We start from the raw sequence: 57,671 nt of genomic DNA, 5'->3' as shown, positions 1-57,671 counted from the left end.
TAAAAAACTGGGACTTTTGGGGTTAGCGGGCAGCTTACAGGCTGCGGAAAAAAGAAAGAAGTTCCTGATTGACTTCTGCAGGCTGTTCTTCGTGCGGAATATGGGCTGCATGCTTAATTAAAGCGGAGCGAGCGGCCGGAATATCAGCAAGCATTTGCTTAAAGTGAATAATAGGAGTAATTTGATCTGCCTCCCCCCACACCACTAAAATTGATTGCTGCAGCTTCTTCAGGGACGTGTGTAAAGACATCATCGTTTGAAAATCAAAACGCTTAAGCATTTGAATGAAAGCCCTTTTTCCTCCCTTCGTATGATGAGGAAGTAGATAAGCTTGAATCTGCTCTTCAGAGAGTTTCGTTTTATCGTAAACGTTTTGACTAAGGAGCTTGCAAAATAGGCTTTCGTTAATAAAGGGATATAAACAAGGTCCCGCTAATCGTGCCAAAGAAACCAAATAAGAGGTTTTACCTGGATAAATTGCAGCATTTAACAGGCTTAAAGATCGCACTAGAGAAGGATTGGCCAGTGCTAAAGCAACAGCCAGGCTTCCTCCCATCGAGTTTCCAACCACATGCACAGAAGATATTTGTTTAGCTTGCATGAACGCTTGAATTTGCTCCAAAAACAATTTAAAGCTATAATCAATAGACGGCTTCGCACTCAAACCAAATCCCAGACAATCTAAGGCCCATACATGATATCCAGCATTAGCAAGAAAAGGAATTTGGTTACGCCAGGTATAAGAATAGCCTCCAAACCCATGCAAAAGCAGTACATGCTGCTCTCCTCTTCCTTCTTCTACATAGTGAATGGGGTAAGCTCCATGCGGAGTTTTCCACAACCAGAATAGTCGCTTTTCGCAAATCAATTGTTCTTCATACCAATTGAGCATGTTTTTTCCCCCTTCATTCCAGTGCTTTCATCATGTCGTCTTGCCAAAAATGATTAAAAACTTTTTGATAGGTTTCTTTGAGCTTCTACCTTTATTATTTGCCGCTCAGGATCTTCAACCCATGTTTAACACAGAGTCTTATACCTTAATCGCTGCTTTGTTTCCAAGGCTACTCGGTTTGATATATTTTTTTGCATTTGTTCCTTTTCTATTCCAAATTAAGGGGCTGATCGGCAACAAAGGAATCCTTCCCCTCTCCGATTACTTCGGCGCCTTAAAAGAGCGCTACCCGTATAAGTGTTATCTCTACGCCCCAAGCCTGTTTTGGTTGGCTCAAAGTAATGGCATGTTAATGACCATTACAGCCCTCGGAGCTTTATTTTCGCTTGGGCTCATGCTTGGAATATATCCTTCTCTCCTTCTTTTTTTAGTCTATATTTTTTATCTCTCGATCGTGTCGGCGGGCCAAGATTTTTTAAGTTTTGGCTGGGAAGGTTTTTTGCTCGAAATCACAGCCTATGCTTTTCTTTTAAGCCTCACTCCCGTTCCCAATTTATGGGTCTGGATCTGCATCAATCTATTACTCTTCCGTTTTCACTTTCAAGCCGGTGCCGTCAAATTGCAAAGCCATGATTCCACATGGGCCGATTTTACGGCTCTCGCCTATCACTACCAAACCCAGCCCATCCCCAATACGCAAGCCTGGTATGTACATAAATTCCCCTTGTGGTTTCACAAACTGTCGGCAGGTTTAATGTTTGCAATCGAACTCATCGTTCCTTTTGCTCTTTTTGGAACGGATGGCATGCGAGCAGTCGTTTTTGTGCTTTTTTTCGGACTTCAATTTTTTATTTGGATAACCGGCAATTTTTCCTACCTCAATCATCTGACAGCAATTTTCTCCACCATCCTGCTTAGCAATTATTTTCTTGATTCTTGGATTTCTCCACCCTCTACCCTTTCATCGCCGCTCTGGCTGGAAGTAGTGCTTTCCTTCATAGGAATCTTTTTTGTGGGCATGCAATTGATTCGCCTGTCCCATCATTTTTTTCCAAATCATCTATTTAAAAAGTGCCTCTATTGGTTTTCTTATTTTCACTTGGTCAATCCGTATGGAATATTTGCTGTCATGACTACTAAAAGACATGAAATCATTGTTGAAGGCAGCTACGATGGGGTAGATTGGAAAGAATATAGCTTCCCCTATAAACCATCCTCTGTAACAAGGCGGCCAAAACGCATTTCGCCATACCAACCACGTTTAGATTGGCAGGTCTGGTTTCTCCCTTTTACCAATTTTTATGCCGAACGTTGGTTCCAGCACTTTCTTTTCCACCTGTTGAAAGGGACGCCGGATGTACTCAAACTTTTAGATGAAAATCCATTTTCAGGCGCACCTCCAGCGTTCATCCGTGTAGTTTTATATGACTATGTATTTAGTAGTTTTAAAGAGAAGAAAGAAGAAGGAAGATGGTGGACTCGCAGCTACATGGGAATTTACAGTCCAACCATCTCTTTAAAAACACCCGAATCCTAATGTGCTTGCTCGGTCAAGGTTAAAATGTGGGCTTCTAAATCCTCCCGGCTTTCAATGTCGTCTGTCTGATTGATCACAAAACCTCGGTAAATAAAGACAAAGGTAGGCACATAGGCAGGCTGATACAAAGAAACTAAGTCATATTGAGCATCGTAATTGATTATCGCAAAGCGAACATCGCCATATTCTTGCGCGATGGATTGAAAGATTGGTTTAAAACGACTGCAGCAGCAGCACCAGTCCCCATAGATCATTAAAACGACAGGTTGTGCAGAACGGATGATTTCTTGATCAAAATTACTGGCGGTTATCTCAACCACCTTCAGCTCTACCTGCGAGCTTCCCTCATTAAGCACGGATGCATGACTGTTTGCAAAGAAACTGATTGCAACAATGGTTAGCCAAAGCCATTTATATTGATACACGCTCTCCTCCTTATAAAAAAAACTCTCTCTCTTCCTTTTTCTAATTCAATTTTTATTGTATTGCACGAAAAATTCAGAAAAGTTACTTCGAATGACAACTTAAAGGCGATCATGCTGGGATCGCCACAAATAGGAAATAAATATTGATATGGGCGACCTCTATCGAGCTTTTTGCATTCTATGCCTGCTTATTTGTTCTTACCCTCTATTTTCCTTTTCCTCTGAAGAAGATGATTTTCCCCAAGCACCTCTCATAAAAAAAAGCATTCAGGCTTTTATGCAGGAAAAAGATATTCCAGGAGTCTCCCTAGCCGTTGTTTATAAAGGACAGAGCTACCTATTTCAATTTGGATGGGCTGACAGGGAGCTGAAAAACCCGGTGGCCTCTTCCACTATTTTTGCAATAGGCTCGATTACAAAAGTTTTTACATCGACAGCCTTAGCCATTGAGGTCTTGGCGCACAAAACAACCCTCAACGCGCCTCTCATTAATTATTTACCGATAAACAAACAAAAGGTGCAAATAGGCCGCATCACCCTATTGGAATTGGCCACCCATACCTCTAGCTTGCCTCGCAGCCTTCCCCCTTTTAAAAACAAGAAAGAACAGCCAGCTTCTGTAAGGCAATTTCTCTCTCGCTGGACACCCTCTTATCCAATTGGAACCCGCTATGCCTACTCTAATTTAGGCTTCGGCCTATTGGGTGAAGCCGTTGCAAACGTCGCAGGAATGGGCTATGAGCAAACGATCGCACAATTTATCACGACTCCCTTGCAAATGGACTCCACATTTGCAGCCATCCCGCCCTCCTTAGCTTCTCGCTATGCACAAGGATACCTGCCAACCGGCGCCCGGATTCAGCATCCACCTCCTATTCAAACCCATCCTTATAAGCCTTCGTTTTTACCAGGAGGCGGGGCTTTGCGTTCGACGAGTCGTGACATGCTAAAATTTTTAGAGGCCAATTTAGGGCTGTCTGGTCCCGCCTATCTTCTACAAGCCATGCAATTAGCTCAGCAAGGATTCTTCAAAGTCAATCAACACCTTACTTTAGGGCTCGGTTGGCAACGATTCCAAAGCGCCCACGGTCTAATCTTGGATAAAAATGGAGGAGTCCCGGGCTTTTCCAGCTACATCGGTTTTAAACCCGAACAAAAAATTGGAGTTGTCATCCTTGCCAATAAGAGTAAAACACAAATCACATCAATTGGCCGTTTATTATTAAAACAACTCTCTTCAAGATAAATTTATTTGCTCTAAATATTTCTTCATTTTAAAATACAAACGCTCTTTTAATACTAAATAGGTTTACTCATGAATAAGCTTTGTCTTGCCATTACTCAATTAGCCTTATGCGTCTACACTTTTACTTTACCTGCACTTCACTACACCATTCAAGACTTGGGAACGTTAGAAAGCCAAGTAAGCCTAGTTAAAAAAATTAACAACAAGAACACCGTGATTGGAATTAAAGAAGATGAAGAGACATTATCATATTTTAGCTGGCATCCCTTGAATGGCTTGATCTCTTTTCCAGAAAGGTGCGTGAGAGTTGCTCCCTTCATCAACAACCATGATCAAGTTGCAGGAATGTTTTGGCATCGAACAGACTACTGGTTTGTAGAGAACCTCACTTCAAAAAACCTGTTTATTCGCGAATCAAATCAATCTTTTGCCAACATTGGCTACCCTGAAAAGTGGAAAAATGAGCAACTGAAAATGGAAGATTGGAAGACTCCGAATGCGTGGGACAACAACAAACTTTCCATTGTAGCCTTTAACGATCAAGGACAACTCTTCCTCATAAATTCCACTGATACACATAAAGCTACAAAGGGAGCCGTTTGGCAGAACGGAGAGTTCCATTATATTGATCCATCTAAATTGTGCCACCTATACGCAGCCAACAATCAGGGCATGATTTTGGGTAGGCGCTGGATTGAAAACGAACAAGGGAAATGCCCTATGCTCGGCTTATATGATTTTAATCATGACACCTTTTGCCCCATCATGAAAGATGTCGATATCATTAACTATGCTATCAATGATCGAGGCCAAGTCATTCTAGTAAAAGAACACTCTAAAGCTCTTGAAGGTTTACTGTGGGATGCAGAAACCGGATTCACAGCATTAGACAATTTTTATCCCATAGCTCTCAATAACAAAGATCAAATGATTGGTATGAGCATGCAGGATGAGGCTTTTCGTTTTGTTTTGTGGAATAATGGTGAGACCATCGATCTTGGGGAAATGCTCGACTTAGAAAACTCCCATACTGCTTGGGCACGCATAAAGAACCTCGAAGATATCAACGACAATGGCTATATCATTGGAGAAGGATTATATGACGGCAAGATGCATGGATTTGTCCTGATTCCCTCTAGAGATGTAAAATAATAACCTTAGATTCGACTCGCGCAAAAAGGCTCTTGAAAGCAATTTTAAGAGCCTTTTTGCTATTACGAGAGTTAATTATAAATCATTTTGATGGTCATTCCACCATCGACTATGAAATTTTGGCCCGTGATAAATGAAGCTTGTTCTGAGATCAGAAAGCTCACCAGATTGGCAACGTCTTCAGGCTTGCCGACCCTCCCAGCCGGATGCTGGGCATGATCGCTTGTTTTAAGTTTTTCATGCTGCGTATCGATCCATCCGGGGCTTATGCAATTCACTCTTATGTCAGGTCCAAGCGTCACTGCCAGTTCATGCGTCAAAGAAACAAGCCCGCCTTTTGAAGCTGCGTAGGGTTCGCTATTGCCTTCCGACTGCAAGGCTCTCGTAGAAGCAATGTTGATGATATTACCCTTATTTTTTTTTAGATGGGGAACTGCGTATTTGGTACTGAGAAAGGCTCCCGTCAAATTAGTGGCAAGATAATCATTCCACATGTCGAGAGTGATTTCCTCGAAGGCAACGGCTGCATTTGGAACGATAGCTGCATTGTTAATCAAGCAATCGATTCTCCCAAAGTGATCGATTCCTCTCTGGATCATATGCTTAATCGATGCCTCGCTCTTGACATCGGTTTTGATAAAAAGAAGCCTTTCGGGATCCTTCAAATCAAAACATTTATCGGAAGGATTGATTTCCGCAATAATGACCCGCATCTCTTGAGAAAGTAAGTGAAGAGCAATCTCTGCTCCAATTCCCTTTCCTCCACCCGTTACTATGGCTACTTTAGAGTGTGTCACACTTGGCTCTCCTTGTTGTTGGTCTCAATGATACAACTCCTTCATTCCTATTTCCTTAATATTTAGTTATATCTTAAACGTTTGGATTTTTAAATCTCTTAAATGGAATATCCCCTCTTCCCACCATTTTGCCCTTTATGTTAGATAGAATAAAAGACCACAACCAAAGGAGTGTTATATGGCGCATAAGAAAAAAAAAGATTTTGACGATCCTCAACCGCTCAATTTTGATCACGATGAAGCAAGGGGTCCGAGCGATCACCTGAAAAAACCGTTTATGACGCCTGAAGAAGAAAGAGGTGATAATGAAGACGATCAGTATTACGATGAAGAAGAGGCCTTAAGCCCCGAAGAGACAGAGCTTCGTAAAAAAGAGGACGACCTTTCCAAGACTTAAACACTTCTCTCTTCCAGCTTTTTTAGAAATAGAGCGGCGCGAGACAGTGTCTCACCTTTTAACATGACGGCATAATAGAATAGGGAATGGAGCCCCATTTACTTCGGCTTTTCTTCAGATTACTGCAGCGATTGTCATGTATGAGTAATCCGGGGAAAAGCCGTATCCCACAATTCACGACTGGCAAACTCCGTCATAACCTCTCCAACTATCCAATTCCTTTTTTAATTTTCAGCTCTTTCTTATAGACACGAAAGTAAATTAAGTAGTCTTTTTAAAGCGAGGTGGACGTTTTTTAAATATCCTCTACTATCTTTATTTGCATAATTAGCATATAATGAATAAAAAGGGGTTTAGTATGGATCCATTATCAAACCAAATTCCTTATTCGCAATACGATATTGAGGTTTTTGCCTATCAAATCCCTCATAAGCATATCATTCATCAGCAAGTGGAAGTCCAGCCACTTCCAAATCCCCTCCAAATGATGAGTACGGAAGAGGCTAAGCAAGCAGAGCTCAATAAGAAAAAAGCCAAAGAGCAGAAAGAAAAAGAAAAAAAGAAAAAACAGGGTAAATGAGCAAGGTAAAAGCCACCTTACCTCTCTAGATCCTTTCTTATTATCACCCAAAATTATTGTTTTTCCACTGCTCTAAGGTGGCCATCATCCGCTTTGCGTGACTTCCTTCCCAATACATTTTTTCACAATGAGAGCAATAGCGGATGGTAAGACCTCGTTGCAAAATATCGTCTGGAACAAAGAGCAAAGAAGACTTGGCTAAAACAAGAGGCTGATTGCACAATAAACAGCGCGAGAGAGAGGAGCTTTTAACCAATCAATAGGATGCTTCACCGTTAGTTCACGCACACAAGCCTGAATATCGTTAGCCTCCAGCCAAATAATATCCCCTTGCATCGCAAGAAAGTGGCGATCTCGCGAAATGAGCCATCTCTTTTCCTTTTGCGCAAGAAGCAAAAGAGAGCGATCTGTGATAGGCTCTTCGACCATATGGGTATCGTACCCTGCGACCCTCAGCCATCTCCCAAGCCTTGTCAACATTTGATCGCAAAGAAAAAGACGCTCATCTAAGCGTTTATTTCCCTCCTTTAATTCCATCGCTACCTAGCTATTTTTGGGTAGTAAAAAAAATTGAGCCTGTTTATCTATTAACCAGACATTACCCCCGTCTTATTGACTCAAAAAAAATAGGTAAGTCAGATGCTAACTTTCATCAATAGGAAATAAGACATGAATCAAGTTTCGGCCCTGCGATGGCTTCTCATCTTTCTCGTCTGCTTCGGCGTTTATTTCATTATCTCTTACAAGCAAATTGCCGAGAGAGAGGCACGCTTTCAATCGATTGAGCAATCGATCAATAAAATCGAGCAGGAAATCCAACAGCTGAGAGAAGAGATCAAGCAACGCTAGAAGCTCTTGCAACAGTCTAAGAGATTGCAAGAGCTGTAGGCTAAGTATACAAACTTTTTGTGTTGCTTCCTATTTCTTTTTAGCCATTAAAATTTGACGCAACACATAGGGTAGGATTCCTCCGTGACGATAATATTCCACTTCAATTCCCGTTTCAAGCCTTGCACGGACGGGTACCTGATCAATTTTATTGCCGCGATTGATTTCTAGAATTAATTCCTGATAAGGTTTAAGCCCTTGCTCCAACCCTTTTAAAGAAAAGAGCTCTTCTCCGGTGATTCCCAGCGTCTCCCAGCTGGCGTCATTTAAAAACTCCAGGGGTAATACACCCATGCCGATTAAATTACTGCGATGAATGCGCTCAAAACTGCGTGCAACAACGGCTCTAACACCTAAGAGGGCGGTTCCTTTGGCTGCCCAATCGCGAGAGCTTCCCATGCCATAGTCTTTTCCAGCAAAAATGATCAAAGGGACTTTCCTCTCAGCATATATTTGACAAGCATCGAAAATGGCCATTTCCTTGTCATCTGGCATTAAGGTTGTAAATCCCCCTTCCTTATCTTCAATCATTTTATTGCGTAAGCGAACATTGGCAAAAGTGCCTCGCATCATGACTTCGTGGTTGCCTCTACGGCTTCCATAACTATTAAACTCTTTTTCCGACACTCCTAAAGAGAGAAGATATTGCCCGGCTGGCGAATCGGGTTTAAAACTGCCTGCTGGAGAGATGTGATCCGTTGTCACAGAATCGCCAAAAAGAGCCAATGGGCGCATGCTGTTCAGCTCTTTTTGCTCCGGTAAGTGCAAAGAGAATTGATCGAAATAAGGAGGCTGCTGAATATACGTACTAGTCGGTTCCCACTGATATTGGGCCCCATCTTTAATGACAATTTCATCCCAAACTGGATTGTCTTGGAGAATGTTCGCATATCTTTTTTTAAACATCTCTGGCTGAATTGCTTTCTGGACCTCTTGCCTAATTTCCTCGTCCGAAGGCCAAATATCGCGCAAAAAGACAGGTTGATTATTTTGATCCACACCCAAAGGCTCTTTATCGAGATCAACATCAATCCTTCCAGCAAGTGCATAGGCTACGACAAGGGGCGGGGACATGAGAAAGTTGGCTTTAACAGACCCATGAATGCGTGCTTCAAAATTACGGTTACCACTCAACACACTTGCAGTGATGAGATCAAAGTGCTTAACCGCCTTTTCAATTTTTTCATCAAGAGGGCCGCTATTGCCAATGCACGTTGTACAGCCATAGGCCACAAGCTGAAAACCCAGATCATCCAAGTACCTTTGCAGTCCCGTCCGCGTTAAATAATCGGTTACGACACGAGAGCCTGGGGCAAGGCTCGTTTTAATCATTGGATTAACTTTCAACCCTTTCTCTACAGCCTTTTTAGCAACAAGCCCTGCTGCCAACATTACGCTCGGATTGCTCGTATTGGTGCAACTCGTAATAGCAGCTATCACAATAGAGCCATGAGTCAAAACGATGTCGCCATCAACAACATCGGCATAGCCTGGATTCCCGACGGGAGGAGTCAAGGGGCGATTGGTCACCATTTCTGCCTCACTCCAAGGCTGCTCGCGAGTCATGCGTCCAAAAACAGACGTACCACCCCATTCATGGCGGTGCTTTAAAGAAAAGTCACCGCCTGAATGTACACAGATATGCGGCCATGGCTCTTCTGTCTTTCCATATCCTCCAGATGCCACTGGAGCTCTTAAAAGTTCTTCAAAGCGGGATTTGACGTTTGTCAAGTCAATGCGATCTTGCGGTCTTTTAGGGCCCGATACACACGGCTGAACTTGGCTCAAATCAAGCTCGACAATCTTGGTAAAGTCTACTTCATCTTTTCTCGGAATTCCAAATAAGTGCTGCGCTTCTAAATACTCTTTGACCAGCTGAATGTGGCTCTCATCCCTTCCTGTCGTGCGAAGATAATCCAATGTTTTGTCGTCTACCGGGAAGAATCCCATGGTTGCTCCATATTCAGGAGCCATATTACCAATCGTAGCCCGATCAGCCACAGTCAGACTAGCAGCCCCTTCGCCATAGAACTCAACAAATTTGCCAACGACCTTTTCTTTGCGCAAGAGCTCGGTAATGCGCAGCGTCAAGTCAGTCGCCGTTACCCCTTCTTTCAACTGGCCGCTCATATGCACACCAATGACCTCAGGCATCTGAATAAAGACAGGCTGCCCCAACATCGCAGCTTCAGCCTCAATGCCGCCAACTCCCCAGCCAACGACGCCGAGTCCATTAATCATGGTTGTGTGGGAATCGGTTCCAACCAATGTGTCAGGATAAAGCAAGTTGGAGCCATCTTTACGCTTATTAATCACAACTTCGGCTAAATATTCCAGATTGACTTGATGGACGATTCCAATTCCAGAAGGAATGACTTTAAAAGTATGATAGGCTTCTTGCCCCCACTTTAAGAAGGAGTAGCGTTCGCGATTGCGCTCAAATTCGATCTTCAAATTAAATAAAAAAAGCATCGTCTGTGCCAGCCCGATCGACTTGGACAGAGTGGTCAACTACCAGATCTACTGGAACATCAGGTTCGATCATCCCTGCATCTAAACCAAGAGTTGCCACAGCATCGCGCATGGCAGCTAAATCGACCAATAAAGGCACTCCTGTAAAGTCTTGCAAAATGACCCGTGAAACAACGAATGGGACATCCCCCTCTCCGGGCTTTTTAGCATTCCAGTGCGCGAGCCTTAAAATATCCTCTTCTTTGACTCTTTGCCCGTCGCAAAAGCGGAGCAGTGACTCTAACATGATGCGGATCGATATGGGAAGACGCCCGATAGAGGCAATCCCTTGCTCATCGAGCTTAGGCAATGAATAATAGTAGTGGTTTGGCTTCAAAAGCTGAAGAGTATTAAAAGGATTAATCTCGCTAGACATACGCCGCCCTTTTTAAAAATTCACTAAATTTTCTTTTAAATTTCCATTCTATGCTTTTTCTTTTTTTTGACGAACTGCCATTTCTCATTTAATAAATGTTTTCATCTAGCTTAGCATTAGCGCTCGCCAACAAACTATAAATCAAACGGTTAAATCCCCCAAAGCCTCTGCTTATTGGCAACTTATTGTGAATCGTTACTAAAGGATGCCAAAGATATTCAAAACCCATGTAAAGTGAACCTTTCAACAAACCCTACAAACCACCCCCAACATAAGGAACAGTATGGAAAAGCGTCAACTCGGCCGCTCCACTGTTTACATCAGTCCTATTATTTTAGGAACCTGGGCCATTGGTGGCTGGATGTGGGGTAGGAGTAAAGATGAAGATTCTATCGAAGCCATCCAGTCAAGTTTAACCCACGGTGTCAATACAATAGATACTGCGGCCATTTATGGAATGGGTTATAGCGAAGAGATAGTGGCCCGTGCTATTAAAAATAAAAGGCAAGACTACATCATCGCAACTAAAGGAGGAATGCGTTGGAGTGGCTCAGAAGGAGCAGAGCCTTGGGTACAACAAGACCGTGATGGAAAAATGGTCACCATAAGAAAAAACTCTAAGCCTGCGAGCTTGCAAAAAGAATGTGAGGATAGTTTAATGCGGCTCGGAACAGATGTATTGGACCTTTATCAGATTCACTGGCCCGACTCAACGACTCCCATTGAGGAGTCTTGGCAAGCTATGGTACAATTAAAAAAGCAAGGAAAAGTAAGGGCTATTGGAGTCAGCAACTATAATTTAGAGCAGCTCAAAATAGCTCACTCGATCTATCCAGTCGACAGCATTCAGCTCCCCTATAGTCTGATTAGAAGAGGGATTGAAAAGAATATCCTCCCCTATTGTCAAAAGAATCAAATCGCAGTCATTGTTTATTCCCCTCTAGAACGAGGCTTACTAACAGGCAAAGTCACCCCGAAGCGCCAATTTGATCATGATGACCACCGTACCACATCCCCTTTATTCTCTCTTGAAAATCGAGAGCGCGTCTTAGAACTTTTAGACCGCATCCGCCCCATCGCAGCTCGCCATCACGCAACCATTTCTCAGCTTATTATCAATTGCACGATGTACATGCCAGGCATTACGGCAATTATTGCCGGCGCGCGGAATGCCTCTCAAGCAATTGAAAATGCAGAAGCCGGATATTTACCCCTCACCCAGCAAGAAAGAAACGAAATTATTGAGGTCTTTGCTCAATCCAGCTTTCAGCAAATGATCCCTATTTAAACACAAGCTTCCGCCGTAGCTGCCAACAATCATCCCAATTCGAAGCTCGTTACCCCAAAAACTGATGCTTGCAGATGGATCGGCGGCTCTTTCGAGTACATTCTGGCCGTTTCAAAAACTTTTGCCATGCCCCGCTTTTTAGCCATCTCAACAGCAGCTAAATTGATTTCCGGCACATCCCAAAATAAAGGAGCTTTCCCAGCCGTTGCTGAAAGCCCCAAAAAAAGCTCTTCAGCAATTTCTGCGTTATTGGCAAACAAGGGACCGACTTTACATCCTTTCAGGCACTTTCTTATAACACCATACCCGAGCAGCTCTTGCCCATCAACCACAGCCAAGGTTAAGGCATTATTCATATGCAGCCATTTTTTTAAAAATAGCTCTCTATTTACTCCAAAAACCTTTGAGTCATATTCTGCAATGGCATCGAAAGAAACAGCTTCCAGAGGGACAACCATAGAAGGCATTGAACCGCCGCATACACCTTCAAAACGAATGTTTCGATAATAGAATTTAAATCCCGACTTTTTATAATTCTCTTGCTGAGCGACAACTCCATCTAATCCCACGCAGCGTTTTTCCAAATACTTCAACGCATGCTGCCAAAGTCTTAGGCCAAAGCCCTGATGGCGGTAAGGGGCTTTAATAATATAAAAACCTAAAAAACCATAATTAGCGCCATATGCCACTGCCGAAATACACCCAACCTTTTCTCCCCCTTTTTCGGCGATAAAAAAACCCATCGGATCGGCCGCATAAAAAGCTATACCATCTTCAAAACCTGGATTCCACCCCTCCTCTGCCGCCAAAGAGATGAGAAAAGGCATCTCCTCTACTCTTGCATGTCGAATAAGCAACTCATCCATAAGCTCAACATTTCCATCCTAAAAAATCTGAGTATAGCCAGCAAGCGCTAAAATTAAAGAGTTTTTTACAATACCTTAAACAAAAATTCTCACTTGTTATGCATTATAGGGACGCAAAAGGTCACTAAATTTTATTTTAGACACACAACAATCGAACTAAACACTTATTTTCAATTAAATTTAATTCAGCAATTTAATAGAATAATCAACCACAAACAAAAAAAAGAGAATTACAATGAATCGATTCTTTATATTAATCTTCATACTATTAGTTAATTTAAATACAAATGGATTTGCAACCGAGCAAGCGAAGACTGGAGTAGAGATTGGTGAGGCTATTTGCTCATCGAATGATTGTTATCAAATTATTGAAGAGCTTGGCGAAGGAGCTTTTGGAAAGGTATATGCCGTTGAAAATTCGACGGGCGAGCGCTTTGCACTCAAGTCTTATAAGAGGCCGACAGAGCTGCCAAAAGAGACGGTCTCCGAGGTAGACAGTGAGGAGTCCAATCATCAATTGAATTTCATGGATACCTTGGCTGATGTGCAAAGGGAATTTTTGCGAGGGCAGCAATTGGATCATTCCCATATCATCAAGTCCTTTGATTTCTTCACCTCTTCTACAGCAGATGGAGAACCTATAAGCTTTTTAGTCCTGCAGCTTGTAGAGGGAAAATCTGTTTACTACACGAAGAAAAAGGCTTTTTCTCAAGAAGAGGTGACTCGCGCAGCCATGCAATTCAGCGATGCTCTCCACTATGCATTGTCGCAAGGTTTTTTTCATTTAGATCTGCACGAAAACAATGTGATGCTCAGCGATCAGGCGACCGCAATGGTCATCGATCTGGCTAGCTTTTTCACGTTTGAAGAAATTTTTGGCTACGTAAAAAACCAGACTACGCAAGCAAAGCAAGAAAAGAGTCCAGAAACAGCCCAAGCAGCTGTTCAACAAGCTTTGAGTATGGATCCCACAAGAGCTAGAAAACTAAGACAGTTTTTTAGCCATAACCCAGGGCTTTTAGAGCGCCTGCAACAGACGCAAACAAAGCAGAAAGAGCCTTTACAACAAGCAGCTATTGCAGCCACAGTTTCGCAACAAGTAAATGAATTTGAAGCAGCTAGAGCCCGCTTCCACGCCTATTATTTTGATAACCTCACAGGGATGTGCCTGGCGATTATTTCAAAATCCAACGGCAGCCGCGAAGAAAAAATCCAGACCTATGCTGAAATCAAAAAACTTGCCTGGAACTATTTGGAAGACTGTGAAGATGGAAACTTGCCACCTTTCGCAGACTATGTGACTAAGCTTTTAGAAATCTTAGAAAGTTCGCAGCAGTAGCAATTTTTGGCGAAGAATCACCGTTGATCGGGATTCTTCGCTTTTTTCGTTCCCTGCCAACTGTCTTAACTCTGCTATAAGATCTCTAACTCTCTGCATCATTCCCCGTTTTGAGGGCAGGATTAGTTTTGAACTCTTGATTGTAGAACAATAAAACTCGCCTTCGTGGCTTATTTGATTAGTCCAGTCCGTTTCAATTGTATGTCTTACGACGCAATACATATCTTTTGCTTCTTAAAACTTGTCTGTTTGTATAAAAGCAGGTATCTGTGTTGCATTGAACCATATTGACTCCGTTGTTTAATTAATTAAATAAAATTCTAAAAGATTATATTATAAAAACATTACTCGGATCTCTAAAAATAAATTTAATCACTAGATCTTTTTAGACGTTATGTATAAAAAGAATTGAAATCTCAAACGGTAAGGCCAATGTCAAAAAATATTGGAACAAAAGATCGACTGATCCGCCTCAGTATCGCTATTTTTCTTTTTATCTTTGCTTGGTGGCAAAGTAGCTGGATCGCTTTACTCTTTGCCCTATTTACGCTTTATGAGGCAATGGCAAGCTGGTGCGTCTTTTATCAATTAATCGGTAAAAATAGTTGTCCGATTAATCACAAGGATTCTGATCCTTAAGGTTTGAAACGCTTCGTTATTAAGCGCTAAGTTTCTTCAAATTATTCAATTATTTTATTGACAACAATCTCATTTTAAAAGATTTTGGCAGCACTTTTACTAAGGATTGTTTATGAAGAAGCATTTATCTAAAATCATTTACTCCCTTTTTTTTATTGGCAGCTTCTCTCTCTTTTCATCTCTTCAAGCCGAAGAGGTTTTTGAGTCCGATTTAGAAGCCCTTGCGTTAAAAAATATTGAACAACTGACCCGCCCTTCTATGGGTTTTGAAAAGGCTGGCGAAGGCTATTTTTCTCCCGATGGCAAGACCATTATTTTTCAAGCAGTCCCCCAAGGCCAGATTCACTATCAAATTTATACAATGGATTTGGAAGAGCGGATACCTCGCCTCGTTAGTACGGGCAAAGGAGCGTGCACATGTGCCTATTTCAGGCCCGATGGGAAAAAAATCATTTTTGCCTCAAGCCACGAAGATCCTTTCTTAGATGATCCAACAATAAGCTCTTCAATACCCGGCTACAATCGCAGCAGCAACTATCAATGGGACTTCACCCCCTACATGAATATCTATGAGGCCAATCCAGATGGAACAGATCTAAAGGCCTTAACGAGCGGCCCGGCTTACCATGCCGAATGCGCTTATTCACCCGATGGAAAACGCATCGTCTTTGCAAGCAACTTAGATGGGAGCATGAACCTCTATACGATGAAAGCCGATGGATCAGATATTTACCAGGTCACTAAAACAACTTCCTGCTACAATGGAGGATCTTTTTTTTCTCCGAGCGGAGAGCAAATTATTTTCAGAGCCGATCGCGATCAACGCCACTATCTGCAAATCTACACGATTGATGTCGACGGAAGCAACGAAATGCAGCTGACTGCAAATGGAGCTGTCAACTGGGCCCCTTACTGGCATCCAAACGGATACGTCATAGCTTTTACAACATCCTTGCATGGGCATGCCCATTATGAAATCTATTTGCTGAATCTTTTAACCAATCGACAATGGCGTCTGACTCATAACCCCACATTCGACGGATTACCAGTATTCAGCCCAGATGGGCACAAAATGATGTGGACGTCTAAGCGAGGTCCGGATCAGACATCGCAATTGTTTGTGGCAGATTTTATTCTCCCTGAAGATCTTAAATAATGATGAGGATTTTATGTTGAAACATCTGAAACTTTTTTTAGGGCTATCCTTAACGACTCTGTCGCTTAGTTTAGCGAGCCCAAGCTTTGCAGACAATCAAACGCCGAGCGTGAGCCCCATCCTATCTGAAGAAGACCTTCCTTTTCGCGTTCAAGTCGAATTAGCCGATTTTGGACTTCCGAACGGCATTCACTCTTATGCGTTTGGACGCTATCGCAATAAATGGCTATTCATTGCAGGCCGCACAAACGGCATGCATGGATTTAATCCAGACACAGGCAACTTTCCCCTCCAACAGCAAAACCGCGTCATTTACGTTGTCGATCCCGAAAAGAAAAAAGTCTATTCTCGCGCTTTAACCGATCCCCAATCAGGCTTGACTCTTGAACAAGTGGATCTCTTATCGGTAACAAGCCCTCAATCGTATCAAAGAGGGCATACTCTCTATATCACTGGCGGTTATGGAGTGGATTCGGCCACAGGCCAATTTTCAACCAAGCCTTTTTTAACCGCAATCAATCTTCCGGGATTGATACATTGGGTAACCCATCATTCGCACCATGAAACAGCCGCCCAGCATATTCGTCAAATCAGCGATCCTATTTTCCAAGTCACTGGCGGCTACATGGCGCAAGTTGATAAAGGACCCACTCTCCTTGTTTTTGGACAAAATTTCCGTGGATTTTATGTGGCTGAATCGAATGGAGAATACACCCAGCAAGTTCGCCGCTTCCGCATTCTTGACAACGGCAAAAAGTTATCATTCATTCCTCTCTCTTCTAAGCCTGAAGAGCCTAATCCCGATTTAAGACGCAGAGACTTGAATATTGTCCCTATGATCTTTACCAAAGCAGGCAAGCAAAAAGAGGGCTTGGTCGCCTTTTCAGGCGTTTTCACGCCAACGACCGGTATTTGGACAGTTCCTGTTGAAATCAGCCGCACAGGAAAATCTTTTATGGCCAATCCTGCAAAGGCATCTACCTTTAAGCAAGGAATGAACAACTATACCTGCCCGTTTCTTGGTATCTTTTCTTGCAAAGATAATGCTGTTTATACGATCTTTTTTGGAGGAATTAGCTTTGGATACTTTGTTGATGGACAATTTCAAACCGATTCCGAGTTCCCTTTTATCAACCAATTTACAACGATCAAACGAAGCCACAAAGGGCTCTATACTCAGCACTTGATGAGCTCCCAATATCCAGTCATTCTTTCGACTGAGTCAAATCCAGGCAATCAACTCCTCTTTGGCGCTGGCGCCGACTTCATCCCATCTAAGCACCTGCCTCGCTTTAACAACGATATTGCAAAGCTTGAAGAAATTGATAGGCCGATATTAGCTGGATATATTGTTGGAGGAATTCAAAGCACATTGCCTAATACCAATACGCTATCCGACTCTGCCGCTTCACCCTATATCTTTAAGGTGACCTTGATTCCTGTAAAAGACTAGCAAAATAAGAGCCTTTAGCATGCATAGAATGTTAAAGGCTCTTAGCCTCGCTACAGTATCAAACCTAAAGAGCGAAGCTCTTGTCCTTTTTTAATCAATTCTGACTTGCTCGAACAGTCGAGCTTGCTTTTAATGTTGTTAAGATAGAATTCAATTGTTCTAACAGACAGGTCGAGCTTATTAGCCACCTCTTTCATTTGCATTTCATCTAAATAAAGACTCAAGCACTCCTTTTCCCTTCGCGAAAGGGAAATGCCTGGATCGGCTTGAATCAGCTGTAAAAAAGAGGTATGCGCCGATTGTGTCTGAGTAAACAACGAAACCTTTGAAGTAAAACTGTCGCCTTTTAGCTCCAATAGACTCATAGGATCGCTCTCCATTGACTCTAGAACAGAAGACATTTCACTTTTAAAGAAAGCGCAAAATTTTTTCAGCAGGGGCAGCTCTTGCATATAAGTGGAATAGATTTTTTCATGCCGGACAGGAGCTGCAAAACCAAAAAACTCGCAACGCTCTGGTGAGCGCTCGATTAAAAAAAATGCGTGCGCCATATCAAATTGATGATTGAGCACGTCCATCGTCTCTTTGCATACATCCTCTTGAAGATGGTGGGCCCAAAAAAGCGTCCCTGATTGATAATTCTGAGGGTGATGCATGCAGGGATCTATCCGATAAAGCTGATTCTCCACGTAATAGTCGGCCCATTCAGGACGGCTAACCAATGCCCGGCAAGCCCCGCTATTCTCTATAGAATGATAAGTAAAATAATTAATATTAAAACAAGTTGTCAATGGCTCGCAAACACGATTAATCGTTTTATGATGCTGCTTGATATATCGATCGACATAATATTCTGGTGTAGTGACCATGGTTTTTCTCTTATTTAAGTTGTGCTCGCACTAAATGAGATTCTTCTAAATCAAGCTGATGTTCTAATGCCGTCAGCCATTTGTCATCTATTTTTCGCTCTCTCCACTTTTGCAAAAGATAATTGCGCTGCGCATTTATGATGTGAAGCCTGGCCCTTTCAATATGTCTCTTGCTACCTCCATGATCATCTGAAAGATCCAGCAGGTGATGCCTGGTTTGAAAATAAATTAAAAGAGAGCCCGCATCTTCTTTATTCAACTTATTTTGTTCCATTAAAGAGCCAATTTCTTTTTTAGCAACATTCACCATCTGCTGATAGATTTTAGCAAAAACATTATGTTCTTTCTCTGGCGGAATTTTCAGCCAGGCAATAAGGCATGGCAGCGAAAGGCCGGGAATGATTAAGGTGATAAGAATAACAACAAAGGTTAAAAAAATAACGAGATCTCTTCCCGGCAGTGGCTCTCCGCTCGGCAGCTGATAAGGCAGGGCTAAAGCAGCTGTTAAAGAGACAATGCCGCGCATGCCTGACCAGGATAAAATCGCATTATCCCTCCAAAGGTGTTCATCATCCTGCGTCCAGACTCCTTTGAAACATCTTATCATGTACACGCAAGTATGAATGGCATAAATCCAGACAGCCCGGGTTGCGATCATCGCTGCAGTTATGATCAATGCATACCCTGAATAGATTCCTATTTGATCCATACTCATCCCAGAAGCAATGCGTCCCATTTGCAAGCCTATTAAAACAAAGACCAGGCAATTTAATAGGATGACCACAACATCCCAGCTCGCCCAGCCGATTACGCGCGTGAGTGAAGAAAAGCGGGTAACTAAAAAACGCGATCCAATCAAGCCGCACACAACAACGGATAAAACACCCGACACCCCTAAGGAATCGGCTAAGATAAATGCTAAGTAGGGGATAATAAAAGAAAAGAGAACGGCAACGATTGGATCAAAGAAGCGGCTCGAAAAAAGATTGCAAACCCATCCAACAAAAGCACCAACTATAACCCCGCCAATAACTACGCCTATAAAATCGATAGCTGCGGCTTCAAATGAAAATAATCCAGACAAAAGTGCTGCAACAGCTAGTTTGTATAGAACAAGGCCTGAAGCATCATTCACAAGGCTTTCCCCTTCCAGCACAGCCAATAGGTGCGAATGGATGGCAAAGCGCTTTAGAATAGCAGTCGCTGCCACAGCATCTGGCGGAGAAACAATAGCCCCAAAAGCGAATGCGAGCGGCCATGCCAAATCTGGAAAAAGCCATTTGAATAACAATCCCACAACAAGCGTAGTTGCAAAAACAAGACCGAGCGCAAGCGAAAAAATGTCCCGGCTATTTCGCGTAAATTCCCCAAAAGAGATCGTATGGGCGGCATAATAAAGTATGGGAGGAAGCACGATGACCAATAGGAGAGTAGGATCAAAATTAACTTCACTCGTTCCAGGAAGAAAGCTTAATGCTCCGCCTCCAATGACTAGAGCTATCGGATAAGGGATATGCAAACGCTGAGCAATGCCAACCAATAAGACAGCCGCAAACATCAAACTAAGGAAAAGTGTAGGTGCTGCCATATCTTTACAAGCTAAAAATTAATTCAAACCTTTCTCTCAATTACTTGCTCCCCTTACAGCCTACTCTACTTAAGATAAGGTGCGATCAAGCAGATCTTGTATGACCTCAATGAGTTTACGGCCAGCTTGCTGCATATCGCGACGATTATCTGCCTCAATAGCCTTATGCAATTTGGTATGGAAAGTTTCAAGGGCCTCTTTCAAACCTGGTTCATCGTTTAGCTTTGAAGTGTCTTTCTTGATCGCAACCAATTCATGCGTTTTTTTTGTAACTAATAACTCCAAATCTTTTCTAACGGCCAACTCTTTAACCTGTCCTTCGTCAATTTGCGGGAAACTGGAATCCGACGTATCAATCTTTAAGCTGGATGCGGATAAAGAGGTATGAAAACAGTGCTGCTTCGCAAAATTTTTGATGATTGGATCCAAAGAACAAGAGGTTTTCCTCACCCATAAACTGCATGGGCTCAAAAGATATCTACTAACATTCATGCCAACACTGGACATACTCAACATGTTCTCTCCTTACACTATAGGCATTTAAACCCAACTTGCTACCTTCATAGATATCAAGTTGGATTTTAGCCAGGAAAGAAAAAGACTCAACCTGGCTGTTCTTTAAAAAATCAATGATTAGTTACCTAGCTGTAAATAGAGCCCAACGTTTGGACCCGTATCGTAATAGGGGCTATAATAGCCGTCATAAGGATAGGCGTAGTAGGGATAACTGTAATAATAAGAGGGGTAAGCATACCCACCATAATAAGGAGAAGGAGCGGCATAGTAGTAGTTATTGTTGTAGTAAGTGCGCCGATGACCATGCCCATAGTAGCGGTAATCGCGATCTCCTCCTCGATAGTACTTGCGTTCATCGCCTTTATGATCATCACCTTTGCTTGGAACCTTATCATAACTGTAGCGTTGCCTACTCGCAGCACTCCATGATGGATTCCCTCCAGCATGGCCACCTCCATGGTGTTCGGCTGAAACTAACATAGGGACTAGTGAAAGGGCTGTGAACACTATCTCTTTTAAATGTCGCTTCAAAAAATCAAACATACAGTCTCCTTAAAGTTAAACTCATGTCCATGTCTCAAGTGAGAGATCATCATCACTCTAGCAAATTAAAATTTAATTTATAATAAATACTTACCGCTTCAAACGATCCGAATTTGATCAAGAAATCTAAAAATCGATGCAAGCAACGCTCCCCCCATTTACAATGGCATTTAGCATGAGCTTGCCAGAATCTCGTAGGGTTGCAAGCTCTCACGACGCAAAAGCGCTGAGAAGGCAGGGTTTTAAGTTGATGACTTTGGATTTAAGAAGGGGAAAGATTCGTCTACACGAAGTCACTTGCTTTCGCGGATCAATTGCTTTTTCTTGGATTGTGGAATGGCAACTTTGCCAGGCAAAACTTGCGAAGGGGAAGAATCGCCATTCCACTCGTAGTCAAACATAAAAAAAGCTGGAAGAGATAATTTAGATCTTAAGCTGTGCAACCAAATGCCAGAAAAAACAATGGGCTCGGCTAAAATAGGCATAAGATCGTCTCTACTAAAGACAACATCTTGGATCCCAAATAGCATTTTAAAAAAACGTCCCCACGTATTGCTTGGATAAGCATTTTCCTTCCATCCGTAAATCATCATGGCGATTGCAAGCTGCTTGCAGTTTCCGAACTTGGGCTGAATCAATGCTTGCGCCGAATTTAAAAAGGCCTGATCCAAGCGATCTTCTGAACGGAATAAATGGGCGCCACTAGTCGCTCGTGGATTGCATTCGATTGCTAGAAGCCGTTGATCCGACTCAAAAAAATCAAAAGCTATTTGGCCCGTATAATGCGTCTCTTTTACAAAATTTTGAATCCATTTCAAAATAGGTTCATGATTAACCGCTTCAAATACGATGCACCCTTTTCCATCGACGGCATATCCTACCGGATAAACCGCATGAGCCAAAACGGTCCCTTCATGGCATACACTATAGGTGCAAAAACGATCCCCTTCTAACCACTCTTGAGCAATCCAAGGATTGTGCACTTCGATGTGAATGTCTAGCGTTTCATGCGGCGGAGACAATTTTTTTATTTTTAACCCGGCTCTCGAATAAGAGGCTTTGATGGCATATGATTTAGCAGGATCCAGCTTTTGGACATCGTCAAGCGAATACAATAAGTGCGTCTTTGGGGCATCCAGTCCAAGCTGCTGAATTTTTTGATTAAACAGCCATTTATTGTGGAGTTCGTGCAGCAGCTCAAACGAAGACGTAAACACCTTACAGTGAGCTGGAAAACGGTGTAAAGACTGCGACAAATAAATGGCTTCTTCATAAACAGGAATAATAAGATCGATTTTTTCTTGGCTAACAATTTGCAAAAGATCTTCAATAAACCCTTCTGTATGCAATCTTGGACTTCTGATCAAGAAGCTCTTATCAACGGCATTAGAAAAGCGGCAGATATGCAAAGCCAGTGTATCTGCAACATAAATTTTATGACCGGCATGATGCAACTGACGAGCCAGCTCTAGAGTAACTGGCGAGCGCCCCGAGGTAATAAGAATGTTTCTGCTGTCTCTCATCGCCGTATCTCTTAAAATCGTTGCTTTAATTTATCCTCAAAATATCTTCAGGAATAAAAAGAATCAATCAAATATTTTTTAAAGATTGCAAGAATTCGAAAATAGCTCACCACAGTCATTGAATCAAATGCCAATATTGCCCAAGCTTCCCAAATTGATGATGGCTCGTTTACGGCTCGTGATGAGGAGCCCCTGCTGGTTCAACCCATGATATGATGCGATAATCCAACCCATTATAGATGGAGTTACAAGAAGCATCTGTATTGATAAGATTCCAGTAATCAAAGATGGAGCGTGTAATTAAAATATAATCGCCAGCTTTCCACTCCTCAATAGACCATATTCCTTTAGCAGATGGACCTGCAAACCAGACTGAACCATCTGTCAAAAAAAAGCGATAACCGTAGACAGCTTTTGTAAACCATCCTCCTTCTACCATGGTCAACTTCTCCACTCTTGCCAGCCGTGGGAGGCCTTGCTTGGTTTCTTTAGTCAACCCAACCTGATAGCCAACTTTCAGCCCATTTTTGTTCTGAACAGCTAAAACATACTTTTCAGAGCGGTCTTTCGCCATGGCAAAGACTTCATTGCCTGGATAAAAGTCCTGTTCAATGTTGAGTAAACGAGCCTCATTAAATGCATCAACTATGTAATTCCAAGTCGATTGGTCACTTAACTGTATGCGCGCTAAAGTTTTATTCCCTCTCACTTCATAGCTAATGAACTCAACAAATCGCCGATAAGCATTTTCATCTTGTTTATTCGAATGGTTCACATCAGCAAAAGAATAAAAACAAAGAGAAAACATAAAAAAAGTAAAGCCAAGCAGTTGTTTCATCTTTCCTCTAGATAGGGATTGTCAATGCTTTTTAAAAGGTCAAAGCACCTCATTTAAATGCGCTTAAGGATATAACAAACAATATCTTAAAATTTAATTAATTGGCAATACGGGGTATCACACACCTAGAGTCTATAAAACCGTCTATGCTCTAGAAACAAAAACGGTTTTGGCGAATAATCGGCTTATCACACCGATCCTTTTTGAAGAGGAAAGCAACTTAATAAAAACGAGGAAAGGCTATTCACTTCCATAAGCCAAGAATAGACAAAGCCCAACTATTTTTCAGCCTATGCCCTCAAGGTACGCGATTAGTAAGATAGCCCTTTACAGTATCGTATACAAAATAACCTACAACCCCTGACACAACTAAAACAATCGGACTACTAGCTAATGTGCGTTTTAGCCCCGCATACACCACCCCTCCAGCTACTGCCCCAAAAATGGCCGAATCAGCTATCGCAGCCGTTCGTCTGATTAATGCATTTCTCTCTGGAATCTGAGCCTGCGTAGGCTGCTCTTGAGTTTGTGCATAAGGACGAGCCTCATTGTAATTCACATTCATAAAATGATATCCTTTTTTAAAGTGTTTCTATACTTAGATTTTTAAAAAAAGGCAGGCTATTAAAAAAAGGAATGAAAGTCAAGTCATAAACTTAAGGCAACTAATAGCAGTACAAAAAAACTAGAAATGCAGAATAAAACAAAAGCGTGCAAGCTTTATTATCCGAAGGCTTTTAGAAGAAGGGCCAGTCTGAAGCACCCATTGCTATGGCTGGCCTTCGAGAAATGGTCAATTACCCAGCGTTTACATAAGTACCAGTAAGGCTGTCGTGGATTCTATGATAGACAACTCCTCCTGTAAAATGGGCTAAAACAACAATTGTCCCTCCAAGAAGAAAATTATAGGGTGGGGGGAGAATTTTTCCCGCTATGCTTAAGGCCGAAAGAGCAATCGAAGTTGTTTGGCCTGCTAGACCGGCAATTAACACGATGCCTGTCTGACGCAACGGCGATGGTTCCGCTCCTTGCTCTTGTTCAGTCAAAACAGGTTGAACAACATTGTGAACTGTTTCAACAACAGGAACCAAACGCGATTGTTGCTGCTGCTGCTCAACTCTATGGTTGTCAAAGTAATATTCTGCACCGAAACCTTGAATAGTCATTAATAAAACCTTCTTTTAAGTTATCAATTTTTTGAAAGCAATCTTCAAAATTTTACAAAAAAAAACGAGAGGTTAATAAAAAAAAATATACAAGTCAAGATCTATAAATATTAATAAAAGCGCACTACAAACCTTCCCAAATAATAAATCGAGCCTGCTTGAACGGCCTATTTAAAGCGGGCGACCCGCACATGACAGTAAGGCAATTTCCCCGTTTTATTGTAGTAATCTTGATGATAGAGCTCAGCTGGGTAAAAAGGGGCTGCCGGTGTGAGCTCTGTCGCCACTTTGACGCCCTGTTTTTCCAAGATTTGAATCAATTTCATGGCGATGTCGCGCTGTTGCTGTGTTAAATAGAAAATGACTGAGCGGTATTGACTGCCAACATCCGGTCCCTGACGATTGAGTTGAGAGGGATCATGTATTTCAAAGAAAAATTTTGCCAACTCTTCATATGAAATAACTTTAGGGTCGAAAATGACTTCTAAAGCCTCCGCGTGCTGAGTCATCCCTGTGCAAACATCTTGATAGTTGGGATCCACGCTGACACCTCCCGTATAACCAACAGAGGTCCTTACCACACCTGGGAGCTTTTTAAACAGATATTCAACGCCCCAAAAGCATCCGCCCGCAAAAATAGCACGTTGATATCCTTCCTTGGTCACAGCCGGTACAAATGACATGGAAATGGAATTGACGCAATGCCTCAGATTTTTGGGAGTAAATCCTTCTCCTGAAAAGACATGCCCCAAATGCCCACCACAGCGGTGGCAAAGAATTTCAACGCGTCTTCCATCCGCATCCACCTTTTTATCCACGCTCCCCTTAATTTCATCATCGAAGCTTGGCCACCCACAATGAGACGAAAATTTATCGGAAGAGAGATAAAGGGGCGCATCGCACCGTTTGCATACATAGATTCCAGGTTCTTTCAAGTCGTTGTACTCTCCACTATTGGGTGGCTCCGTCCCTTTTTGATCAATGACTCGCTCTTCTTGTTTGGATAAATCATGATGTCTTTTCATCGCTTTCTCCTTTTTAAATCACCATACCAATTGCAAAATTTTAAATTTAGTGAATCTTTATATAAAAAAAACACCCATCTAATAGAATGTTTTTTTTAATTAAAACTAACCAAGCTTTTTAAAGATGACAGTCGATTTAAAACAAACAGAATCAGATATTCGCTTATTCATTCAAGCTCATCAGCTGACTCCCCTGCAATTGATCGATGAGGGTGCAGAAAGTGTCGCTTCTGCCGAAGCCGAAGAAATGCCGGCGTTAACAAATTTAAAAAATGAGCTTGGCGACTCTTTCGATGCAACTTTAAAAATGCATTGCGAAACGGCTATTGCTAGCTACCTGAATCAGCTTGAGCAAGAAGATTTTCTTGAAAAGGATGAGGCACTTGAGCGACTGGCCTGCATTCAAGAACGAGTTATTTCTACTTTGGAGACTCATGTCCGCTATCTAGACCACGATGTCAGAGTTCTTGATGAATGTCGCACCTCTTGCACCTGTTGCTATGTTGTCCCCACCTACATTGTCGAGAAAATGCAGCAGATTGACGCGATCAGAGAGCAGACCCTTGATATAAATGCTCTTGAAGAGGAGGAGGTGCCGGCTGAGATCAAGCAAGCAGCTGCCTATTTTGCTGTTGGACAAGAGCCTCTCATTTCCATTTATACGGCGCACAATAGTACGGAGCTGCCCGGACAGTTCGTGACTTCAAATTACTCTCCAAATCCATCTATAGATTCTACGGCCCAAAAGGCATTGGATGGGGCAAGAGACGTTCACCTATTTTGGCTGAATGCATATGGCCTTTCTTCATACGATGGTAAAGGAAGTGAAATCAAATCGACCGTTCACTATGGTGTAGGCTATGCCAACGCTCTATGGAATGGAAAGCAAATGATCTATGGAGACGGCAACGACGTTGTTCAAAATCTAACCGAACTTTCCATCATTGGCCATGAATTTGGCCATGCAATCACGGGCAATAAGCTGAATTACGAGGGTGAATCGGGAGCCTTAAACGAACACCTTTCCGACGTATGGGGATCTCTCGTTTTACAATTTAAAAACGGGCAAACGGCCGATCAGGCGAGTTGGTTAATTGGAGAAGGAGTCATCAAGCTCGGCAATCAATCCTATCCTCTTCGTTCGATGAAAGCTCCTGGACATGCTTATAACTCCCCCATCATCGGAAAAGACCCGCAACCAGACCACTACTCTAACTGCTACACTGGAAGCGAGGATAGCGGTGGCGTTCATATCAATTCAGGAATTCCCAACAGGGCGTTTTATCTCTTTGCTGCGGCTCAAGGAGGCTATGCATGGCAAAAGGCGGGCCTTCTGTGGTTTTTGACATTAAAAACAGGCAATCTTCTCAAGCCTAATTGTACAATGGCCGAATTTGCACACGCCACGATTAGCACAGCTCTCAAACACTTTCCAACCGATTACAAAATGCATCAAGATCTGATCCAAGCCTGGAAAGCGGTCGGCCTTGCATAAAGGAAAATAAATCATGTACGATTATCCCGGTCCCGAAACGGCTTATTACAGCGAAGCTCCGTCCAATCCATGCGCAAAATCCCTTTCCCAAAAAGGCTTAAATGAACAAGGATGGATTGTATACGGTGAATCCCAAGATACATTTCTGCAAGAATCGGAGACTTTAATGTGTAAATCGCCAAAACCAGAAGAGAGCTCTTCTCAACCTTCCGAGCCAAAGGAAAAAGTTGAACCGCATAAACTTCAGGCCATTATCCCAGACTATCTGCTAAAAAAAATTCAAGAGCATCATGAAAAAGAAGCATCGTCGCCTAGTGTGATTGAACAAGATCGGCGCAATCGCGAAGAATCGGAAAAACTTCGTCAGCAAAGAATCGATCAATCTTCACCTTCCGAAGAAAGCTGAGAAAATCTTCCTTCTATCTAGTGGAAAAAGAGCCAATGCTTTTATTACCAAAGCCAATCTGGTTAAAAAGTCACTCGCTCTTCTCTTAAGCCCCCATCATTTAGGCATCAAAATTGGATTGACCAGGTAGCTTATCGACTGTAACGGAAAGCCCATTAACAAAAAGAAGGATGAAGGCAATCGGAAAGAAAACCAGTACCCAAAAGCACAACCAGAAACGGGAACCATTATAGTAAAAGCTATAAGTCGAACGGTTGATTTCAAAAGTGCTCGCCGTAAAAAGCAGGACAAAGGCGATGGGGAAAAAAACGATCACCCAAAAAATCAGCCAAATTAACGATCCCCTATACTGTAAATTAAAACGTCTCATATTCATCTTTAATCCCATTAATTAATACATTACAACTAACACACCCTAAACAATTGTATTTTAACACAAAGCAATTAATTTTTATTCATAAAAACATCATTTTATACTGCAAAATCAGTATTTTTCATGAAAATTTAGTAAAGAAATGGGTAGTTGATTGACCAGTAACAGTTGGCCTGCAGGCAGCAGCGCACAAGTTTAAAGCAGAGACAAGGAAGCGGAAAGGAGCAAACGGAAAGGAAATGATCAGGCATTGAATCCCAAGCTCAGACTGCCAGGGAAATCAATCTAATCTGAATAACAAATGGCTAGCAAGACATATCATCAATCTTAAACTTGTGAAGCTCCTGCAAACACTAGATTTTTGCAACAGTGGTAATTAAATAAAAAAGGACTAATCGAGCATCTATTCTCGATTAGTCCCTTGGACTCTGATTGCTTGAAATGGAAGCAAAAAAGCTAGCTCACCTTGATTTTGTCCCATGCCTTATTATATAGAATGCCCTTTTCACCAAGATAATCGATGAGCTCAGCCTGTTCAAAAACATCGGCCGGAAGAAAAAGCACTTTATTGTTTCTTAAATCGTCGGGCAACTTCTCATAAGCAGCCTTGTTTGGACTAAAGAAAAGCGAATGTTCCATATTTTCTGCTGCCACATCGGCTTGTAATAAATAATTCATGAAAGCATGAGCCAGTTCGCGATTAGGCGCATCTTTAGGGATGACCATGAAATCTACCGAAAAAGTAATTCCCTCTTGCGGATAGATAAAGTCAACATTTGAATTTTCTTTCATGACTTGCAGAGCATCGCCATTATAGCCATTGACGATTAGGTATTCAGCACTGGCAATTCCTGCCTTATATTGCTCGCTTTCGAATTTGGCAAAGTTTGGTTTCCAATTGATTAGAAGCTGAGCGGCTTCGTCAATTTCGGTGGGATTTGTGGTATTAGCACTATAGCCTAAGAATTTCAATGCGGCGCCGATTGTCTCACGCACATCGTTCAGCATCGTCATCCTTCCCTTGTAATTAGACTTACCAAACACGCCCCACGATGACTCTAAATCGGCAACTTTATCTGTCCGATAAATGATGCCTGCGCTCGAAACCATATAAGGAATGCCATAGTTAAGCAATGCGGGATTGATCTGTTTAAGATACTGCGGATCCAGATTCTGCGCATTTGGAATCAGCGTAGCATCGAGAGGCTGCAACATCCCTTGTTGATTCATGATATTCACAAAATAGTTGCTCGGAAAAATGACATCATAGCCCGTACGGCCCAGCTTCAGTTTGGCATACATCGATTCATTTGAATCAAACGTGTCCACCACAACTTTGCATTGATGCTCATCTTGAAAGCGTTCAATGAGCTCTGGCTTGATGTAGTCGCTCCAAATCATGATGTGAAGTTCTGGCCCCGTAGAATTTTGGCAACCGGTGAAAGCTGCAAGGCAGAACACCATTGTCAATAAAGAGAGGAAATATTTTTTCATGTTCAATCATCCTTGGATAGACTTTGTGTAAAAAATATAAAAACAAATGTGATGACGAGAATCAGCACTGAAAGTGCATTGACAATTGGTGTCGATCCAAATTTAATCATGTTATAAACATAGATTGGCAACGTAGAGACTCCTTGCCCTGCCACAAAAAAAGTGATGACAAAGTCGTCAATCGACAACATAAATGCCAAAAGAGCCCCAGCCATTAATCCAGGCGCGAGTAATGGCAACAATACCCTGCGAGTAAGTGTCCATGTATTGGCACCTAAATCTTGAGCCGCCTCGATTAAAGTAAAATCGAAGTTTTGTAGCTTAGACAACATCACCATTGTGACATAGCTCATACAAAAGGTCGTATGGGCTATGAAGACAGTAAAAAGCCCTAGCTGAATATTTACAGTCACAAAAAAGAGCAGCAGGCTGATTCCTGTCAAAATATCAGGAATAAGCAAAGGCGTATAAATCAAGCCATAATGGACCTTCTGCAACCTTGTCTTATAGCGATGTAAAGCAAAAGCTGCACAGGTACCCAAAATGGTCGAAGCTACTGTTGCCGAAACGCCAACAATTAGCGAATTGCGCAAGGCATACCACATCTTATGCTCATTCCATAGTCTCTCATACCACTTAAAGGTAAAGCCCATCCACTCCCCACCAAAACGAGAATCGTTAAAAGACGTGATGATGAGCACAATAATGGGAACATACAAAAAGATCAGGACTAAAACCGTGATCCAAAAACTCAAAGGACTGCGTCTCATTCTCGGTTCCTCACTTCGGCTTCAATCTTTTTCTGGCGAGATGAAACAAAAACAATGGCTAGTAACGGCAAAAAAATCACCAATGACAACAATGCAGATAAAGCGCTTGCTTGGGGCAAATTGCGATCAACAAAAACCCTTTGAGCGATCTTATTACCAATCATTTCGCTGCTAAAGCCTCCCACGAGATCGGGTATGACATATGCACCCACAGCCGAGATAAAGACCATGACCGTAGCCGTCATAATCCCTTTTCCGATCCCAGGAATAAAAACTTGGAAAAAAGCCTTGCTACGTGTCGCTCCAAGATCCATTGCAGCTTCCAGCAATTGAAAATTAAACTTAGATGCCGCGGCATAGATTGGAAAAACGGCAAATGGTAAATAGGTATATACCATGACTAGCACGACTGAAGCTAAGTTGTAAAGCAATGAGGTGTCTGAATCGACGACGTGCAAAAAAACAAGGATTTTTTTTATATAGCCTTCAGGATGAAGCAGCATCTTCCAAGCAAAAATGCGAATAAGAAAGCTGCTCCAAAAAGGAAGAACTAGCAACAGCATCAAAAGATGCCTCGCTTTTGTAGAAAGAAGAGTCATCTGATAACCCACTGGAAGAGCCAAAAGCAGACAAATAAGGGTTGTGGCAATTCCCAAAAAAAGCGTCCGCCCGATCAAGATGTAGTAGTTAGGATCCATTAAATCTTTGATGGCATCAAATGAAAATCCCTCACCTACACTTCCATAAATCGTATGGGGCTTTAAGGCATAAGCATAGATGATGCACGTTGGCACAAGGAAGAAAATCAATAGCCAAATGAATGAAGGAAGCGTTAAAAACCATTCGCTGCGTGATTTATTATTCATTGGCATTTTCGAGCTTTTGGCACCGCTCCAACATAAATCCATCATCTGCATGCCACCAAATCCAGACCGTGTCCTTCCACTTAATAGGAGCCTCGTCTAATAAAAAGCGACTGTGCTGTTGATTCACAGAAATTTTACGGTTGCCAATTTGCACGCCAAAATTTGTATGATCACCTTTATAAATCGCATCGTCAACAACCCCTTGAAAGACATTGTGGAGAGGATGCGGAGGGGGCGCTTCTCTTGAAATATGAATTTTTTCCGGTCGTACGCTTAAATGGACTGCATCGCCTTTAGAAAGCTGCTTGTCGTTGAAGCAGAAAATTTGCGGAAATCCTTCAACCTCCACCAAACTGTAGTCTTTTTGAGCCATTTCCATCACTACCCCATCAAAAAAGTTGGTGTCGCCAATAAAGTCAGCTACAAAGCTGCTTCTCGGCATCTCGTAAATTTCTACGGGCGTTCCAATTTGCTCCAGACTGCCTTTATGCAAAACAGCAATGCGATCGCTGACGGCCATCGCCTCGCTTTGATCATGTGTGACAAAGATAAAGGTGATTCCTACTTCATCATGAATGCGATCAAGATCCAAAAGCATTTTTTGACGCAATTTAAGATCGAGCGCCGCCAAAGGTTCATCTAACAATAAAATTTGCGGATGATTGACAAGAGCTCGAGCAATAGCTACGCGCTGCTTTTGTCCACCGCTGATCTGATCGGGCTTCTTATGGCCATGCTCACTCATTTGAATCAAAGCAAGCATCCGTTCAACCTCTTGCTTGATTTCACTTTCTGGCCTTTGAGCTATGCGAAGACCGAAGGCGATATTTTCCCAGATTGTCAAATGAGGGAAAAGGGCATAGTTTTGAAAGACGGTGTTGATAGGCCGCTTGTTCGGAGGAAGTTTCGTTATATCTTGGCCATCTAGTAAGATTCTGCCGCTGTCTGGACGCTCAAACCCTGCCAAAATTCTTAGCAGTGTTGTTTTTCCACACCCACTTGGACCCAAAAGCGAAAAAAATTCGCCTTTTTTAATCGCAAATGAAACATCGTCAAGTGCCTTGCTATCCCCAAATTTTTTTGAGACCCGCTCAAAAACAATGCTCTCTACCATCCAAACTCCTCTACACGTCAATTTCTAAAATTTCAGAGTGTCTTAAAATTCCATTTCTTCATGCAAAAACAGCTAAGCATACCTCTAAAAGTGTAAATAGGCAATAGTTTCTCAATCCTTGAGAATATTCTGTTCCCATCTGACAATCTTTAGATTTAAGATAGTACAAGTAGCGAGTTTTTTCCAAGGCTCAGCTCTTGTACTCAAAAAGGATGAAATCTCAAGCCCTATTTACAATAGACTCAATGAAAGCGTTTACACCTCAGTCTATTGACAAGCTAATATAAAACCTACTAATTAAATGGATTTAAATTTATTTCCCAAGACAGCCCCTTCTTAAAAACAGCTATAGCAGCAATAACAATTTGAAATTAATTTAAAGGTCCTTTCTAATGGCGCAAGGCTTCATAAAATTCTCTACAGCTAAAAGAGGAGGATCCTTTATAGTTTGCCTGCTTAAAAAACGTTTTTTCTTTTTCTTACTTTTTATGAGTGTGCCATGTCTTTAAAAAAACACCTGATCTTTACTCTCTTCTTCTTCTCCTTATGTTCATCCTACGTGCTTCATTCCGAACTGCTTGGATTCGATTTAAAACTCACGAATGGTTACCGGAACGATTCTTTATCAACCTCAGTCGAATCAAATGACTCTTACTCTTTACTTGCAAAGGACGATTTAAAACTCGACTCCATTTCCCTTTATCAATTGGGCTTTAAGGGTAGACTTTCTCTGCTCGATTTCCTCGTCCGCGTAGATGCTAACTATGGATGGGCCGTTCATGGAAAATGCATCGAATCGCAACTCTTTGATTCGAGCAGCCCATCTCACCTAAGAGCCAACATTCGAAAAGGGTGGATTAAAGAGGCAACTTTTGGAATCGGCTATCAATTCAATCTCATTCCCTTTTGCCAATTTTTTACCATTACACCCATGGGAGGATGGTCTTATCATGAGCAATTTTTTAAATCATCTCATCTGCACGGATATGTCGATGCAAACAATCTGACCTATACGAACCGCTGGGAAGGGCCTTGGTGCGGAATCGATTTAGAATGCCGTCTACATGAATTCGTTTTTAACGCTGGTTATGAATACCACCTAGTCGATTGGCATGGAAAAAGAAAACTTTCGGATCTTCAAAGCATTCGCAAACATTTTTTCTCTGACCGACATCACTCCGATCACGCGCATGGCCAAGTTTTTTACATCGACTCTAAGTGGAACTTCAATCTTTGCTGGTATGTAGGGCTCGGATTAAAGCTGCAGGAATGGAAAGCAATTAAAGGACATTGGAAGCCAATTAGCGGTTTTAGCGCCTATTCTAATGAGGAGCGAATCAAACAGACTAAGTGGCGCTCTTTTGCCATCACAATAGACTTGGGAGTCAACATTTGACGCAAACTCCCAAGCATGGCCTTGACTAACAACTTGACTTTGGATAGAGGCAGGCTAATAGGCAGACTTAATAGCTGCTCGGGCAGCGCTTAGGTCGGCCGCTTAAACACACTCGAAAGATAAAGAAAACCTAAGAGGGCATGGGATTCGGATCAATCTAGGGATCTTTTTCAAAAAAAACCGATGACTCTGTTAGTTCATTCAAGTACATCTATTCTTTGAATTAATTGAACAGAACAGGTAATATTAATCTTCTATATCTTTCAGAACTCTTATTTTATGACTCACCGATTCGTTCATTTAATGAAGTCAATCGTGATTTACTCTTTTGCTACATAAGAGTGCATAAGAGATAGAAGCACATAGTCTTACATGCATGATTGAGAAAGATTCATATAATACAACCTTCAACAGGAGCCCTCCATGAACGATAAAATCTATAAAGCTTTGAATGAGCAGATTAAACACGAGTTTTACTCTTCTTACCTTTATCTTTCTATTGCCTCGTATTTTGAAAACATTCCATTAGATGGTTTTGGAAAATGGTTCCGCAAGCAGGCTGAAGAAGAGCAAGAACATGCCATGAAGATTTACAACTACATCATCGACCGCAATCTTCACGTGGATCTTCAAGCTATTGACAAGCCCACAACAAAATTTAATTCAATTGAAGAAGCTTTTCAAATGGCGCTTGAACATGAAAGAAAAGTGACACATTGGATTCATCAAATTTACGAACTAGCCGTTCAAGAAAAGGATCATGCGACTCACGTCTTCTTACAGTGGTTTATTACTGAGCAAGTAGAAGAAGAAAAGAACGCACAAGACAACCTAGACCTCATCCAATTTAATGGAGACAACAAAGCAGGCCTTTTGATCTTGGATCAAAATTTTGACAAAAAAGCAAGCTAAGTTACTCTAATTCAGTCCGCGGTTTATGGATTTCCCATCAATCGCGGCACAATCCAACTACCCAACTTCATGATTTCAATTAATTTTTCAAACCTAGCGCAACAATCGCTCGACTCATTTTCTCGAGTATTAACAAGACAAGACAAGACGATTGCCTTGATCACCTCTCTCGTTCTGGTCGTTTTAGCCATCGGCATCTATTATTGCCGTCCATTAAGCCAGTACCGCTTTTACTCGAGACCTTCTGAATCCAATCACTTACAATCCAGGATCCATGAAGTTTATCATGGCCCGCTACCCTTTATTCCAACAAGCGAAGCTTCGCAAACAACTTCTCTTTCTCCTTCCTCGCCCATAACCTTTCAAGAGCTCGTTCTCAATACCCAATCCTTCGAAACCTATCACCCCTTACCAACGGCCGATAATCGCATTGAGACGCTCATCGCACAAGGACTAGCCCTCGAACAAGAGATTGTAGCACAAGCCAATCAGACAAGACCCATTCTACACGAAAATGTCGTACAGCTAATGGATGACTTTTTAAATTACAAAAAACAGTTTGGGAGCTCGGTCGAACAAGCACTTTATGCAACGATGAATGTTCAGGCCCTCATCGACCGCCTATTAATCAAACGGCCTTTAGCCTTTTTGCTGCCTTCAGACAGCTACTTACTAAGAGACGGGCAAACAAGAGGAAATGGGCAATTTGAAACGATCGGGACAGAGACCGAAAAAGCTCCCCTTACTTTAAATGAGTACCTTTCATACGACGAGATGCAGCTGTCAGCTTTTTTAGGCGTTTCTACCCCCACCCACTTTATTAACAACGGGGCCCGCAATAATCGAGGCATTGCTTCATCTTCCCAATCGCATGAAAACAGTGGCATTTACGTAGGCTTAGTCGGAGCTCGTTTTGAAAGGCCAGAAAGAATGGAGTGGCAGCACATGTTGATTACGGCTGCTCAAAATACAACAGAGAAAGGTTATGGTACTCACAATTCAGCCCATCCTTACCTAAAATTATGGTCTGCCTTTTATGGACATCCTTTCCCAACCTTTGAAGAAGCACAAAACGATGGCACTGGCAAGTTCTTGAGAATCGATCAGAACACCTATTTAAATGTGGCTGTTTACAAAGAAAGAATGCGTCTAGTAATAGAACCATTTCTAATAGAGGCCAATCAACGCGCCTCAGACAGCAATAAAATGGCCTATGTGCATGCTGTAGGACTCGGTTTAGGAGTCTGGCAAGTATCCCCAAAACAGGCAGAACTCATGCTAGATGTCTATGCTGATATTTTATCCAAGCACCATTTACCCTTCATCGCCGACTTAGATTTTAGCTGGTTTCCCCAAGGATTGACTTGCGGAGGAGTGGGCCATTTAAACACATTCGAAGCTGGATTAAATAAGATCAACCTTCATTTTTCTAAACGCAATCCCGCCGACAAATTGCTTGGAGAAGATAGCGGAAAACTCATTGTGGCCTCTTACGCCTGGGATAGCAACTCCTACCCTGGCAACGAATATTGGAACGGCCAACTCTCTGCATCCGGGGATCCGGCAGCTGCCTGCTGCTCCACCATCCCGCAGCTGCAGAACCCTTTAATCAATAAGAGCCTGACATCAAAAAAACTGTTTATTTGTAAAAATCAAACCTAGTAGCCCCTACTAGGGTTTGAGCATCATTAATTTAATTTCTTGTATCGGATTTAAAGATCAAATCAATCCTGATACAAAAAGCATATTAGAGAAGATTCAGAATTATGGATGCTATCGTCAATATTGAAGCCCTATCACCATGGCTGGAGCAATATGGCAGCTTGGCCATTTTTGCCTTACTAGCTTTGGGTATTATTGCATTTCCTGTACCAGAAGAGACGCTCTTAGTGATTAGCGGCATTTTAATGCAAACTGGAAGTTTGCCAATCACCGAGACCTTTATCGCTGCGCTTGGCGGAAGCATTTGTGGAATAACCGCAAGCTATTTAATCGGACGCACAGCCGGGGATTACTTCATTCACCATGCCGGCAAATGGTTTGGAGTGACGCAAAAGCATATCGATAAGGCGCACGACTGGTTTGAACGCTTCGGAAAATGGACCTTATTTATCGGTTATTTTATTCCGGGCGTTAGGCACTTTACGGGTGTTTCAGCTGGTATGTCGCGCTTGGAATTTAAAGAATTCGCCCTTTTTGCCTATAGCGGAGCCCTTTTTTGGGTCACTACATTTCTTTCTATCGGCTACTTCTTTGGCGATTACGGATTATCGCTCTTCCACAGGCTGGAGTTCGGTGATCAAACCAGCATCTTCTTGATCGTACTAGCCATTGCAGCCTACTTAAGCTATCTGTACATCAAAAGAAAAAAAAACAACTCATCTAATAATTAAGTGATTGCATATCAAGGGAATGAAGATATTAAACAATCTTCATTCCCTCAGCATTCAACCTTGCTTGCCAACTTCATACTCCAGCTGCACAAGACCGCTCGGATAGGACTTCGAGGCAATTAAACAGCAGGGAATCTCTTTTCCTACGCGGTTGAAAAGAGGAATCCCAGATCCAAGTAAGGTTGGAATCATCGATACAATCAGCTGATCGACAAGTCCTTGCCGTAAAAACTCTGTAATGGTTACTCCTCCATCTACCCAGCAATGCTTGACTCCCTCTTTACTAAGTTGCTGTAGCAATTCGAGAGGTTCTCCCTGAAAAAGTTCTGCACATTCGCAAACGTTCTGCAGGGTACGGCTCATGACAATGACTCTCTTGCCTTGATAGAGCCATTCATTTAAGTTAGCCACAAATTCATATGTCTTTCTTCCCAAGATCAGAACATCGATGCTTGCAAAAAAAAGAGCGTAGCCATAGTCCTCATTGCCAATATGAACCTGTTCCAACCAATCGACTTCTCCCCCTTCCCTGGCTATGTAGCCATCTATGCTAGCTGCAATATAGACAGAGACCTTTGGCCTCTCTTGCTGATTCATCTTTCTTCTCCTCAAGCCATCATCTTTTTTTCGAATTGATTTGCTTTCAATAATTGAACAGCAAAGATCGATCCTATCAAAATAGCCAATAAAATGACGAGTGAAACAGTCAATGAACGTCCATCATACAAGTAGCTCATAAGCCCTATCAAAGCAAAACTTAACAAAGCGCGCATGCTCATGATAGCTGACGAGGCTGTTCCTTTTATGCCTGGAAAAATTTCGAGCGAAGAAGCGAAAATGACCGGATAGCTTATTGCAAAACCAATGCAAAAAAGGGTCATCAAAACTGTCATCGCATAAGGTGAATGAGGAACTAACAATCCTGCCCCAACCATCAAAATAGCGCTCATTAAACTCGTTCCCATCCCCAACACCACGCATCCTTTGCCGCCCAATTTTCGAATAAAGAGCCCGGAAAACAGACTGATCACGGCAAAGGATGCAACAATGACTGCTTGATGCAAGGCATAGGCTATGATCGATAATCCAAACGTTTCCATGTACAAAAATGACGCGCAAGCAACGAATGAAAGATAAGCTGAATAAAGCAGGCTTGGAGCGAGTGCAGACGCGATAAAAATGGGGCTCGAAAAAAGCGCTTTAAAGTCTTTGCCAATTTCCCTCATTCGTAAACGTTTTAACTCATGCTTGGTCTCCGGTAAAAGCATGAGCAGCAAGCCCCAAGAAAGCAGGGAAAGGGCGGCCACGCAAGCATAATTGCCGCGCCATCCAAGCCACTCATTGATAAATCCGCCAAGAACGGGTGCCAGCGCCATCAAGCTTGTGAGAACGGAATTGATGATTCCAATCAATTTTGCCGCCCTCTCTCCCTGGTAGCAATCGGCGATCATGGCAAAAACGACGACTGCCGACGTACTCGCACCGATTCCCTGCACAAAGCGCGACGCAAGCAGCGCTGGCATGGAGGAGGCCAATACACACCCAAGGGCGCCTAAAAGCAGCAGGGCATTACCTGCAATCATCACCTTCCTCCTTCCATAACCTTCCGATAAAGGACCATAGACAAGAGAACTCAAGCAAAAACCTAAAAAATTATAAGCTACCGTCAGTTGGACCGCTCCATCGCTCACTTTGAAATAGCTGGCAATTTCGGGAAATCCCGGCACCGACACTTCAACCTCTATGCAGCAGGTAATAATCGATACAATCAGGAGCGGAATAAAAAATCTGGGCATAAAGAAACCTTTCTAGAACGAATAAATGATTTAAGAGAAGCGCCTTAGGCGCCATTAAAAGAAGACGGTTACTCGGGAAAAAGCGGCAGCAAGGTGCCAAGAAAATAATGAGAAAAATGGAAGAACTTGAAAAAATAGAAAGGAGAAGAAATGCAAGCTGATGCATTTCAAGTAATTATAGACTATCCATCATTAGGGGTCAACTGCAAATTATCTCAATCAGGATTGTCCAATGCTTTTTTTCAAAGTAGCGGACAGCTGAAATCAATTTTGAAAGGATGCTCAAGGCATCCTTTCAAAGTACGCTATTACTCGTTAAAGAGCAGAGAAAGGATTGGAAGAAAACGAGCTCTTTGGCTTCGGCTGTGCTTTTGTGCGAGACGGCTCTTTTGCCCCGCCGCGCGGTGCATCGGCTTGAGCCACTCTGTTTTGTCCAAGTCTTGCCGTTAAAGAGATGCGCTTCCGCTCTACATCCACCGTTAAGACTTCAACCTTGATTTTATCGCCTGTCTTCACGACTTCGCTTGGATGATTTACATACTGATCGGAAAGCTCTGACAAGTGAATCAATCCATCTTGATGCACGCCGATGTCAACAAAAGCGCCAAATGCCGTCACATTAGTCACAATGCCTTCTAAACAAAGACCTGGTTTTAGATCCTGGATGGAAAGAATGTCGTCGCGAAAGCAAGGCGGCTCAAAAACAGAGCGTGGATCGCGGCCAGGCTTTTTTAACTCCTGGACAATGTCTTTCAGGGTCAATTCTCCAACAGAGGCATTCACATAGCGTTTTAAATCGATTCGAGAAACAAGTTCTGGATGATCCACAAGACTTGGTAAAGAGACATCCAAGTCTTTGGCAATTTGTTCCACCAATTCATAGCGTTCAGGATGAACTGCAGAGGCATCTAGCGGATAATCCCCTCCTCGAATGCGTAAAAATCCAGCTGCCTGCTCAAAAGTCTTGGCGCCAAATCCCGGCACCTCTCTTAACTGCTTGCGGTTCTTAAAAGCACCTTTTGCTTCGCGATATTTAACAATTTTTTGTGCAAGGGACTGTCCGATGCCGGAAACGTACGACAATAAAGGAGCGCTGGCAGTATTCAAATCGACGCCTACATGGTTCACGCAGCTTTCTACAACGTGGACAAGCTGGTCTTGCAACATGGGTTGATGAACATCGTGCTGATACTGGCCGACTCCAATCGATTTGGGATCGATTTTTACAAGTTCCGCCAACGGATCTTGCAAGCGGCGTGCAATTGAGATGGCTCCGCGGATGGTAAGATCTAAATCCGGAAACTCTTCGCGCGCAACATCAGATGCACTATAGATGCTCGCCCCCGACTCATTGACCGGAACGACGATCATAGAGGTGATAGAGTGCTTCTTGAGCAGCTGCCGTACAAAAGTTTCAGTCTCTCTTCCAGCCGTTCCATTGCCAATAGCAATTGCATAAGGGTGGTAAAGAGTGATAAATTTTAATAAATCGCGCTCAGCTTGCAGATGGCTGCTTTCTCCTTGCGACGGATAAATGGTAATCGTATTCAAATATTTTCCTGTTTCGTCAACCGCAACGCACTTACACCCTGTTCGAATGCCTGGGTCGATCCCGATGACAGCCCTGCCACCGAGCGGAGATGCGAGTAAAAGATGGCGCAAGTTGTCGGCAAAGATGTCCACCGCGGCACGATCTGAGGCCAATTTAAGCTCTAAACGCACATCTGTTTCGACAGACGGATACAGCAGACGTCTGAAAGCATCCTCGGCCGCTTGAGCTAAAGATTCACTAAATGGAGAAGCGGGATTCAAACGCATCATCATCTTAATTTGCCGTGCGACAGGCTCTTCATCCACTTCGATTGAAAAATCTAATACTTCTTCTCGCTCACCCCGACGAATCGCCAAATAGCGGTGAGAAGGGATTGTTTTCACTTTTTCTTTAAAATCGTAATATTGTTCAAACTTTGTCGGCCCTTTCACCTGATCTAAACGCACTTTAGAAACGACAATGCCGTCAGTTGCAAATACATCGCGCACATAGGAGCGCACAGCCGCATCTTCCGCAATCATCTCTGCCACAACGTCGCAAGCGCCTGCAAGAGCCGAATCAGCATCTAGCACGCCTTTTTCTTCGTTAATGAAATTAGCAGCAGCCTGTTGAGAGCTGCCAGTCAACGGTTGGCTCAAAATCATAAGCGCTAAAGGCTCAAGCCCCTTTTCCCTTGCAATCATGGCTCTTGTACGCCTTTTAGGCTTATAAGGCAGATAAAGATCTTCCAAGGCTGTTTTGACATTGCAGGCCAAAATTTGCTCTCGTAAAGCGTCTGTCAACTTACCTTGAGATTCAATCGAACTTAAAATCGTTTGCCGTCTTTCTTCTAATTCCTGCAGATAGGTATAGCGCTCTTGGATCGTCTTAATTTGGACTTCATCTAAATTCCCGGTGGCTTCTTTACGGTAGCGTGCAATGAAGGGAATGGTATTTCCACTATTCAATAAATCCACAACAGCTTGCACCGAAGAATGGGGTAAAGCAAGTTCTTCAACAATTTGAGAAATAAAAGAGAGATGGGCTTGTTTCGACATTTGTTGTCCTTATCTAAAAATAACATCGAAAAAATTAACACGTTTGAACAAAAATGGCTAGTACTAGCCAGGAAAATTAGCCTGATGGCTGATGTGAATCTTTAATTTGCCATAGCAATAGCCAGAGAATTCCAACTGCTGAGATTGTAAGAAGAGCACCTGTCTTTGCGGGCTTTCCACTAAGGTCGGTTCCCATCGCTCCAAAGAAAATAGTGTTTTTGCCAAACTTGGCATTCAATGCATCGAGCGTGTGCATCAAAGAGGCTCGTTTGGGATCGGCGGTTCTAAAAACAAATCGAGAACACTCTCTTTTTCCAATAAGAGATCCAACTCGTCCAAAAGAGCGGGAGTAGTTAATACTTTTTAGCAGCCAGCTCTTCAAATTCCAAACAACTCCCCCCTCTCAACTCCCAAAGCATCCGCTCGCCTCCTCCATCGTTCTACGAGTGGCAGAAGGATTCATCTGAGCAAACTCCCAGGTATTGTAGATGCTCATGCCATACAATTTCTCTTTTAGCCTCCTTCCAATTCTCCATACATCTCCAATCGGATAATTTTCTAAGATCTCTTTTTGAATGGATGAAGAAGTCAAATCACAAACAACTTCCTCCGATGCTTTTTAGCCAGGCTATTGGCCATTTTTGCTAAAGTCTGGGTGTGGGCAATCCCTAAAGAAATGGGAATTCCCATCCACTTTTTAATCAACAGCCTGAATTCTAAACACAGAGAAAAAATATCTGCAGAAAATAGATGGGAATTTTAAAAAGGCTTCATCGATCGAATAGATCTGCAACTCGGAAGCATGATCTGCTAAGATGTTCATGATCCTTTGCAATAGATCGCCTTACAGTTGGAAATTTGAATAGTAAACTCGTACGCCCACTGGTGGGCAGGCTAGCTGTGCCATCCTGCCCCCATGCGAAAGCAATTGACTAGTTAACTTGATAGGTAAGCACTCTCCAGTGACCGTCAGCACCTCTTCGAAGTGTTAGTAGCTCTCCTGAGTTTGGAGCCCTTTCAAAGGAGGTGTTGTACTCGACCACCATATACGGCCCCTTCGGAAGTCCATGAGGATCCCAAGCCGGCCTTTGATCTTTCAACGTTCTCGATTTCACCCCGCCTAAACGCTTTCTAGCCAGTCCAAGTGCTGTCACCCACTCTTTTTGAGAAATAGTCCGCTGAAATAACACATCGCCTTTAGGCCAGCTACTTGCATACTCCCCTCTATCTAATCCTTCTACGTAATCTTTGGCCACTTGAGCCGCTTCAATCATCCAAGCAGCCATTTCATCTTGGCTATTCTCTGCTGTGGGAGCAGCTTGCTGCGTGGAATGACTTGCCTGTGGCACTGTTTGTGCCGCGGCCTGGGCAAAAAGAGGAAGATGGATCAAACCCATTCCAATACTCGTAATTAGTGTGAAGCAAATGCCCTTATTCATGATTTCTCCTCTTTATAAAATCCAGACCCAGTAATCTTAATATTTTCCAATAAAGACATCCTTTCTCATCAGCATCTTTAAATTATATTAGACTCCTTTCGCAAGAAGCCTAATATAAAAAAACACCAATCCGAAGAATTCTTGAATAAAGTAGGTGGCTAAGCAAATGCGTGCTACTTTATATATTAAGCCAACTAACAGGCTAGCCTCGCTTTACTTGAGTACTATCTTCCCTTCCTTCTTCGGATTAGTGCAAACTTTTACAACGATAATATCCAAAGAGAGCGACCAAAGAAATCGCTCAATTTCAAAGGAATTACTTATTGCCCTGCTTATTATTGTTACCCGGAGAAGAAGAAGGTTTTGCTTGGCACTGCGCTTCATGACTGCAAAGGAGATTTTTCAGCTTTTGTTCATACTCCATCCCGGCCTTTTGCTCTGCCATTTTGTTATGCCAACGCTCATGGTTTGCACAACAAACAATTTTAGCCAAGTCTTCAAGCGAGTGATCGTTGGCACGGATTTGCTCTTTCATTAAATCTTTTAAAGCCTCCATCCAAGCTTGATTCGCAAGCTCCAAAAGCTTTTGACCGTGATCACAAGAAGATTTTTGACAACAGCTACACGAACAGGAACAGCTGCTCTTTTGGCAACAGGATTCACTTCCATGACTTGCTTGTGAGCCATGATCTGTTCCGCAAGAATTATTGTGACAAGACATATTCTCCTCCTTTAGCTAAATTTAATCGCAATTTATATTCACGCGCTCGCTAATCTTGAATAGAGAAATTAACCCCAATCAATTGGAAAGCAACCTCGTGTTGAAGAAATCAACATAGTGGACTTATTTAACTGCCATTTAGAGTGGAGATTAATTCGCTCAATGACAATATAAAAATCAGCAAACAACTAAATATTAGATAGATAAGCCCAAGAAAACAGGATTTCTTTTCACGCTTTTAAACTTCATGTAACAAAGCGGCATTAAGGTGCAGATTTTTCAAATTAGTAAATGGACATCTATAAAGATTCCATATCAGGATTCTAAGTACAAGTCAATAAATTCAATTTATTTTTTTAATCTACATTGAAATAAGAATCTTATGCACAAGTTCCACAAGTCCGTTCCACAAGAACTTTTCAAAATGACTTCCAAGCTGGATTAAAGGCTTAAAAAATTTTATTCGGAGGATTTAGAAAGGAATGAGCCGCTTCACAACAAGCGGCTATCCAAAGGGACGGAGCTTTTAGATTTTGATGAAAAGACTTGTCATCATGGGAATATAGAAAAGAGCAAAAAGAGTACTCAACAAAACCGTAGCAGCGGCTTTTTCAGGATGGCATTGAATAAGAGATGCCATAACAACCGTATTGACGGCTAATGGAACGATAGATAAGAGAATTAAAACCTGGTGGGTAAGCGCATCGTAAAAGCCAAATACATGCTGATCGAGAGTGACAAATCCGATAATAAGCAAAGGCCAAACCAAAAATTTTGCTAAAAAAGTCATACCCACAAATTTGGCATCTAACTTAAATTGCGTCATTCCAGCAAGACCCAGACCAATGATCATCATTCCCAAGACAACGTACACGCCTTTAATATGTCCGATGAATTCTCGATAAATATCCGGCATTGAAATGTGAAAAACATTTAAGAGCAAGCCTAGTAAAAAGGCGTATAAAGTGGGAAGGCGCAAAATTTTGTATAAACATTCCTTGGGAGAATAGCTCCCCTTGGCACTGATATAGTAACCGAGTGAATTATCGTACAGCGTAACTCCCAAAAGAGCCATGATGTAGACTCCTTCAGTTTGCGGATTAAAAATCATCATTGCAAGGGGTACACCAAAATATCCTGTCGCTCCAGAGCCTGCACTAAATGCCATGATATTTTTGGAAGCATCCGTCCAGATTTTGCGTGAAAATCGATAAAAGATGATGCAAAGCGTGCAAGAAATGGAAAAAGTGAGCAAAGGCAGGCTCAAGACTCGCCCATCAAGCTCGGTATACAGGACGCCGTTAAAAATAATCATGGGACTAATCATATAAAACATTAGCTGCGCTATTGTTTCCTGATTAGCTTTTAATTTTTTACCAGCAATGTAACCCAATAAAATATTGAGGTACAGCGGTATAAGTTTAACCGCTAGGGTGACAAAAAAAGACATATTTTTTTTGATTTATTTAGTGTTGATCATCCAAATCGAGAATTGATCTAAAAAGCGCCAAAAACTATCCATGTATTCCATAGGAAAGTGATATTTTTTATCTGCGTCTTGGAGAATGTGTTTAAAACAATTCAACCAAACTTGCCTTGCTTCCTCATCAATGGCAAAAGACAAATGCCTTTGTCGCATGCGAGGGGAGCCGAACTGTTGCTGATATAAAGGTGGGCCTCCTAAAATAAATACAAAAAAAGCAGCTGATCTTTCTGATGCAGCTTTCATATCGGGGGGAAAAAGATGCCGGATGGAAGACTTCTCTAATTCTAGATAAAATTCTTCTAACATTTTATAAATGTTATTTTCGCCCATAGCAGCATAAATACGAGAATCGGGTGTGATGCCTTGCGGCGGTCCACTGGGTGGTATATAGAAGCGATGTTCTTGAGACATGATAATTTCCAAGAAATTAGACTTCAATTCTAACAAAATCGATGAGTATTTGTCTACTTCTTTATGATCGAGAGTGGTGTCTGAGTACGATTAAAGGATCGTATTTATCAATAAAAAAATTTACATTCTCCTGCACGCCGACTCCCCTATCTGCAGCAAAAGACGACTTAAGTTTTCTTTGAATTCAGCCTCTTTCTTTAAAAAGTTTATGCGATTGTCCCATCCCATTCTTCTTTTTTCGTGAATGGGAATCGAAGCTAGTTTTTGAAGAGTCTTTTCTAAGGCGGCTGAACCAATGTAATACTTGACTCCCAATCTTTCCGGCGCAGACGATTCAACATCCACGAGGCACCGCTCATCGGTAATGAATTCATTCATGGGAGGAGCATTCGTCGTCACAACAACCGCCCCGCTAGACATCGCCTCCATGATATAATGGCCAAACCCCTCCGTTTCACTCGGACAAAGGTGAATACCACTCGTGTTTTGCAAAAATCTAAGCGTCGGTTCCTCTACTCGTTGTGAAATTAAATATAAGTTATTTGAATTCGGAAAGGACTGCCCAAGGTGGATTTGCTCAACTAACACAAGGAGAGGCAGAGTCGAGTTTTGCTGCCACAAATTGACAAGTGGCAACGTCCCTTTCTGCCTATTTTGGCCGCACAAGTGAAATAGTTGAGAGAAATTTTTCTGGTATTCAGACTTATAGCAATCAACACTCGTAAAACCCAAAAAATACGTTTCTAGACTCAATGAGCGAAAAATTCTTTCCACCTCTCTCGTCCTGCATAAAATCAAATCTACTCTATCCAACAACCCTTTTTCTTGAGTGTACCATTCAGGGTTGGGAATAAACCAATTATGAGAGGCATAAGGAAGCCATTGTTCGGGAATGACCTGAAAAAAAATATTTACATCGACATTGCTTGGGTTAATGGCAGGTTCATACAAATAGCGGCAATGCACATGATGCCCCAGCTCTGCGAGCACTTTTTCCATAATTTTTTGGTCGGACTCCAAGCCTTTGCCATTCTTTTCACTAAAGAGATTGATCTCTAATGGCCTTGCATGCAATTTCAGACTATTAGGCATGCAAAAAAGCATGACTACCCACACGATCCCCATTAAACCACGCATTGACTCTCCCGTTAAAAGATAGAAGGCTCACTTTTACAAGTGAGAGTTTGCTTATAACACCTGGCAGAAGATTAAGACAAGATCGCAAAAGGAGGGCTCGAAAAGATTTTGTAGCCGCTAAACACTGTTTTTGAAAATTAAAGATTGAATATTTGTCGTGAGTAAACTTAAAGTATTTCTTCTAAAACATTTTCACATAAAAGGAACTTAATCTATGCAAACAACATCTCGAATCATCTGGATTTACGCAGCCCTCGTCTTGATAGGTGGAATGATCGGCCATTTTGTGGCTCACAGCCCAGCATCACTAATTGCCTCTTCGATTGTAGCCATCCTTCTAGCAGGATGCGGCTACTTCATACATAAAGGCCAGGGATGGGCCCATTGCGCTGCTACAGCCATTTCGGTCCTCCTCCTAGCTTTTTTTGGCTACCGTTTTTCACTGGCTTATAAGTTTATGCCCGCTGGTTTAATGGTGATTTTAACAGCCTGTCTACTTGTCTATCTTTTAATGAAAGGCAAAACAAGCTGCTGCAATAAACAAAGCTGCAAATAAAAAAAGCGCATTTTCAATGCCAAGAGGCGTCATTCAGGTGCCTCTTGCCTTTCCTTAAGCCAAGGCAACCTCTTTCCACTTTTCACTTTTAAAGCGCCACAGATAAATCGCACTCGAAGCCATTCCATAAAAAGCAATTAGCATCCACGTGATATTGGCAGGAGCTCCCCATTTAAAAACAAAGAGATAAATGGGAAGTAATGCCACAAGCCAAGGCCCTGCCCCTCCCACTTTCATGATGAAACGAGTATCTCCAGCAGCAGTCAACAAACCAATTAAAAGCCAGTTAATGCCATCAAACAAGAAAAACAGCCAAACCCAAAAACATGCAGCATGAAGAGTCGATTGAGTTGCTGGACTTAAAACCATATCGTGGGCCAAAAATAATCTAATTAAAGGATCGGGATTCCAAACAAGAATGAGCCCAAGAAAAAGAAAAACAAATAAATACAGTTTTAAACCTGACTTTAAGAGCTTCCACACAAGATCCTGTTGCTGAGAACCAAAGAAATTGGCCGCAATTGCCGTGGCCCCCTTAGAGACCCCTTCCGTCATAAAGGTAAAAAGAAAAAAAATGCTCTGTGCGACAGTCACAACTGTAATATAATCTGATCCAAGCTTCGTCATTAAATGAAAAATAATGACCCAAGCCATTAACTCGAGGGTATGAGCAACAGCGTTCGGAAGCCCAATGCTCAAGCTCTTTCGAAAAAGCCTTTTATTAAAATGCCAGCGTCCCGTTCCCTTTTCTTTCCGATTACGGGCATTTAAAAAATTACAGCCAAGAATGAGCGCCTGCGACGTCTGGGCGATTCCCGTGGCCAATGCAGCCCCTTTAATTCCCATGGATGGCACAATGGGTTCCCAGCCAAAAATGAAAACCATGTCCAAGCCGATGTTAATTAAATTTGAAATCCCCATTACGCAGGTAACAAATTTAACCTGTCCCTGCCCAATGTAAAAAGCAGACAATGCACCCGACAAAGCCGCCATTGGGCCAAAACACATCAAATACTTAAAATAGTCGATCTCGAGCAAATAGTGAGCATCTTCGTGGAAAAAATAAGGGCCTGCCCACAGCCCCAATGGAACGAACCAAAAAACAGAAGCTAAAGAGAGCCAAATCATTTGCCAAACTGGCTGGCCTAATTTTTCAATTTTCCTGGCCCCATTGTACCGTCCAACAAAAACCTCTGCTATGCTGACCGTTGAAATACACCAAAATTGCATGAACTGGACCAAAACGCCCCCATTAGCAGAAGCATTCAAAGCATCGAGTGAATAACGAGATAAAAACAGACGATCCAGAAAGAGCATTAAACTCACAGACATGAGCGAAAGCATTAAAGGAAAGGAGATTTTCCAAAGCTCCCTCATGGAACCTGGTGGATGAGATGTTAATTTATTTGGGCCGTCTGGAGTCAATGGCGACGACATGAAAGATCACCTATTATTAGACGCTAATACTAAAATTTATAGTCTTTATTTTGCGTCAGCCACCTCTCCTAAAAAGAAAGAAAGCTGATGAAATGATTGTTTGGTTGATACATTTAAGACTCAGAGAAAGTTTTGAGCGGCTTGCGCTCATTCTCTGGCCCCTTCTCATTCCGAGTTCGGAAGGACTTGGTTGAATTATTTCTTCATCTTAGAAAAATGATCCCTGAATGTCAACCTTCAATTTGATTCTAACTCATGGACTCCCCTGCACTGAATGCAAAGAGTACAAAACAAATCTCTCTAAATGTATTTCAATTAGAGTTACACATTATAAATTCCGCATTAATTAAAAATAAATTCAATCAGGATTTAAACGAAAGATGCTAGCTCAATGTTTATTTGTGCACAAAAGTAGTTTAGAAAGACCCAATGAGATGGGCACTTACACCATCCCCATCGATTGGCCGGCAATCCAACTCGTTGTCCAGGCATTTTGAAAATTAAAGCCCCCTGTAATGCCGTCGATGTTCAAAATTTCGCCAGCGAAAAAGAGGCCTGGGCAACGGCGGCTCTCCATAGTTTTAAAATTGACTTCGCTCAAATTCACACCGCCACACGTCACAAATTCTTGTTTGTAGGTGGTCTTGCCTTGAATCTGGAAACGGCTAGCTCGAATCTGGGCAAGCAAAGCTTGGATGTGTTTATTTGACAACATAGACCATCTAAGCTCCTGTTCAATCCCAGCCAATTGTACAAATGCCTTCCAGAGTTGTTTTGGAAGTTCAAAAGGAGACTCTGTCCCCACTTGCTTAGCTGGATTCGTTTGCTTCATTCTCCCAATAATTTGGCGGAGCTCCTCTTCAGTCGATTCAGGAAGCCAATTAATTTCCACATTCGTTCGATAATCTAAAGCATGTAGCTCTCTTGCCGCCCATGCCGACAGCTTGAGAACAGCCGGTCCGCTCAATCCCCAATGAGTAATAAGCAAAGGGCCTGTTTGCGAGAGGGCAAGATCGATTAAACTGACCTGAGCAGGCGACACAGAAACACCCGCCAAGTCGATGAATGGAGAATCTGGAATATTGAAAGTAAAGAGAGAAGGGACGAGTGGAATGATCGAATGTCCGAGCGATTCCAATAAAGGATACATTTTAGGTGTACTCCCAGTAGCCATTAAAAGGCGATCGCAGGCTAAAGTCTCTCCATTGATCAACGACAAGGTAAATCCAGTTTCTTCCCGAATGATCTGTTGAATGCCACACTCAAGCCGGATGTCCACACCCGCTTGACGGGCAGCTTGCTGCAAGCAAGCGATAATCGTTTCAGAGTTGTCTGTAATTGGAAACATGCGTCCATCTTCTTCAGTCTTAAGCTGGACCCCTCTCCTTTCAAACCATTGAATCGTATCTTTTGGTTGGAAACGGCTAAACGGACCGCGCAGTTCCTGGCTCCCTCTTGGATAAGACTTCACTAAGACTGCAGGATCGAAACACGAATGGGTGACATTGCATCGTCCGCCCCCTGAAATGCGTACCTTAGCCAGAGGCTGGCGTGTTTTTTCCAAAAGAATCACTCGGTGATCTGGGTAATATTCAGAACAAGTAATAGCTCCAAAAAATCCGGCTGCACCGCCGCCTACAACAACATGAGTTAACGTTTTCTGGCTCATCCTTCCCCTTCACACTGCTGCAATTCCAGGCCGGCTTCTTCCCATTTCCCCATCACAGCCGTGAGCTGTTCTTCAAGACTTTGCTTTTGCTTGATGTAGCTCTGCTGTTGCTCACGGGGTGTTTGCTGATAAAATCCATCAGAAGACATAAGCCGTTCAATCTCGTTAATTTTTTCTTCTATTTTATGACACTCTTCTTCAGCCTGGACAAGGCGCTTTTTCAACTGGGCTTTCAAGCTCTTCAACCGTTTTTGATCTTGATAAGCGGAGGACATATTTTCGCTCTTGCTTTCTTCATGTGCATAGCGCTGGCTTAGGGCAGTTGGAACCGATAAGTGATCCCTTTCTTTTTTTTCTACATACTCACTGTAATTGCCCTTAAAATCTTCAACGCCTTGATAGTTGATTTCTAAAACGCGGTTAGCAATGCGCGAGACAAAATAGCGGTTATGGCTAACTAAAAGAAGAGTCCCCTCGTAATTTTGAAGGGCTTTAGTCAGCTCGTCAATAGCTTCTAAATCTAAGTGGTTGGTCGGCTCGTCAAAAATCAAAACATTTGGCTTTTGCATCATCATTTTAGCCAAAATGAGGCGCGCAGCCTCTCCTCCACTCAAAGTTTGAATGGACTGCTTGACTGTATCTCCAGAAAACATGACCTGCCCTAAAATATCCCTCAACTGCTCTTGCGTCTTGGTTCGATCAAATTGCCCAAGCCAATCCAGCAGGTTAAAATCTCCCTTTAATTCCCGCCCATGGTCTTGTGGAAAGTAGGCCACTTGAGTGGCAAATCCCCAAGAAAAATCTCCTTGATCAGCCTTAACGTGCTCTGTCAAAATTTCTAGCAGTGTTGATTTACCAATGCCGTTCGGGCCAATAATGGCCAAACGATCCCCTCTTTCCACTTCAAAAGACACATTTTCCAATACTTTCTTGGAACCATATGCTTTAAAAATATTCTTGACTGTTAGAATCGATACGCCCGAGGCTCTTGTCTGAACAAAGTTTAAAATGGGATACAGACGAGAACTCGGAAGGAGCTCTAAACTTTCCATCTCCTCTTCAATTTTTTCAACTAATCTTGCTTTAGATTGTGCTTGACGGGCTTTAGTCGCTTTGGCACCAAAGCGATCGATAAAGCCTTGCAAGTCTTCGCGCCGCTTGTCATGTTTTTCAAGGAGTGCCGCTTTCTGCTCTCTATCCTGTTCTTTCTGCTCTACAAAAGCTTCGTAATCGCCTTTGTAAATTTTAATGGTTCCGTAATCAACGTCAGCAATATGCGTACACACTCCATTGAGGAAGTCACGATCGTGCGATGTCACGATTAAAGTACCCGGAAAATTGCGCAGATAGCCTTCCAGCCACTTTATAGAGTAAAGATCCAAGTGATTCGTCGGCTCATCCAAAACCAATACCTGATGCTGCCCAAAAAAAACTTGCGCCAGCAACACCCGCAACTTGTAACCGCCAGACAATAAATGTAAAGGACGGCGATGCGAGGCTTCCCTAATTCCCAAACCCTCTAACAGCTTTGCCGCCTCACCTTCTGCCGCATACCCATGCTGACTCTCAATAATCTTCTCGGCCTTCACTAAAGCATCGCAATCTTCCTCTGTAAAAGGCTCGCGCAGAAGAATCTTTTTTTTCTCTTCGAGAGCATCCCACAATACCTTCTTTCCCCTCAAGACAACATCTAATACATTTTCGTTTTCATATAGATAGTGATCTTGCTTCAAAGCACCAATCGTTGCTTGCTGAGGAAGAGTGATTTGCCCACCATCCGGCATCAACTCGCCAGCTAAAATCTTTATCAGAGTCGATTTCCCACACCCATTGGCCCCAATCAAGCCGTAACGATTCCCAGGATTAAACTGAAGATTCACCTCTCTAAAAAGAACCTTGGCACCAAAACGCATGGTGAGTTGAGCGAGAACAATCATAAGAGACTCATATTTAAGCAGATTTAAAAAGATAAAGTGAGTGGAATTTTAAAACATAATTTCATCAAATTTTAACAAAATAGGAAAATAAGATAAATTAAAATATTAACAAAAAAATTGAGAGATCATAAGAGACGGTCCCTCTTTCATAAAGAACCTGTTCATTTTCTCGAATTCACCCCCACAAAGCCTTTTTGGTAATAATAAACCATCTACAACTGTTAATTTAAAAAATTAAACCAATCGATAAAAAAACAAGAATTAAAAACAAATATTTATTTAACTAATAAATAATAAATTTCTTATAATTAAGATATAACCAATTTAAAAATAGGTACAATTATGGAATATTTAAATAGTTGGTTTAGTTCAAGTTCTTCCCAGCCCAGTTACTCTGAACAAGATTTTGATAATGACATCCATCAAATAAGCCAGTTTCCAGAAAATAGTGCTGCGCAAATTAAGGTGATTGGAAATAGGTTGAGTCGAACCGATGAGGGGCTGGCGACTTGGAGCTATGGCTATTTGATGGGAACGACTCTCGATGGGACCGTCGCTCATATTCGGGATCGCGTCTTAGGAAGGTCGGAAGAAAAATTTAACACTGATTACGGAGCTATAGAGCAGAAACTCCGTTCATCAAATTTTAAAGCCAAGGAATTCAGAGTACACTTAAAGATCCTAGAAAACGATCTCATTCAAGATCTCAAGTTATTAGAAGGAATGAACCGGATTACCCATACTTATCAGTCTCGCTATGCTCAGACTTCCCACAAAGGAATTGAAGAATTAAACGATGTTAAAAAGAATCTAGCCAATCGCGTGCAAGGCGAAATGAGCAAATACCTCGAGTTAGTTGAAGTCTTCAAGAACCGGCAAAATCAAGTAGACTTAACACAATCTATTCTTTTTGCCGATAAAGCCCTTACAAAACACACTTCCAGCGCTCCGCAAGGAGACTTAGAAGCCTATTGCTATCACTATAACCGAGAAATCCATCCAAAACAGGCGGGAATCTTGATCAATCAAGGAAAAGAGTTAATCAACGCCGTCTTAAACGATAACATAACCAAGGTTTCTAACAATCCAGCCGAAGCTGAAAAGCAAATGACAGCCTTAACTTGGGCATTAATGGATCATGCCCTTAAACATAATCAAGGATATGATGAGGGAACCTTTGCCATCAAGGACTCGGCAGCTAAGCTGCATTCATTCTTAATGACCCACCCAGGATGTTATAGCCGTCCTTCTACTCACTATGTAGGTAGATCTCCCAAGTCTCATCATGGAATTGATGTGTTCAGCAACCAGATGCCTGCGAATAAAAGGACTCTTTTATTCGAGCTTATCACTCAACAAGATGGCTCGACACTCCTTTTTATCAAACCCGAAAATTTCAGCGCTGATCTCACCATTCCATACGATGCCGTCATGCATGGTTACGAGGTGATTGTCGCTCAATACAATAAAGTCTTCCAACCAGGCAGCGACGATTTGCCTAACATGAGAAAAGAAAGAGTTCCTGTTGAAAGCTTAAAGGCTTTTGAAGAAATTCTCAAACAGCTAGAGGAAAATGACTTTAAAAAAATGAATGCCAATTTATTTAAAAATCCCATTTTTCAAACAGAAAACCCAATCAAAAATGCCAAATTGTACGGTATTGCCTTTATGAAAGCCTACGTAGATGCAGTCAGCCAGCTCGAAATCCTTCCCGCTTCTCTCGATATGACACGCTTTAATAAATCGCTTGCAGGACTCGATCACTTAGACCAGCGCACTGGACGTGAAGTGTTTATCGAATCGTTTACAGTTTAAAGACAAATGGAAAGGGCATGGCACATAAACTCTTATCCTGAGATGTCGTCATCATCAAGATGCTCGTATCGCTGAACGACAAACTTTCTATATCACCATGCTGGGGATAGTTGAACATTGCCAAAAGTTTAGGCTGAAGATCTACTGATTGGGCCATCTCGTAGAGATAAACCTTTCCACCTGCTGTTCCTAAAGCTAGAATTATCCCTTTTTGAACGGCGCATTTAACCTGTTCTCCAACTTGAACAACACCGACCGGATCGAGCGCCTCGTTCATAATTTTTACCTGCCCATCGCTCAATTGCATTAAACATCCCTTCTCTAAGCCAATCAAAGCGTTTACAGGCTTTTGTTCTAAGGTAACTTTTTGGAGTTCCCCTTTTGCTAAAACATTTAAACGAATGGCTTTTACTTCTTTAGTCGACTCGCGCCATACTAAATGGTTTGCAACAATGTGCGGCACTCCCAATACATCAGCTGGTACATGAAGCAGCTTGCTAGACCCGGAAAAGATTGATAGGCATCCTGGCGTAAGCGCTAAAAGAAGTCTTTCCTTCTCTATCCACTCCAACCAACTCACTTGCCCCTTCGCTTGAAATTCCCATTTACTCTCATCCGCAAAGCCTTTCTCGTCCACCAAATACTTTCTGATCATTCCATCGCTTGAACCGACCCACAGGCCCTCATTTTTAAAGCAAACTGACGATAGAGAGAAACCTGCAAGCTCTAAAACCCCTATTTTGGCCAGGTTTTCTTGATTCATTAGATGAAATAGGCAGCTCTTATCCTCTCTTCCAACACTTAAGACATGCGAATCAGTGCGCCGCACCAGTTGATGCTCTCCAAGGTCTAACTTATCTATTTGGGCTTTCGTATGACTTGCACTCAGTTGTTTTGTCTTTGCACAATAGCCCAGCTCAAATGACAACTGTCGCACACCTTCTCCATTAGCAGCAATGAAGCGATTCCCTGGTAAGGCCATTACAGTCAGGTTTGGGCTCGCCTGCTTCATATAATTTAAAAGCTGAGGGTGCACCGAAGAAGAGCCTGTCTGCCATTTCAATTCTATGAGTCGCTCTATTTTCTTATTGAACAAATAAGCCCCAACACTGGTCGATACATTGCCAGCTGTAACCAAAAGCTTCGAACGGTAAGTCTTCTCATACAGAGAATCAAAACTCTCCTTAACAAGTGCCTGCCACCTGTTATTGACCAATCGCACACCGCTCGCTAATTCCTGCTCATTCATGTAACTAAAAATGTGCACCAATAGCTCTGGCGGCAATTTGCCAAATGCGGAGTCCTGTTCAGAATCTTTCTTTCCTGTTTGCGTAGAATAATCAACAAAAAAGCTGCACAAAGAAGAAATATATGAAAACAAATTGGAACCTATATCTATAAATATTAAAATGAAACGATAAGTATATATTAATAAACATTTATTAATTTAAAAACAAGATTATTTAATAAAATAATTCAAATTCCGCATTTTATGTGTTAATGTTAGATGGGTGGAAAGTAAAGTTAGGTCTATCTGAATTAAAAAGCTTAGAGAAAAACTCGTCCATAGGCTATAAAAAAGTGCTATTTAAATATTGACTTTGCTTTATCCCTTTTCTTTAATACGAGATGAGTCCCACTCCTTCCATAGCCATTATAGGTGGCGGTTTTTCAGGCTTAATGGTAGCAGCCAATTTAATCAGGTTAGCTAGTCGATCCATAACTCTCTATCTCATCGAGAAAACACCGAATCTTGCCAAAGGCGTCGCCTATTCTACAACAGATCCCTTTCACCTTCTCAATGTACCCGCGGTTCAAATGGGGGTCTTCGCTGCTGAGCCAGCCGGGTTTTACCAATGGGTCATTGAGCACGAAGAGCAGTGGCGTCAAGCAGATCCATCCTTTGTTTCCCTAACCATTTTTCCGCAAGCTTTTCTACCGCGCAAACTCTACGGACTCTACCTGCAATCCATTTTTAAGGGGATGGGGGAAGAGGCTGAGCAAAAAAATATTAGGCTAGAGTGCATTCAAAATGAGGTGCTGGCAATCGATCAGCAGTGTGAAAATGAGCTCTGCCTGGCTCTTCGCAGCCAATCGCTCATCTGTGACTACGCCGTTTTAGCAATTGGACTCCCCCCAACCAAAGAGCTGGATGAAGTCCCCCCATCGATCGCAAACTCATCTCATTACATCTCCGACATTTGGTCTAATCAAGCCGTCATCCACAATCTGCTTGAGCTCGATAAAAAAGGCGTCAGGCAGCCGCAGATACTGATTTTGGGAACTGGTTTAACAATGGTTGATGCTTGCATGAGCCTTTTTATACGAGGATTTAAGGGACAAGTCCATGCCCTTTCAAAAAGCGGCCATTTGCCAGAAGCTCATCGCCATCAAGACAAGTCCTATTTTCTTAAGCTCCCTACCCCTCTTCCAAAAACAGCTCGAGCCCTTTTTCGCTGGATCAGAGAACTGATAAAAAATGGATACCTTGCTGGATATGATTGGAGGCCTCTGTTTGATGCCTTGCGTCCGTATACCCAAACCCTGTGGACATCTTTGCCAACCAAAGAACAATTAAAAGCCGCTCGACTGTTTAGTCTTTGGAATAAGCATCGCCATCGCATTCCTCCCCACTGCTTAGACCGGCTAACAGAGCAGCAACAGAATGGGCATTTAACCCTCTTAGCGGGATGGATTGAATCCATCACCGAGCGGAATCATGTGATACATGTTCGCTACTGGAATAGCAAAAAAAAAGTGCATCAAAATCTGGCTGTTGATGCGATTTGGAATTGCACCGGACCAACTTTGGATATCAGAAAAAACTCTACACCCATCCTTCGTGATTTGATCTCAAAGGGGTTTTTAATATTCGATCATTTATTCTTGGGAATACAATCGACCAACTACGGCCAAGTCAAAGGCTCGCTCTTTCCACGTCTCTATGTGATTGGAGGACTGTGCTTTGGAGAAAAATTAGAAACAACAGCCGTACCAGAACTTAAACAACAAGCCCTGACAATCGCTCAAAAGCTTTGCCAAGAAATCGAACTCAACTAGCTCTCATCATTTCTAACAAGTGCCAGATTAACGCCATCTTCTTCTTTTTTTCCTTTTGGGTTAAAATAGAAGTGAAGGTTTAAGTTTCTGGAGAAATAGCCATGCCTCCTACTTTCTCAATCGTTGTGACATGTCTCTTTATTGCCATTCTTCTCGAGTGCTACCTAATTACTAAACGATTAGACCAGGATGAATAATATTTTATTCAATTCGAGCGCAGCAATTCTAACAATGAATAGTGGTAATAAATCTGATCACAGGCCAATTCGCCAGCAGGCCCTGCATGCGCAATCCATACCTCAAGCCTCCGGGGGGCAAAAATGGCATTGTGCAAATTGGTCGGGCGAGCGACAGGTGCTTTAATCGCCTCTTCCAAGTCTTTAGGCTTAATATATCCATACACCTTTTCGAGGCGCTCCATCAAAACCGGATAGCGTTGAGGATGAGAAAAGCCAGTCAAAACGACGCAGTCTGCTAATTGGCGATGAATCAATCCTTTAATCTGTTCTTTCTTATCATCTTGATATAAAACCGTTTGAAAGGATGAAGACTCCACATGCAAATCAGTTAAAACTATTTTGCCATCGTTTGAACGCTCATTTGAAGAAAAATCAAATAATGAGTAAGCCGTACCGGGTTCGATGAATTGAAGATCTTGAGGTGTGGCATACACGCCAAAAGATTTCCCTGTTTTGCCATCTGAAAAGACATAATAATATTCACACGTGCGAGGGGCTGCAGTTAATATCTCTTTAACGTCATTCAAAGTCGTTGCATCTTCAAGTAGAA

At 42.2% G+C, this 57,671-nt stretch carries 57 protein-coding genes and 1 pseudogene (1 of these 58 only partly in view); 20 read left to right on the top strand and 38 right to left on the bottom strand.

Annotation, left to right across the window (positions count from 1 at the left end):
* Nucleotides 1-34: 34 nt before the first annotated feature.
* The gene (locus PNK_RS05445) at nt 35-892 is read right to left on the bottom strand and encodes an alpha/beta fold hydrolase (protein ID WP_059060782.1); all 858 of its coding nucleotides are present in this window, start codon (nt 890-892) and stop codon (nt 35-37) included.
* A gap of 121 nt (nt 893-1,013) precedes the next feature.
* Here PNK_RS05445 and PNK_RS05440 point away from each other — a divergent pair, with 121 nt between their 5' ends.
* Nucleotides 1,014-2,429, top strand: coding sequence for a lipase maturation factor family protein (locus PNK_RS05440; protein ID WP_032126040.1), 1,416 nt, complete (start codon nt 1,014-1,016; stop codon nt 2,427-2,429).
* On the opposite strand, the gene PNK_RS05435 is transcribed toward PNK_RS05440, so the two are convergent.
* Nucleotides 2,426-2,854 (bottom strand): thioredoxin family protein, encoded by a 429-nt coding sequence (locus PNK_RS05435; protein WP_059060781.1) that lies wholly within the window; start codon nt 2,852-2,854, stop codon nt 2,426-2,428. The two genes, PNK_RS05440 and PNK_RS05435, sit on opposite strands and share 4 nt — an antisense overlap.
* 148 nt (nt 2,855-3,002) lie before the next feature.
* Here PNK_RS05435 and PNK_RS05430 point away from each other — a divergent pair, with 148 nt between their 5' ends.
* Together PNK_RS05430 and PNK_RS05425 are read left to right on the top strand one after the other, a co-directional pair.
* On the top strand, nt 3,003-4,100 hold the full coding sequence (locus tag PNK_RS05430) for a serine hydrolase (protein ID WP_059060778.1): 1,098 nt from the start codon (nt 3,003-3,005) through the stop codon (nt 4,098-4,100).
* 69 nt (nt 4,101-4,169) lie between these two features.
* The gene (locus PNK_RS05425; RefSeq protein WP_032125531.1) at nt 4,170-5,252 is read left to right on the top strand and encodes a hypothetical protein; all 1,083 of its coding nucleotides are present in this window, start codon (nt 4,170-4,172) and stop codon (nt 5,250-5,252) included.
* 71 nt (nt 5,253-5,323) lie between these two features.
* Here the strand turns inward: PNK_RS05425 and PNK_RS05420 are convergent, their stop codons facing one another.
* On the bottom strand, nt 5,324-6,049 hold the full coding sequence (locus tag PNK_RS05420; RefSeq protein WP_059060776.1) for an SDR family oxidoreductase: 726 nt from the start codon (nt 6,047-6,049) through the stop codon (nt 5,324-5,326).
* Nucleotides 6,050-6,227: 178 nt separating this feature from the next.
* Between PNK_RS05420 and PNK_RS05415 the strand changes: the two genes are divergently transcribed.
* Together PNK_RS05415 and PNK_RS05410 are read left to right on the top strand one after the other, a co-directional pair.
* Nucleotides 6,228-6,446: a hypothetical protein gene (locus PNK_RS05415; protein WP_059060773.1), complete on the top strand. Its 219-nt coding sequence runs from the start codon at nt 6,228-6,230 to the stop codon at nt 6,444-6,446.
* Between the two features lie 358 nt (nt 6,447-6,804).
* Complete coding sequence (locus PNK_RS05410) at nt 6,805-7,026, top strand: hypothetical protein (RefSeq protein WP_032125528.1); 222 nt, start codon at nt 6,805-6,807, stop codon at nt 7,024-7,026.
* A 43-nt stretch (nt 7,027-7,069) separates the two neighbouring features.
* On the opposite strand, the gene PNK_RS13980 is transcribed toward PNK_RS05410, so the two are convergent.
* A complete protein-coding gene (locus tag PNK_RS13980; RefSeq protein ID WP_420885359.1) occupies nt 7,070-7,213 on the bottom strand; it encodes a Mut7-C RNAse domain-containing protein in 144 nt (47 codons plus the stop codon).
* 11 nt (nt 7,214-7,224) lie between these two features.
* Entirely contained in the window at nt 7,225-7,563 is a 339-nt protein-coding gene (locus PNK_RS05405; RefSeq protein ID WP_059060771.1) for a DUF5615 family PIN-like protein, read from the bottom strand.
* A 132-nt stretch (nt 7,564-7,695) separates the two neighbouring features.
* Between PNK_RS05405 and PNK_RS05400 the strand changes: the two genes are divergently transcribed.
* Nucleotides 7,696-7,875, top strand: a complete 180-nt coding sequence (locus PNK_RS05400) for a hypothetical protein (protein ID WP_032125526.1) — start codon at nt 7,696-7,698, stop codon at nt 7,873-7,875.
* 69 nt (nt 7,876-7,944) lie between these two features.
* Here PNK_RS05400 and PNK_RS05395 read toward each other — a convergent pair.
* Nucleotides 7,945-10,801 (bottom strand): annotated as a pseudogene (locus PNK_RS05395) (aconitate hydratase).
* Between the two features lie 283 nt (nt 10,802-11,084).
* Between PNK_RS05395 and PNK_RS05390 the strand changes: the two are divergent.
* Complete coding sequence (locus PNK_RS05390) at nt 11,085-12,089, top strand: aldo/keto reductase (RefSeq protein WP_079992817.1); 1,005 nt, start codon at nt 11,085-11,087, stop codon at nt 12,087-12,089.
* 29 nt (nt 12,090-12,118) lie between these two features.
* Here PNK_RS05390 and PNK_RS05385 read toward each other — a convergent pair whose 3' ends face one another.
* Nucleotides 12,119-12,955 carry a GNAT family N-acetyltransferase gene (locus PNK_RS05385; protein WP_059060769.1) on the bottom strand — a complete coding sequence of 279 codons (837 nt, stop codon included), beginning with the start codon at nt 12,953-12,955 and terminating at the stop codon, nt 12,119-12,121.
* 235 nt (nt 12,956-13,190) lie between these two features.
* Between PNK_RS05385 and PNK_RS05380 the strand changes: the two genes are divergently transcribed.
* The 4 genes from PNK_RS05380 (at nt 13,191) to PNK_RS05365 (ending at nt 17,542) form a co-directional block, all read left to right on the top strand.
* Nucleotides 13,191-14,294, top strand: a complete 1,104-nt coding sequence (locus tag PNK_RS05380) for a protein kinase domain-containing protein (protein WP_059060767.1) — start codon at nt 13,191-13,193, stop codon at nt 14,292-14,294.
* A 432-nt stretch (nt 14,295-14,726) separates the two neighbouring features.
* Nucleotides 14,727-14,933 (top strand): YgaP family membrane protein, encoded by a 207-nt coding sequence (locus tag PNK_RS05375; protein WP_059060766.1) that lies wholly within the window; start codon nt 14,727-14,729, stop codon nt 14,931-14,933.
* Between the two features lie 112 nt (nt 14,934-15,045).
* Nucleotides 15,046-16,089 (top strand): TolB family protein, encoded by a 1,044-nt coding sequence (locus PNK_RS05370; RefSeq protein ID WP_059060764.1) that lies wholly within the window; start codon nt 15,046-15,048, stop codon nt 16,087-16,089.
* Between the two features lie 13 nt (nt 16,090-16,102).
* The gene (locus tag PNK_RS05365) at nt 16,103-17,542 is read left to right on the top strand and encodes a hypothetical protein (RefSeq protein ID WP_059060762.1); all 1,440 of its coding nucleotides are present in this window, start codon (nt 16,103-16,105) and stop codon (nt 17,540-17,542) included.
* A 50-nt stretch (nt 17,543-17,592) separates the two neighbouring features.
* Here PNK_RS05365 and PNK_RS05360 read toward each other — a convergent pair whose 3' ends face one another.
* The 9 genes from PNK_RS05360 to PNK_RS05320 form a co-directional block, all read right to left on the bottom strand.
* On the bottom strand, nt 17,593-18,411 hold the full coding sequence (locus PNK_RS05360) for a helix-turn-helix transcriptional regulator (protein ID WP_059060760.1): 819 nt from the start codon (nt 18,409-18,411) through the stop codon (nt 17,593-17,595).
* Nucleotides 18,412-18,421: 10 nt separating this feature from the next.
* Nucleotides 18,422-19,999 (bottom strand): Na+/H+ antiporter, encoded by a 1,578-nt coding sequence (locus PNK_RS05355; RefSeq protein WP_079992816.1) that lies wholly within the window; start codon nt 19,997-19,999, stop codon nt 18,422-18,424.
* Between the two features lie 69 nt (nt 20,000-20,068).
* Complete coding sequence (locus PNK_RS05350; RefSeq protein ID WP_059060759.1) at nt 20,069-20,515, bottom strand: hypothetical protein; 447 nt, start codon at nt 20,513-20,515, stop codon at nt 20,069-20,071.
* A 117-nt stretch (nt 20,516-20,632) separates the two neighbouring features.
* Entirely contained in the window at nt 20,633-21,058 is a 426-nt protein-coding gene (locus PNK_RS05345; RefSeq protein WP_032125517.1) for a hypothetical protein, read from the bottom strand.
* A 293-nt stretch (nt 21,059-21,351) separates the two neighbouring features.
* Complete coding sequence (locus PNK_RS05340) at nt 21,352-22,581, bottom strand: ATP-grasp domain-containing protein (RefSeq protein ID WP_059060757.1); 1,230 nt, start codon at nt 22,579-22,581, stop codon at nt 21,352-21,354.
* 169 nt (nt 22,582-22,750) lie between these two features.
* Complete coding sequence (locus PNK_RS05335; RefSeq protein WP_032125516.1) at nt 22,751-23,419, bottom strand: hypothetical protein; 669 nt, start codon at nt 23,417-23,419, stop codon at nt 22,751-22,753.
* A gap of 298 nt (nt 23,420-23,717) precedes the next feature.
* Entirely contained in the window at nt 23,718-23,984 is a 267-nt protein-coding gene (locus PNK_RS05330; protein ID WP_059060753.1) for a hypothetical protein, read from the bottom strand.
* 232 nt (nt 23,985-24,216) lie between these two features.
* Nucleotides 24,217-24,585, bottom strand: coding sequence for a hypothetical protein (locus PNK_RS05325; protein ID WP_059060752.1), 369 nt, complete (start codon nt 24,583-24,585; stop codon nt 24,217-24,219).
* A 167-nt stretch (nt 24,586-24,752) separates the two neighbouring features.
* The gene (locus PNK_RS05320) at nt 24,753-25,610 is read right to left on the bottom strand and encodes a bifunctional methionine sulfoxide reductase B/A protein (RefSeq protein ID WP_032125513.1); all 858 of its coding nucleotides are present in this window, start codon (nt 25,608-25,610) and stop codon (nt 24,753-24,755) included.
* 124 nt (nt 25,611-25,734) lie between these two features.
* Here PNK_RS05320 and PNK_RS05315 point away from each other — a divergent pair, with 124 nt between their 5' ends.
* Both PNK_RS05315 and PNK_RS05310 read left to right on the top strand, forming a co-directional pair.
* Nucleotides 25,735-27,105, top strand: coding sequence for a M4 family metallopeptidase (locus tag PNK_RS05315; RefSeq protein WP_059060751.1), 1,371 nt, complete (start codon nt 25,735-25,737; stop codon nt 27,103-27,105).
* 13 nt (nt 27,106-27,118) lie between these two features.
* Complete coding sequence (locus PNK_RS05310; RefSeq protein WP_059060750.1) at nt 27,119-27,511, top strand: hypothetical protein; 393 nt, start codon at nt 27,119-27,121, stop codon at nt 27,509-27,511.
* Between the two features lie 100 nt (nt 27,512-27,611).
* Here PNK_RS05310 and PNK_RS05305 read toward each other — a convergent pair whose 3' ends face one another.
* The 5 genes from PNK_RS05305 to PNK_RS05285 all read right to left on the bottom strand — a co-directional run bounded on the left by PNK_RS05305 (nt 27,612) and on the right by PNK_RS05285 (nt 32,128).
* Nucleotides 27,612-27,881: a hypothetical protein gene (locus tag PNK_RS05305; RefSeq protein ID WP_059060749.1), complete on the bottom strand. Its 270-nt coding sequence runs from the start codon at nt 27,879-27,881 to the stop codon at nt 27,612-27,614.
* Between the two features lie 459 nt (nt 27,882-28,340).
* Nucleotides 28,341-29,378 (bottom strand): ABC transporter substrate-binding protein, encoded by a 1,038-nt coding sequence (locus PNK_RS05300; protein WP_059060748.1) that lies wholly within the window; start codon nt 29,376-29,378, stop codon nt 28,341-28,343.
* Nucleotides 29,379-29,380: 2 nt separating this feature from the next.
* Nucleotides 29,381-30,148 (bottom strand): ABC transporter permease, encoded by a 768-nt coding sequence (locus tag PNK_RS05295; protein WP_032125508.1) that lies wholly within the window; start codon nt 30,146-30,148, stop codon nt 29,381-29,383.
* A complete protein-coding gene (locus tag PNK_RS05290) occupies nt 30,145-31,014 on the bottom strand; it encodes an ABC transporter permease (protein ID WP_231909305.1) in 870 nt (289 codons plus the stop codon). Before PNK_RS05290 ends, PNK_RS05295 begins: the two co-directional genes overlap by 4 nt.
* Complete coding sequence (locus PNK_RS05285; protein WP_032125507.1) at nt 31,007-32,128, bottom strand: ABC transporter ATP-binding protein; 1,122 nt, start codon at nt 32,126-32,128, stop codon at nt 31,007-31,009. Before PNK_RS05285 ends, PNK_RS05290 begins: the two co-directional genes overlap by 8 nt.
* A 499-nt stretch (nt 32,129-32,627) precedes the next feature.
* On the opposite strand from PNK_RS05285, the gene PNK_RS05280 reads away from it, so the two are divergent.
* The 4 genes from PNK_RS05280 (at nt 32,628) to PNK_RS05265 (ending at nt 36,829) form a co-directional block, all read left to right on the top strand.
* Nucleotides 32,628-33,524: a hypothetical protein gene (locus PNK_RS05280; RefSeq protein ID WP_059060746.1), complete on the top strand. Its 897-nt coding sequence runs from the start codon at nt 32,628-32,630 to the stop codon at nt 33,522-33,524.
* Between the two features lie 423 nt (nt 33,525-33,947).
* A complete protein-coding gene (locus PNK_RS05275) occupies nt 33,948-34,436 on the top strand; it encodes a ferritin (protein WP_032125505.1) in 489 nt (162 codons plus the stop codon).
* A gap of 69 nt (nt 34,437-34,505) precedes the next feature.
* Entirely contained in the window at nt 34,506-36,098 is a 1,593-nt protein-coding gene (locus PNK_RS05270; protein WP_059060745.1) for an ADP-ribosylhydrolase MavL family protein, read from the top strand.
* A 104-nt stretch (nt 36,099-36,202) separates the two neighbouring features.
* Complete coding sequence (locus PNK_RS05265) at nt 36,203-36,829, top strand: DedA family protein (RefSeq protein ID WP_032125503.1); 627 nt, start codon at nt 36,203-36,205, stop codon at nt 36,827-36,829.
* Between the two features lie 54 nt (nt 36,830-36,883).
* On the opposite strand, the gene PNK_RS05260 is transcribed toward PNK_RS05265, so the two are convergent.
* The 12 genes from PNK_RS05260 to PNK_RS05215 form a co-directional block, all read right to left on the bottom strand.
* Nucleotides 36,884-37,426, bottom strand: coding sequence for a dihydrofolate reductase family protein (locus PNK_RS05260; RefSeq protein ID WP_059060744.1), 543 nt, complete (start codon nt 37,424-37,426; stop codon nt 36,884-36,886).
* Nucleotides 37,427-37,437: 11 nt separating this feature from the next.
* Entirely contained in the window at nt 37,438-38,625 is a 1,188-nt protein-coding gene (locus tag PNK_RS05255; RefSeq protein WP_059060743.1) for a multidrug effflux MFS transporter, read from the bottom strand.
* A gap of 315 nt (nt 38,626-38,940) precedes the next feature.
* Nucleotides 38,941-41,214, bottom strand: coding sequence for a Tex family protein (locus PNK_RS05250; RefSeq protein ID WP_059060742.1), 2,274 nt, complete (start codon nt 41,212-41,214; stop codon nt 38,941-38,943).
* A gap of 76 nt (nt 41,215-41,290) precedes the next feature.
* Entirely contained in the window at nt 41,291-41,596 is a 306-nt protein-coding gene (locus tag PNK_RS05245) for a DUF4113 domain-containing protein (protein WP_059060740.1), read from the bottom strand.
* 21 nt (nt 41,597-41,617) lie between these two features.
* Nucleotides 41,618-41,806, bottom strand: coding sequence for a hypothetical protein (locus PNK_RS05240; RefSeq protein WP_059060738.1), 189 nt, complete (start codon nt 41,804-41,806; stop codon nt 41,618-41,620).
* On the bottom strand, nt 41,803-41,940 hold the full coding sequence (locus tag PNK_RS13975) for a hypothetical protein (protein ID WP_420885358.1): 138 nt from the start codon (nt 41,938-41,940) through the stop codon (nt 41,803-41,805). Before PNK_RS13975 ends, PNK_RS05240 begins: the two co-directional genes overlap by 4 nt.
* A gap of 206 nt (nt 41,941-42,146) precedes the next feature.
* Complete coding sequence (locus tag PNK_RS05235; protein ID WP_032125499.1) at nt 42,147-42,653, bottom strand: DUF4019 domain-containing protein; 507 nt, start codon at nt 42,651-42,653, stop codon at nt 42,147-42,149.
* A 316-nt stretch (nt 42,654-42,969) separates the two neighbouring features.
* Nucleotides 42,970-43,188, bottom strand: coding sequence for a hypothetical protein (locus PNK_RS13610; RefSeq protein ID WP_162264033.1), 219 nt, complete (start codon nt 43,186-43,188; stop codon nt 42,970-42,972).
* 8 nt (nt 43,189-43,196) lie between these two features.
* Complete coding sequence (locus PNK_RS13605) at nt 43,197-43,340, bottom strand: hypothetical protein (RefSeq protein ID WP_162264032.1); 144 nt, start codon at nt 43,338-43,340, stop codon at nt 43,197-43,199.
* Nucleotides 43,341-43,900: 560 nt separating this feature from the next.
* Nucleotides 43,901-44,689: an AEC family transporter gene (locus PNK_RS05225; RefSeq protein WP_162264031.1), complete on the bottom strand. Its 789-nt coding sequence runs from the start codon at nt 44,687-44,689 to the stop codon at nt 43,901-43,903.
* 147 nt (nt 44,690-44,836) lie between these two features.
* The gene (locus tag PNK_RS05220) at nt 44,837-45,271 is read right to left on the bottom strand and encodes a globin domain-containing protein (RefSeq protein ID WP_032125496.1); all 435 of its coding nucleotides are present in this window, start codon (nt 45,269-45,271) and stop codon (nt 44,837-44,839) included.
* A 120-nt stretch (nt 45,272-45,391) separates the two neighbouring features.
* Nucleotides 45,392-46,408 (bottom strand): glycosyltransferase, encoded by a 1,017-nt coding sequence (locus PNK_RS05215; protein ID WP_051981945.1) that lies wholly within the window; start codon nt 46,406-46,408, stop codon nt 45,392-45,394.
* Nucleotides 46,409-46,622: 214 nt separating this feature from the next.
* Between PNK_RS05215 and PNK_RS05210 the strand changes: the two genes are divergently transcribed.
* Nucleotides 46,623-46,964: a TMEM14 family protein gene (locus PNK_RS05210; protein WP_059060736.1), complete on the top strand. Its 342-nt coding sequence runs from the start codon at nt 46,623-46,625 to the stop codon at nt 46,962-46,964.
* A gap of 54 nt (nt 46,965-47,018) precedes the next feature.
* Here the strand turns inward: PNK_RS05210 and PNK_RS05205 are convergent, their stop codons facing one another.
* From PNK_RS05205 to PNK_RS05195, 3 genes are all read right to left on the bottom strand, one after another.
* The gene (locus tag PNK_RS05205; RefSeq protein ID WP_059060734.1) at nt 47,019-48,401 is read right to left on the bottom strand and encodes an MATE family efflux transporter; all 1,383 of its coding nucleotides are present in this window, start codon (nt 48,399-48,401) and stop codon (nt 47,019-47,021) included.
* 442 nt (nt 48,402-48,843) lie between these two features.
* Nucleotides 48,844-50,070 (bottom strand): BaiN/RdsA family NAD(P)/FAD-dependent oxidoreductase, encoded by a 1,227-nt coding sequence (locus tag PNK_RS05200; protein ID WP_059060731.1) that lies wholly within the window; start codon nt 50,068-50,070, stop codon nt 48,844-48,846.
* Complete coding sequence (locus PNK_RS05195) at nt 50,067-52,007, bottom strand: ABC-F family ATP-binding cassette domain-containing protein (RefSeq protein ID WP_059060729.1); 1,941 nt, start codon at nt 52,005-52,007, stop codon at nt 50,067-50,069. Before PNK_RS05195 ends, PNK_RS05200 begins: the two co-directional genes overlap by 4 nt.
* A 342-nt stretch (nt 52,008-52,349) precedes the next feature.
* Here PNK_RS05195 and PNK_RS05190 point away from each other — a divergent pair, with 342 nt between their 5' ends.
* A complete protein-coding gene (locus PNK_RS05190; protein ID WP_059060726.1) occupies nt 52,350-53,822 on the top strand; it encodes a hypothetical protein in 1,473 nt (490 codons plus the stop codon).
* Here PNK_RS05190 and PNK_RS05185 read toward each other — a convergent pair.
* Entirely contained in the window at nt 53,812-55,203 is a 1,392-nt protein-coding gene (locus PNK_RS05185) for an F-box protein (RefSeq protein ID WP_059060724.1), read from the bottom strand. The genes PNK_RS05190 and PNK_RS05185 overlap by 11 nt on opposite strands.
* Nucleotides 55,204-55,451: 248 nt before the next feature.
* Here PNK_RS05185 and PNK_RS05180 point away from each other — a divergent pair, with 248 nt between their 5' ends.
* Complete coding sequence (locus PNK_RS05180) at nt 55,452-56,882, top strand: FAD/NAD(P)-binding protein (RefSeq protein ID WP_079992815.1); 1,431 nt, start codon at nt 55,452-55,454, stop codon at nt 56,880-56,882.
* 205 nt (nt 56,883-57,087) lie between these two features.
* Here the strand turns inward: PNK_RS05180 and PNK_RS05175 are convergent, their stop codons facing one another.
* A protein-coding gene (locus PNK_RS05175; protein WP_059060721.1) for a C45 family autoproteolytic acyltransferase/hydrolase crosses the window boundary here: on the bottom strand, nt 57,088-57,671 show its end. 658 nt of this gene lie beyond the right edge of the window; only the last 584 of its 1,242 coding nucleotides appear in the window; its start codon lies beyond the right edge, outside the window; its stop codon occupies nt 57,088-57,090.

Origin of the sequence: Candidatus Protochlamydia naegleriophila, from assembly GCF_001499655.1 — a bacterium.
Lineage (GTDB): Bacteria > Chlamydiota > Chlamydiia > Chlamydiales > Parachlamydiaceae > Protochlamydia > Protochlamydia naegleriophila.
Note: the sequence above shows the minus strand (reverse complement) of the source record. Positions and strands in the feature narration are given on the sequence as shown.

What these genes read in the sequence shown, in the direction of transcription:
- PNK_RS05350 (WP_059060759.1), bottom strand. Translation starts at nt 20,515, where the DNA reads ATGTTGAGTATGTCCAGTGTTGGCATGAATGTTAGTAGATATCTTTTG.
- PNK_RS05195 (WP_059060729.1), bottom strand. Translation starts at nt 52,007, where the DNA reads ATGATTGTTCTCGCTCAACTCACCATGCGTTTTGGTGCCAAGGTTCTT.
- PNK_RS05290 (WP_231909305.1), bottom strand. Translation starts at nt 31,014, where the DNA reads ATGAATAATAAATCACGCAGCGAATGGTTTTTAACGCTTCCTTCATTC.
- PNK_RS05390 (WP_079992817.1), top strand. Translation starts at nt 11,085, where the DNA reads ATGGAAAAGCGTCAACTCGGCCGCTCCACTGTTTACATCAGTCCTATT.
- PNK_RS05365 (WP_059060762.1), top strand. Translation starts at nt 16,103, where the DNA reads ATGTTGAAACATCTGAAACTTTTTTTAGGGCTATCCTTAACGACTCTG.
- PNK_RS05305 (WP_059060749.1), bottom strand. Translation starts at nt 27,881, where the DNA reads ATGAGACGTTTTAATTTACAGTATAGGGGATCGTTAATTTGGCTGATT.
- PNK_RS05300 (WP_059060748.1), bottom strand. Translation starts at nt 29,378, where the DNA reads ATGAAAAAATATTTCCTCTCTTTATTGACAATGGTGTTCTGCCTTGCA.
- PNK_RS05190 (WP_059060726.1), top strand. Translation starts at nt 52,350, where the DNA reads ATGGAATATTTAAATAGTTGGTTTAGTTCAAGTTCTTCCCAGCCCAGT.
- PNK_RS05425 (WP_032125531.1), top strand. Translation starts at nt 4,170, where the DNA reads ATGAATAAGCTTTGTCTTGCCATTACTCAATTAGCCTTATGCGTCTAC.
- PNK_RS05235 (WP_032125499.1), bottom strand. Translation starts at nt 42,653, where the DNA reads ATGAATAAGGGCATTTGCTTCACACTAATTACGAGTATTGGAATGGGT.
- PNK_RS05385 (WP_059060769.1), bottom strand. Translation starts at nt 12,955, where the DNA reads ATGGATGAGTTGCTTATTCGACATGCAAGAGTAGAGGAGATGCCTTTT.
- PNK_RS05325 (WP_059060752.1), bottom strand. Translation starts at nt 24,585, where the DNA reads ATGACTATTCAAGGTTTCGGTGCAGAATATTACTTTGACAACCATAGA.
- PNK_RS13610 (WP_162264033.1), bottom strand. Translation starts at nt 43,188, where the DNA reads ATGAAAGAGCAAATCCGTGCCAACGATCACTCGCTTGAAGACTTGGCT.
- PNK_RS05275 (WP_032125505.1), top strand. Translation starts at nt 33,948, where the DNA reads ATGAACGATAAAATCTATAAAGCTTTGAATGAGCAGATTAAACACGAG.
- PNK_RS05370 (WP_059060764.1), top strand. Translation starts at nt 15,046, where the DNA reads ATGAAGAAGCATTTATCTAAAATCATTTACTCCCTTTTTTTTATTGGC.
- PNK_RS05215 (WP_051981945.1), bottom strand. Translation starts at nt 46,408, where the DNA reads ATGCGTGGTTTAATGGGGATCGTGTGGGTAGTCATGCTTTTTTGCATG.
- PNK_RS05375 (WP_059060766.1), top strand. Translation starts at nt 14,727, where the DNA reads ATGTCAAAAAATATTGGAACAAAAGATCGACTGATCCGCCTCAGTATC.
- PNK_RS05345 (WP_032125517.1), bottom strand. Translation starts at nt 21,058, where the DNA reads ATGTTTGATTTTTTGAAGCGACATTTAAAAGAGATAGTGTTCACAGCC.
- PNK_RS05330 (WP_059060753.1), bottom strand. Translation starts at nt 23,984, where the DNA reads ATGAATGTGAATTACAATGAGGCTCGTCCTTATGCACAAACTCAAGAG.
- PNK_RS05380 (WP_059060767.1), top strand. Translation starts at nt 13,191, where the DNA reads ATGAATCGATTCTTTATATTAATCTTCATACTATTAGTTAATTTAAAT.
- PNK_RS05220 (WP_032125496.1), bottom strand. Translation starts at nt 45,271, where the DNA reads ATGTCTCAAGAACATCGCTTCTATATACCACCCAGTGGACCGCCGCAA.
- PNK_RS05200 (WP_059060731.1), bottom strand. Translation starts at nt 50,070, where the DNA reads ATGAGCCAGAAAACGTTAACTCATGTTGTTGTAGGCGGCGGTGCAGCC.
- PNK_RS05430 (WP_059060778.1), top strand. Translation starts at nt 3,003, where the DNA reads ATGGGCGACCTCTATCGAGCTTTTTGCATTCTATGCCTGCTTATTTGT.
- PNK_RS05250 (WP_059060742.1), bottom strand. Translation starts at nt 41,214, where the DNA reads ATGTCGAAACAAGCCCATCTCTCTTTTATTTCTCAAATTGTTGAAGAA.
- PNK_RS05265 (WP_032125503.1), top strand. Translation starts at nt 36,203, where the DNA reads ATGGATGCTATCGTCAATATTGAAGCCCTATCACCATGGCTGGAGCAA.
- PNK_RS05260 (WP_059060744.1), bottom strand. Translation starts at nt 37,426, where the DNA reads ATGAATCAGCAAGAGAGGCCAAAGGTCTCTGTCTATATTGCAGCTAGC.
- PNK_RS05315 (WP_059060751.1), top strand. Translation starts at nt 25,735, where the DNA reads ATGACAGTCGATTTAAAACAAACAGAATCAGATATTCGCTTATTCATT.
- PNK_RS05180 (WP_079992815.1), top strand. Translation starts at nt 55,452, where the DNA reads ATGAGTCCCACTCCTTCCATAGCCATTATAGGTGGCGGTTTTTCAGGC.
- PNK_RS05355 (WP_079992816.1), bottom strand. Translation starts at nt 19,999, where the DNA reads ATGGCAGCACCTACACTTTTCCTTAGTTTGATGTTTGCGGCTGTCTTA.
- PNK_RS05205 (WP_059060734.1), bottom strand. Translation starts at nt 48,401, where the DNA reads ATGTCGTCGCCATTGACTCCAGACGGCCCAAATAAATTAACATCTCAT.
- PNK_RS05445 (WP_059060782.1), bottom strand. Translation starts at nt 892, where the DNA reads ATGCTCAATTGGTATGAAGAACAATTGATTTGCGAAAAGCGACTATTC.
- PNK_RS05400 (WP_032125526.1), top strand. Translation starts at nt 7,696, where the DNA reads ATGAATCAAGTTTCGGCCCTGCGATGGCTTCTCATCTTTCTCGTCTGC.
- PNK_RS05210 (WP_059060736.1), top strand. Translation starts at nt 46,623, where the DNA reads ATGCAAACAACATCTCGAATCATCTGGATTTACGCAGCCCTCGTCTTG.
- PNK_RS05310 (WP_059060750.1), top strand. Translation starts at nt 27,119, where the DNA reads ATGTACGATTATCCCGGTCCCGAAACGGCTTATTACAGCGAAGCTCCG.
- PNK_RS05340 (WP_059060757.1), bottom strand. Translation starts at nt 22,581, where the DNA reads ATGAGAGACAGCAGAAACATTCTTATTACCTCGGGGCGCTCGCCAGTT.
- PNK_RS05285 (WP_032125507.1), bottom strand. Translation starts at nt 32,128, where the DNA reads ATGGTAGAGAGCATTGTTTTTGAGCGGGTCTCAAAAAAATTTGGGGAT.
- PNK_RS05405 (WP_059060771.1), bottom strand. Translation starts at nt 7,563, where the DNA reads ATGGAATTAAAGGAGGGAAATAAACGCTTAGATGAGCGTCTTTTTCTT.
- PNK_RS05295 (WP_032125508.1), bottom strand. Translation starts at nt 30,148, where the DNA reads ATGAGACGCAGTCCTTTGAGTTTTTGGATCACGGTTTTAGTCCTGATC.
- PNK_RS05280 (WP_059060746.1), top strand. Translation starts at nt 32,628, where the DNA reads ATGTCTTTAAAAAAACACCTGATCTTTACTCTCTTCTTCTTCTCCTTA.
- PNK_RS05270 (WP_059060745.1), top strand. Translation starts at nt 34,506, where the DNA reads ATGATTTCAATTAATTTTTCAAACCTAGCGCAACAATCGCTCGACTCA.
- PNK_RS05320 (WP_032125513.1), bottom strand. Translation starts at nt 25,610, where the DNA reads ATGAAAAGACATCATGATTTATCCAAACAAGAAGAGCGAGTCATTGAT.
- PNK_RS05255 (WP_059060743.1), bottom strand. Translation starts at nt 38,625, where the DNA reads ATGCCCAGATTTTTTATTCCGCTCCTGATTGTATCGATTATTACCTGC.
- PNK_RS13605 (WP_162264032.1), bottom strand. Translation starts at nt 43,340, where the DNA reads ATGGCTCACAAGCAAGTCATGGAAGTGAATCCTGTTGCCAAAAGAGCA.
- PNK_RS05360 (WP_059060760.1), bottom strand. Translation starts at nt 18,411, where the DNA reads ATGGTCACTACACCAGAATATTATGTCGATCGATATATCAAGCAGCAT.
- PNK_RS05225 (WP_162264031.1), bottom strand. Translation starts at nt 44,689, where the DNA reads ATGATTATTTTTAACGGCGTCCTGTATACCGAGCTTGATGGGCGAGTC.
- PNK_RS05410 (WP_032125528.1), top strand. Translation starts at nt 6,805, where the DNA reads ATGGATCCATTATCAAACCAAATTCCTTATTCGCAATACGATATTGAG.
- PNK_RS05440 (WP_032126040.1), top strand. Translation starts at nt 1,014, where the DNA reads ATGTTTAACACAGAGTCTTATACCTTAATCGCTGCTTTGTTTCCAAGG.
- PNK_RS05415 (WP_059060773.1), top strand. Translation starts at nt 6,228, where the DNA reads ATGGCGCATAAGAAAAAAAAAGATTTTGACGATCCTCAACCGCTCAAT.
- PNK_RS05335 (WP_032125516.1), bottom strand. Translation starts at nt 23,419, where the DNA reads ATGAAACAACTGCTTGGCTTTACTTTTTTTATGTTTTCTCTTTGTTTT.